The following is a 53106-nucleotide window of genomic DNA, read 5'->3' as shown; positions in this document are numbered from 1 at the left end:
GCCGCCGGCTGAGGACACCAACCGGCGGGTTCTTGCTGTTCTTACCTATCTGCGGGCTTGAATCCATTGCGTCAGGCCGCGGGTGGATCTCTTGCGGGGGACGGTTGGGCTGGCCGGTTTGGAGACTCACCCAACGATTACGCGACCAGTGCCGGCGAAGAGCGATTTTCCATGCCGTGTCGTTGCGGCGCCGCGGTATCACCGGCAACGACTGAGAGCTCCTGGACTTGCAGCGGCGATACGGTGTCCATTGGGTGCCTGGCCTATGGGACAGAACTGGCCTATGGGACAGCTTCCGCCACGCGGCCGAGGACCGCGGTACGGCACCGCCCTGACCTCGGCGCAATCGGACGTGTCGGTCACGCCAGGAGCGCCTGCCGTCCGGATCGCCGCCCCTTGGCCGTCATGCCTCAACCCTGCATCAGCGGTCCATGCGGCGCATTGCCTCCCGCGCGGACTCCGCGCAGCACGCGGGCACCATCGGCCGGGAGGATGGCGCCGGCGGTGGTCAGATCTGGGCGAAACCACCGTCGACCGCGAGGTCGGCGCCGTTGACGTAGCTGGATGCGTCCGACGCGAGGAAGACGGCTGCCGCGGCAATTTCCTCCGGTTCGGCCAGCCGGCCCACGGGGATCGTGGCGGCTGCGGCGGCGAGTTCTTCCGGCGGGACCAGGTCGATCAGGCCCTGCGTACGGGTTCCGCCGGGCGAGATCATGTTGATGCGGTACCGCCCGGCCTTGGCGCCATGGGCGAACCCGCGGACCAGATTCCGGGTCGCGGCCTTGGTTGCCCCGTACACGGGGAGGAACGGCTGCGGGCGCGTGGCGGCCGTCGATCCGGTGAGGATGATCGACGCTCCGGGGGAAAGCAGCGGCAGCGCCTTCTGCACGGTGAACAGTGAGCCCTTGACGTTGGTGGTGAACATGGCGTCGAACTGCTCCTCGGTGATCTCACCCAGCGGGGCGGCGATCCCGATCCCGGCGTTGGCAACCAGGACGTCGATCCGGCCCGCCTGCTCGGCCACCGTCGCGTACAGGCCGTCGAGATCCTCCAACCGGCCCACATCGGTACGGACGCCGGTCACCTGTGGCCCGAGCTCGGCCTCGACCTCGTCGAGCTGGGCCTGGCGACGGCCGGTGACGAAGACCCGAGCACCCTCGGCGTGGTAGGCCCGGGCAATTGCCAGTCCGATGCCCGCGTTAGCCCCGGTAATTACCGCGACCTTGTTTTCCAGCACTCCCACGGCTACTCCTACGCTAGTTGTTGACGACCTGGTCAATAACACAAGTTTTGGACCGTGTGGTCAATAACTAGGGCAGCGTTGTGACGCGGGGCACCTGGGAGGCGGCTATGTACGGAAGACGCGGAGTGCGTCGAGGGCGACCGCGGTGAGGGCGCCACGGTCGACACCGGAGCGGCCGAGCAGCTCCATGCCCCGGGTGATGGCGACGAAGTACATGGCCAGCGACGGCACGTTCGTGTCGGCGGGCAGGTCGCCGTTCGCGTGCGCCAGCGCCAGGCAGTGCCCGTAGATCCCGGCGAGCTGTTCGATGCCGGCCTTGGTGACCGTTGCGAGCTGATCGGACTCGCCGGTCGATTCGACGAGGGCGCGCGTGGTGAGCGAAACCCGGCTGTCGCTGCGGCTGAACTCGATCGCCATGCGCAGCATGTGCCCGCGGATCCGCTCGACCGGGGAGGCGTCGCCATGTTCAAGGGCTTCCGAGACGGCCCGCGCCGCCTCCTCGCGGTCCTCCGAGAGCGCCCGCAGGAACAGCTCCCGCTTGCCGCCGAACGCGTTGTACAGGCTTTGCTTGCCAAGCCCGGTCGCCTGCACCAGATCGTCCAGCGTCGTAGCGGCCAGCCCGTTGACGGCGAAAACCTCGCCGGCGCTGCTGACGACGTCGCGTTCGACGAACTTGCGGGGGCGTGCCATACCCCCAGGCTAGAGGGTCAATACGCTCAAGCGGCGTGGGGCATCAGGCAATGGAAGGGGTACGAGCCATGGCAATAACATCGGGAGGTACGCCCGGCCCACGCTTGACTGGCGAGCTGGCCGCGCTGGACAACAACGTCTACGGCTTCCTGCACAACGTCGCCGACCCACAACCGCTTGCCCACGCGTTCGTGCGCCTGGGATGGTCGGCCCGATGGTCGGCGGAGGACGAGTATGAGGTCGAGTGTTCGTGGTGCCGGCTGAACCTCTGGAACTCCGGCGGGATGGCGAAATTCGCCGGAGTGGTGGAGCCGGCCAGCGTCAACCGGCTGGCGGAAACCCTGGGTTCCCTCGGCGTCGACCACGAAATCGAGCTGTATGACGTGGAGGGCGTCAAAATTGAGCCGCCCGGGCCCGAGCCTTGATCGCGGAAACGACGTCGGTCTTGGCGCTCGCGTAGTCGTTCATGTCATCCCAGCCCCGGCTGATCAGGGACCATTTGACGTCCTCGTACAGCGCGCGGTCGATCGCGTTTGGTTTCACGAACGCGCAGCTCGTATCCGGCGGCCAGCAGGGCGTCGAGGTGGAGCCAATGTGCTCGACCTCGATGTCCAGGGTCGCCAGTGCCGCAAGGATCCGGCGCCGGTGCTCCCGGTAGTCCTGGGCCTACCGGGCGTCGTAGCTGTGCAGATCCAGCTTGAGCGCCGCCGGGCCACCGATGATCTCGGCCACCGTGACGTCCGGCCGGCGCGGCTTGCTGCTGTTGTTCGTCAGCACGGTGGGGTCAGCTCTGGGGTTCGGGGTCCGGGCGGTTCGCTCGGGTCTGGTTGATACCGGCGTTGGTGCTGCCGTCGGCCGGGGTGTCCGCGGTCGGCGCCTCGTCCGTGGTGAACGTGCCGGTCTCCGAGGTGCCGGTCACCTGCTGGTCGGTGCTGGCACCGGCGCCGGGGGTGAAGTCCGGTTCGCCGGCGCCGGGGTGCGCGCTTGTACTCATGCTCAGCGCGTACCCCGCCGCCGCTCGCTTACGCCTCGGCCTCATCGGCCGCTATCCACGCGGCGCCGACGCAGGCTTCCTCGTAGTCCCACCAGTCCTCGCGTACCCCGTCCTTCAAGAGCCGCTGGACCGGCACCACGTCGACCTCCGGTGGCACATCGAAGGCAAGCAGGCCCCACTGCGGCGAGCCTTCACCGGCCACACCCAGCGGCGCGAACATCTCCGAGACCCGTTGCAGCGAGCCGTTCAGCGGGCCGTCCTGGTTGACGAACACCCGGATCGTGCAGTGCCCCGACCAGTGCAGCCGCTTGCCGGCCAGCAGATCACCGGTCTCGGCTCGATGCACCCGGAACAGGTCTCCCCAGGCGACGCCGTAAGCCAAGCTCGGCACGTTGCGCAAGCGCACCGCATCCGCCGTCACCCACTGCGCCCACAGACATTCCCGATTGCCGGGCGGCCACTGTTCGCTGACCCGGGGCAGATCGAATCCGACCTCAACAAGCTGCTCATTCCTCTTCACGGGCGAGAGCCTGCTCAGCCGGTGCCGGACGCGCATCCAGCCCCTGTGGATAACTCGGCAGCGGTCAGTCGGGGTGCGGCATCTTCCCGGCCGGGATGACGCCGAGGCGGCCCTTCTGGAAGTCCTCGAACGCCTGCTCGGGTTCCTCGCGGGTGTTCATTACGAACGGGCCGTAGTGTGCCACCGGCTATGACGTAGACCAGCACTTGTAGTCCGGCTGCCACGGCAGGTCGAGCTGGGCGCTTGGCTGCAGGGTGACGTGGGCCAGGTTGATCGGCGTGCGGGTGGAGCCGGGGCCGGGGGCCTCGGAGAGCACGACCAGCACGTGGTGGTCGGAAATGCTCAACCCGGTGGCGGCCCGCAGCTCGTCCTCCAGGTGCGTCTGCAACGCCCGGGATTTGTCGATGTACGCTCGCCGCAGCCCTCAGCCCAGCAGTGGGATCAGCTCTCCGAGGTCCTTGATGCGCAGGTCGCCGTCGACGCCCTTGAGCGCGGCCACCATCGCCCCGGCCGCACGCCCCGCGGTCACGCCCACCTCGGCGTCCTCCACGACCAGGCACTTCTCCGGTGCCACCCCCAGCAGCTCCGCGCCGCGCAGGTAGCCCTCCGGGTCCGGCTTGCCTGCGCTGATGTCCTCGACCGTGACGAGCGCCGGGGCCTCGATGCCCGCCGCGGCCAGGCGCGCCTTGGCCAGCCGGACATCCGCGCTGGTCACCACGGCCCAGGGCAGTGTGAGCGAAGCCAGCAACTTGTGGGCGTACCTGGTAGGGACGACGTCTGTCAGATCGTCATACTGCAATTCCAGTTGACGCTCGGCTGCCCGGGTGACGCCGGCTTCGTCCAGGTCGGGGCGTATCAGGCGAACAGTGCGGCCGGCCGGTGCGCCGTGGGCGATCGCCATCACCGCGGCCGGGTCGACACCGTACTCGCCTGCCCACACCGTCCAGGCGCGTTCCACGGCGGCGTCCGAGTCGACGAGGGTGCCGTCCATGTCGAAGAGAACGGCTTCGATGGCGCCTGGATCCACGGGTGCCTCCCAATATGCTCGCCTACCGAGTATAACTCATCCGCGGTAGTAGACCCGCACCTCGTAGCCGGTGCGCATGGGGTGCCAGCCGATGTCGTCAACGGCCAGGACCTCCGGGCGGCCAGCCAGCCAGGACGCCGCCATCTGCAAGGCCTCCGACGGCGTCGCCCCGGTGAACGTCATGCGCAGCGCCTCCCGCTCGGCCGCCGCCGGGGCGTGCCGGGGGAACGTCTCGGCCGTCAGCGTGGGCTCGGGGCCGGTGACCACCGCCGTGGGCCCGATAGCCTTGCCGTCGAGCACGCCCTGCACGAACCAGTCGTTGATTGTCTCGTCGTGCTCCACGGCCCAGCCGCTGATCTGCCCGAGATCGGTGGCGATGGCATGCTTGGCGTTGTCCAGCGCGGAGTCGAGGGTTTCGACCTCGAGTTCCTCGCCGTTGTACTCGACCCGGTACGTCATGGCGCCCTCGGTACCCACCCGGCCGGAAAAGTAGGCTGGTTACGCGGCCTCGTAATTCAACGATTGCGTCAGCTCCGCGCGCAGCCGTTCGACGTTCACCTTGCGCTCGGCCAGGATCTGCATCGCCAGGCCCTGGCCCTCGCGGAGAATGCCCAGCAGGAGGTGCTCCGGCGCGATGTAGTTGTGCTTGAGCCGCAACGCCTCGCGCAACGACAGCTCCAGCACCTTCTTGTTGCGCTTCGAAAACGGGATGTGCCCGCCACCGCCGCCACTGAACAGCCGGCGCAGCGGCCCCGGCCCGGATCCCGGTTTCTCGCGGGCGAGCTGCAACGCGCCCGGTCCGAAATTCTGCTCGATGGCCCGGCGTACCGCGTCCAGGTCGATGCCGATGGCCTTGAGAGCCTCGCGGTCGGCGGTGTCGGTGTCCTCGTCCGGGTCGTCCGGCGCGGGACCGGTGAGGCGGGTGATGCCGGCGCGGACGTCGTCGAAGGTGACGGTCAGCGCCGGTGCGGTGAACGCCGGCTCTTCGAGCAGCGCCAGCAGCAGGTGCTCGGTGCCGATCGGCCGCTGGTTCAGCTCGCGCGCCAGGAACTGGGCTCGGATGACCGCCTCGCGGGCGGGGTGGGTGAATCGTTCGAACATGTCAGTTCCCCTGGGAGTTCGTGGTCGGGACGCGGTTCGCGTGTTTTTTGTGCACGCCCTGGCGGGTCACCTCGAGGGCGTCCGCGATCTCCTGCCAGGACCAGCCGTTGCGGCGCGCGTTCGCCACCTGGAGCAGCTCGAGGCCCTCCAGCAGGCGGCGCAGGGCCACGACCGCGCGCAGGCCGACCCGGGGGTCAGCGCTGCCGGCGGCGGCAGCGAGGTCGGTTGCTTCCGTCATGCTGTCAACGTAAGTTGACACAGGCGGAATGTCAACCATGGTTGACGAGGTGGGCAGCAAAAGGGGCCCTTCCGCTGGTGCGGAAGGGCCCCTGGGAAAACTGCTACTGGCCGCGGCCGGTCTTGCCCTGCAGGTCGTCGATCATCTGGGACGCCTCTGCCTTGGTCAGCTCCTCGGGCACGTCCTCGTGTGCCTCGGAAGCCAGCGTGTGCAGGTACGACTCCTGGGCCCCGGTGGCCGGCTCGTCGCCGGTTGTCCAGTCGGCCGGGTCCTTGATCGTGTTCGAGGCCGGAGCCTGTTCGTTCGCCGCCATGGCGCCTCCTCGTATCAACATGAAGCCGATTCGAACAGGCGTATCAGTACCCCCCGAACGTCAACTCCATGCCTGACTCGGCGTTCAGTTGCATGGTGAGCTCGATCGGCACGCTCGCCGGCGCCGCGATCGAGAAGGGAACACCCCAGGGATCGAGCAGTTCCGCGTACGTTCCAAAGCCCGTTTCGGCCACCCCGGAGATCACCGTGCCGCCGTACGCCCGGCAGTCCTCCAGCGTCTCGGTGCAGTCGGCGACCTGGAACGCCGCGCGCCACCAACTGCCGCCGCGACTGGGGGCAAGCCCGGCCATCGCGTCGTGGGCGGTGGTGATCCATTCGCCGCGGGTGCCGTCGCTGCCGTACTCGTCGCGCAACAGCCAGCCGAACGCCTGGCCGTAGAAGCGAGCCGCCGCCACCGCGTCATCGGTGAGCAGCTCGGGAAAGGTCATCGTGCCCGGTTCGCCGCCGACCTGGGCGCCGGTGAAGTCGCGGGGCTCCCAGATGCCCAGCGTGGCCCCGGCCGGATCGGCGATCACCGCGCTACGTCCGCCGTGACCCTCGGCGGGCTCGCCGATCAGGCGGCCGCCGGCCTCGCGGGCGCGCATGATCGACGCCTCGAGGTTGTGTTCGGTGAGGTAGGTCATCCACCCCTGTGGCCGGTCGGCCCGGGTGCGGGTGAGCCCGGCGGCCGCACGGCCACCCAGCTTGAATCGGTCACCCGCCGGCTCCCAGCCGAAGAGCCGGGAATAGAACTCGGCTGCCCGGGCGGGATCCGCGCTCGCCAGCTCAACCCAGCAGGGTGTCCCCGGCGCAAAGCCCCGTAAACGCATCGGCCGCACCTTTCGTCGTCCATCGTGGATTACCGGCCTGGGGGAGGTGCCGATTACTTTACAGGTATGAATACGCTCCGCCACCACGCCCGGGTTCAATGTCCTAAATAAACTACGGTTCGGCGGCTCGACAATTACCCACAGCAATGTCGATTACTGAGCGTGTCGCTCTTCCGGGGTGCGGGACCGCTCGTTCATTCGGTCCAGAAGCCGCATCACGGGCGTCACCGCAACACCGTGCAACACCACGCTCACGAGGATGACGAATCCTACTGTCGCCCATATGACATCCATCGCCGGGAACGATGCGTGGCTCATTGCGTACGACAGGTAATAAATGCTGCCGATGCCCCGGATACCAAAGGCCGCGATGACCCAATGCTCGGTGGCATGCCCCGGGGCGCCGCGCAGCGACAGGAATCCGGCAAGCGGCCGGACGACGAAGACAAGGGCGAGCCCGACCAGTGCGGCCTGCCACGTGAGCGGCTTGAGCAACCCGCCGACGATCGCGCCGCCCAGCAGCAGGAGCAGCAGCACGGTCAGCAACCGTTCGATCTGCTCGGCGAACTCGTGCAGCACCTGGTGGTACTCGTGCGAGCGTTGCGCCGATCGGATCCCGCGAGCGGCAATGAAGACCGCGAGAAACCCATAACCCCCGGCAACTTCGGCCAGCCCGTACGCGAGGAAGGTCGCCGCCAGCGCCAGGAACCCCTCGGAGTGGTGGGCCAGGCGCAGCTTCTTGTTGCGGGCCCGGAAGAACAGCTGGCCCAGGAACCTACCGACGAGCAGGCCGCCCACCACGCCGACGAGGATCTTGTAACCGACGTCCTTGAGGCCCCACTCGGCCCAGCTGAACGTGCCCAGGGCCAGGGCGATCGCCGCGTAGACGAACGGGAAGGCCAGCCCGTCGTTGAGCCCGGCCTCGGAGGTCAGCGCGAACCGTACCTCGTCCTCGGAGTCCTCCTCATCGGTCGGCTCACCCACCTGCACATCCGCGGCCAGCACCGGGTCGGTCGGGGCCAGCGCGCCGCCCAGGAGCAAAGCCGCCGCCGGTACGAGCCCAGCCCACCACCACCCGAGCAGCGCGACCGCCGCGATGGTCACCGGCATGGCGATGATCAGCAGTCGCCATGTCGAGGTCCAGCGGCCCCTTGCCAGCGGACGGTCGATCTTGAGCCCGGCACCCATCAGCGCCACAATCACGCACACCTCGGTGAGGTGCTGGGTCAGCTTCGGATGGGCGAACGGGTCGGCATCGGGCAGGTCCAGGGGTAGCGCGAAGACCACCATGCCCAGAGCGAGGAACACGATCGGCATGGACATCGGCCGGCGTTCGAGAACCCGGGGGAGGATGCCGGCCAGCAGGGCGCCCACACCGAAGAGGGCGAAGAGAAGGTCGCTCAGTTGCACGCACAATCACTGCCCCTCGATGGGGTCAACCATGCCGGTGCGGGTAAGCGGGCGCTATGACCCATCCCATGACCGCCATCGTCACCGGATCCGAGTCGGGCATCGGACGCGCCGTCGCGGTAGCGCTTGCCGAGGCCGGGTACGACATCGGCATCAGCGCCTACCGCGACGCCGGGCATGCCCGCAGCACCGCCGACGAGGTCCGTAAGGCCGGCCGGCGCGCCGAGATCCGCGATCTGGACCTGACCCGGCTGCCGGCGGCGGCGGCGGTGATCGACGAGCTGGCCGACGCCCTGGGCAGCGTCGGTGTGCTGGTCAACTGCGCCGGCACGGGCACCGCCACCCCGGTTGTCGACACCGAGTGGCAGGACTGGCGCGAGGTGCTCTCGGTCGACCTGGACGGGCCGTTCCTGTGCGCCCAGCGGGCCGCACGCAGGATGATCGCGGCCGGTCAGGGTGGCCGGATCATCAACATCACCAGCGTGCACGAGACCGCCCCTCGGGTCGGCTCCGGCGCGTACTGCGCGGCCAAGGGCGGCCTGGGGCTGCTCACCAAGGTGATGGCGCAGGAGCTTGCTGAGCACGCCATCACGGTCAACGCGGTGGCACCCGGCGAGATCGCCACCCCGATGACCGGGCAGGAGGACGTCGACCCGCACACCGAGCGCCGCCCCGGGGTGCCGCTGGGCCGCCCCGGCGACGCCCGCGAGGTGGCCGCGGTGGTGGCGTTCCTGGCGAGCCCGGCGGCGTCGTACGTGACCGGCGCCTCGTGGCTGGTGGACGGCGGCATGCTGCTGATGGGCCCGCAGGCAGGCTCGCATCTGGACAGCGACAAATGGCGGCGGCCGTGACGGGCGCTCGATCGGTGTCATGGGCGTCGATGACGTCGCGGCAGAACCGCAAGCTGCTCGTTGAGGATCAGCTCATCACGGCGTGGTCCGAGGAGTTCGCACGGGCGGTGGCTGGCTCGTCGCCAGCCACCCCATGAAGCTGGCCGGCGCCGAACCGGCAGCTCCGCCGCAGGTTTCCACCAGGCTGGCGCCGCTACACGCTCAGCGCAGCTTGCTCAGGTACGACTGGTCCAGGTGGGCGAGCAGATCGGCCGGGTTCTCGTACGTCTCCACCGCCCCGGCCTCGCGCAGCTCGGCGGCGCTGGTGCCACCGCAGGCCAGCCCGATGCACGCGATGTTGAGCTTGGCCGCGGCCTTGACGTCCCACACCGCGTCGCCCACGTACACGCTGTGCTGGGGGTCGACGCCGGACTGCTCCAGTGCTGCCTGCAGGATGTCCGGCTCGGGTTTGCTCTGCTCGGCATCCGAGGAGGAGGTAGCCGCGGTGATCACGTCGTCGGCGTCCACCACGCGGCGTAGCTGCTTGAGTTCCTCGCTCTTGGCCGAGGATGCCAGCACCACCGCCAGCCCGCGCCCGGCGCAGGCCCGCAGCAGGTCGGCCGCACCGGGTAGCGGGCGCAGACGCTCCCACCAGGCGCCGTACAGCACGTCGTGGGCGGTGGACAGCTCGTCGTCCTTCGACTTGTCGCGGCGGTCGCCGAGCAGGTGCTCGACCAGCTTGTCCGAGCCCATGCCGATGCCCCGGTGGATCTCCGCCATGGGTACGTCGTGATCGCTCTGCCGCAGCGCCTCCCACCAGGCGACCGCGTGCAGGTACGTGGTGTCGACCAGGGTGCCGTCGACGTCGAAGAGGACCCCTCGTTTAGCTGTCATGCCCAGGCACTTACCCCTTTTTCGGGGCAGGTATGAGCATCTCGAACCACACGGTTGAGCCGCGCACTGTCGGGTCTGTGCCCCAGGTGTCGCTGAGTTCCTCGATCAAGCCGAGCCCGCGTCCGCGGCTGCTCAGGGCGTCGGTGCGGGCCCGGGTGACCGCCCCGCGGGTGCCGGTGTCGGCCACCGAGACGAGCAGCCGCTCGGCGCTCAGGTCGATGTGCACCTGGGCGGGGGTGCCGGCGTGCAGCAGCGCGTTGGTGGTCAGCTCGCTGGTGCACAGGATGGCCGCCCCGATCACCGGCTCGGGCACCGACCAGTCGCGCAGCCGGGTGCTCATCCACTGGCGGACCCGGCTCGGTCCGGTCGGCTCGGCGGGCACCAGCATCGTCGCGGACCGGCTCAGCGCGACCGCCCGCTCCACCGCCAGCACGGCCACGTCGTCGTCGGTCGGCCCGCTCACCGCCGCCGTGGCCAGCGCGCACAGGTTGCGCGGGTCGCCGCTGGCCGCTGCCGCGGTGGCCGCCACCAGGTCGTCGAGCCCGGCGCTGAGCGGGCGTTCGCGGCGCTCGACCACGCCGTCGCTGTACATCAGGATCGTGTCGCCCGGCTCGAGCTGCACGGTGGCCGACTGCCACCGGCCACCCAGCCCGAGCGGTGCACCCGGCGGCACCGTCACCAGCGCCGCGGTGGCTTCGCCACGTCCGGCCCGGCGCAGCACCGGCGGCGGGTGACCGGCGCTGGCCAGCGTTATCGTGCCGTTGGCCGGGTCGAGCACCCCGTACACCACGGTCACGAAGATTTCCTCGTTGCGCGACTCGGCCCCCAGCGAGCCGACCAGCCGGTCCAGCCCGGCCAGCACGGTCGGCGGCGCGGCGTCGGTCAGCGCCAGGGCTCGCAGCGCCGCGCGCACCTGGCCCATCACCGCGGCGGCCCGCACGTCGTGCCCGGCCACGTCGCCGAGCACCATGGCCAGGCGCCCGTCGGCCAGCTCGAACGCGTCGTAGAAGTCGCCGCCGGCCGCGTTGCCGTCCACGCCCACGTCGTAGCGCGCGGCGATGCGGAAGCGGTCCAGCTCGGGCAGGTGCTCCGGCAGCATCGAGCGTTGCAGTAGCTGGGCGGTGCCGTGCTGGGCCTCGAACCGGCGGGCCCGCTCGGCGGCCTGGGCCACCAGTTCGGCGATCGCATAGAGCAGGGCGCGCTCGGCCGGCAACCACGAGTGGGTCGCGCGGTAGCCCATGGTCAGCGCGCCGGTCAGCGACTCCGTGGTCAGCGGCATCGCGGCCAGCGCCCGCACCCGCCGCTCGTGCCGGTCGGTGGCGATCGTGGCCAGCGGCGCGCCGTCGGAGGTGAACGAGGGCCGTCCGCTCTGCGCCGCGGTGACCATCGGGGCGTCCACGTCGGCGCCGATCCGCTTCCACAGCGGGGGCAGCCGCTCGTCCGCCTCGTCCATCATCTCGCCGCGGATGCGCCGCACGAAGCGGAACTCGTCACCGTCGTCAACAGCAAAAACACAGTGATCAACATCGAAGGAGGCCATCGCGTACGTCAGGACGACGCGCGCCACGTCATCGATGGTCAGCGCGGAGGCCAGCTTGGCGGTCAGCTCGCCCAGGCTCTGCAGGCGCCGGGTGACGTGGGTGGTCTCCGCGGCGACGGTCAGCACCCCGGCGACAGCGCCGCGCTGGTCGCGTACCACGGAATGGCCCCTGGTGAACGAGGCCTGCTCGACGTGATTTCCGCGCGGGACCGCTATCTGGGTCTCGGCCTCGAGGAACGACTGACCGGTGCGGTGGACGTCGGTGACCACCCCGCCCAGGCCCGGGTTCTGCCACGCCTCGCCGAACACCCCGGCGGCTGGCGTGCCGAGCGCGGCGGGATGCTTGGCCCCGAGCACGTCGGCGTAGGCGTCGTTGTAGATCATCACGAAGTCGTCGCCGCAGGCCAGCGCCATCGGAACCGGCGAGGTGAGCAGCATCTCGACGGTGGCTTGCACGGCCGGGTCCCAGGAGTCGCGCGCGCCCAGCGGAGTGGTGTCCCAGGCGAACCCGGCGACAAGGTCGGCACATTTCCCGGCACGCGCCGGCATATCGACGTCCGAGGCGGGTAAGGCAGTCCCCGGCGAGGGCTCCGGCGCAGGTAACGCTGTCATTGCCGAAGGGCTCCCCATGCCGACCATGCCATGAGCGTAGCCCGCCTCGGCCGTTCGGACGATGGGGGCACTGGCCGGACGTGCTGATCTGTCCGGTACGTGTGGATGATGCCGTCGCGAGGTCGTCCGAGAGTGCGCGACGAGCACCCCCGCTCTACTCTCTGCCCCATGACTGGCCCCGACGTCGGCGATGCGCTGCGAGACATGTGGCGATCGATCCTGTTGTTCCTGCCCGCCGCGCTCGCGTTCCTGCTGATCCTGGGCATCGGCTGGCTGCTGGCCCGGCTGGCCCGCACGGTGGTGGCCAAGGCGCTGCACCGCGTCGGCTTCGACCGGGCGGTGGAGCGCGGTGCGGTCGGCCGCGCGCTGGGTGACCGGATCCAGCCCAGCGACCTGTGCGCCAAGATCGCGTTCTATGCGGTGCTGTTGTTCGCGCTGCAGCTCGCGTTCGGCATCTGGGGGCCCAACCCGGTCAGCGACTTGCTCACCGCGCTGGTCGGCTGGCTGCCCCGGGCATTCGTGGCCATCGTGATCATCGTGGTGGCCGCGGCGATCGGCGGCGCGGCCCGCGACCTGATCAGCAGCGCGCTGGGCGGGCTGGCCCACGGGTGGCTGCTGGCCCGCGTCGCGTACTGGGTGATCATGGCCCTGGGCGTGATAGCAGCGCTGGACCAAGTGGGCATCGCCACCGCGGTGACCCAGCCGGTGCTGATCGCGGTGCTGGCCACGGTCGCCGGCGTGGTGATCGTCGGCGTGGGCGGCGGGCTGGTCCGGCCGATGCAGCAGCGCTGGGACATCTGGCTGCAACGCGCGAGCGAGGAGTCGGCGCTGATCCGCGAGCACGCCAGGATGTACGCGGAGGACAAGGCCCGGCGCGAGCGGGAGGCCGCGGAGGCGGCGCTCAAGGCCGAGGAGGAGCGCCGGGAAGCCGCCCGCAAGGCCGAGGACGAGCGGCGTCAGGCCGAGGAAGCACGCGCCGAGGCGGCCCGGATCGAGGCCGAGCAGAAGCGGGCGGAAGCCGTGCGCAAGGCCGAGCAGGAACGGCAGGAGGCCGAGCGGCGCGCCGCCGCCGAACGCGAGGAGCAGGTACGCCAGGCCGCGCAACGGGCCGAGAGGGCTCGAGCCGAGGCCGAGCGGCAGCGCCTGCTGCAGGAAGCGGCCGAGGAGCAGACGCAGATCATCCCGGCGCAGCGGCGCCCGCGCGAGGACAACCCGGTGCCCGGGTTCGGCCCGGACGACGACGAGGGCGAAACCCAGATCATCAAGCGCCCGGAGGACCCCGGGAAATAAGGAGGCCGGCACCCGGGTGGGTGCCGGCCTTCAGGCCTGGAGCGGTGGTGTTCGCCTCGCTGGGTCGAAGGGTCAGGCGGGCAGGGTGCGGGCCAGCGAGCAGACCGCGAGCAGGCGGGTGAGCACCCAGTCTTTTGCCGACCAGTCAATCGGGCCGGCCGGCGGGCGCCAGCCGTGCTTGAACGCCGCGTCGCGCACACCCTCGGCGTAGGCGGCCAGGATGATCGGCGTGAGCGGGCGCACGTCGGTCGACAGGCTGTCGCGGATGCCGGCCGCATGCTGGTCGACGGTGGCCAGCAGCCCGGGGAACCGGGCGGCAGCCTCGAAGCCGGAGTCGCCGACGCAGGCCGTCAGCTCGGTCAGGCTGGTGTGGGCGGAACGCAGGGCAGCGCGGGCGGCAGCGCCGCTGAACAGGCCATTCATAGGTTCAAAAGGTAGGGACGCCCGGGTAGCCAACGGTTCCCCTGATCGGTGCAGCTCGGTTGAACTGCACCAAGCGGGGAAGTACAGCGCCATGACCGCACCCGACGACAGCCCCCGCCGACCGGCCGGGCTCGACGACACCACCGTCGAGGCGCTGGGGAAGTTCAGCGAGGCCCTGGAGACCGTCGAGCGGATCCGCGGGCACCTGTACTCGCTGCACCAGCTCACCGGCAAGGCCGACTTCGCGCTGGACGACGCCGCGGAGCTGTTCCGCCGCGCCGGGCACGACAAGCTGGCCGAGCGGATCGAGCGGGAGCTGATCGGGCGCAACGTGCTTGCCGGGCGGTGGACGTTCCAGGTGGTCGAGGAGTACGACGACGGCTACTACACCGAGTTCCGGAACCTGGAGAAGGATGCCCGCGACGAGCTGGCCGGTGGCCGGCGGCACCTCTACGAGGCCGAGCTGAAGGAGCAGCGCCGCACCGCAGGACGGCCGGGCCACGAATCCCGGCCCTGAAGCGTTATTCCATTTCGGCGGTGGCCGCTGCGGAGCGGCGCTGGTTGTCGTCGGCCATGATCACGGTGGCGACCACAAGGGCCACGACGACCGCGAAGAGCCAGGAGGCGTCGTCGATGAGCGAGGCGGCGAGCGGCGCCTGGAACGCGGCGAGCACGAAGCCCACCCAGGCAAGTCGGCGCTGACGCTCGGAGAGGAAACCAGCAGCAGATCGCATTCGGCCAGTCTGGCCCGGTTTAACAAGATCGCCGTCACCCTTTCGGCCGATAGCGTGTTGTCCGATGGTGCCTACTGCGCTGCGTCGCCATCGCCCCACCCGCCGTATATTTGCCCTGTTTGTGCTGGTCACGGCGATGTTTTCGGGCGGGTGCCGGCCATTTCCGAGCCCGGCTCCACTCCCTCAGGAATCGACACAATTGCATGTTTTAACCGGCGTGTTGCCGGAAAGGGGCATCGCCACTCTCAGCCTGCGGGACGCCGCGTCGCGCGTCGACATCCGGTTGATATCGCTCCCGGGGTTGCTTTACAAAATCAGCACCCCGGCCGGGTCGGGGCTGGCTCCCCGGATCACCGGGCCCTCGGGGGGTGTGCGGCTGGCGTTGGTCCCGACCGGCGGGGACGGCCCGGACACCGTCGAGATCCTGCTCAACCGGCGGGTGCGCTGGGATCTGCGGCTGCCCGCCGGTGCGGGGGAGCAACACCTGGATCTGGGGTCAGGCAAGATCCGCAAGATGGCCCTCGGCTCCGGCGCCGGGCTGGTGCAGGTGCGTCTGTCCAGACCGTCGGGATCGGTGCCGATCACCGTGACGGGTGCGGTCGGCGAGCTGGTCGTCTCGGTGCCGCGGGCGACGGCGGTGCGGCTGCGGCTGCGTGGGGGAGCGGCGTCAGTCACGCTCCCGGGACGTGTTCCGGCCGCTGCGGGCCCGGGATCCGTGCTGACCTCGGTGGGTACGACCACAAGGCGCTACTCGCTCGACATCACGTCCCCGGCCGGCGCGGTAACCGTGCGTTCCCGCTGACGAGGGCCACCTCGGGGATGGCCCTCGGGCGCGGTCCTCAGTGCGGGCCGGTGCGCCCGGTCGGGCTCGGCCGGAATTCGCGGTCCGGGTCCGTGGCGCCGGTGTCGCTCTGGTCGGGCACCTGCGCGTCGTTGCCGAACGCCTGCTCCAGGCCGGCGTCGTTGTCGGTCGGGTCGCCCTGCCCGTCGGTGTCATAGGTAGCCATGGCGCTGCTCAGCTCCTGCACGGAGAGCTTGTCCTCGTCGCGCCACACGCCATCGTCTTCGCGGTCAGTCATGCTCTGTGCCGTACCCACGAAAAGGCCGCCGGAATCCCGGCGGCCTTCGTGATAAAACGCTGGTTACGGCTGCGGCCGGTCCACCTCGCCGCGCCACGCGCCGGTCTCGACGCCGCCGCGGCCCTCGATGTACTCCTTGAACCGCTTGAGGTCACCCTTCACCTGCCGGTCCAGGAACCCCAGCTTGTCGCCGGCGGCCTCGAGCACGCCGTCCGGCTCGAAGTCCATCTGGCAGGTGACCCGCGTGGTGTTCTCGTCGAGGCGGTGGAAGGTGACCACACCGGCCTGCTTGCTGCCCTCGGTCGAGGTCCACGCGACCCGCTCGTCGGGTAGCTGCTCGGTGATCGTGGCGTCGAACTCGCGCTTGACGCCGTCGATGTTGGTCTTCCAGTGCGTCGTCGTCGGGTCGAGCTGACGGATCTCGGTGACGCCGCCCATGAACCGCGGGAACTCCTCGAACTGGGTCCACTGGTTGTACGCCGTGCGCACCGGGACGTTCACATCAACAGACTCGGTAACCGTGCTCACGATGCTCAACTCCTTGTGCAGATCTTTCGCGTTCAACAGACCCTGTGGTGCCCGGGCGGCGTACCGCTAAACCGGCTCTTTCGGCGGCAGCGGCGGATCCGGGTCCTCGATGCCGGCCTGCAGTGCCCGGCCCCGCTGAAGCTCCGCGTTGATCTCCACGCCCAGCATCAGCGCCGAGTTGGCGAGGTAGAGCCAGACCAGGAAGGCGATGATCGCGCCCAGGCTGCCGTAGGTCTTGTCATACGAGCCGAAGTTGGCCACGTACAGCCCGAACCCGAACGACGCGAGCGCCCACACGCCCAGCGCGACCGCCCCGCCCACGGTGAGCCAGCGGAACCGGGGCCGCTGCACGTTGGGGGCGACCCAGAACAGCAGCGAGAGCAACAACATCAGGATCATCACCAGCACCGGCCAGCGCCCGATCGACCAGGCGGTGCGGGCGGTGCTGCCGGCGTGCAGGGCGTCACCGACCGCGTCGACCAGCGGGCCGCTGATGACCAGGCCGATCGCGACGAGTGCCATCAGCACCAGGCCGACCGCGCTGAGCCCGATCTGCACCGGGCGCAGTTTCCAGAACGGCCGGCCCTCCTCGACGCCGTAGATGCGGTTCGAGGCGCGGGTGAACACGCCCACGTATCCCGAGGCCGACCACAGCGCACCGAACAGACCCACGCTGAGCAGCACCTTGGCCGAGCTCTGCTGGGCGATGATGGCGTTGAGCACGTCGGTGAAGTTCTGGTTGGCCACCACCGACCCGGCGCCCAGGTCCTTGAGGATGCCGATGATCGAGTCCACGGCTGTGGGGCCGTCGGTGACCAGGTTGACCAGCGCGACCACCACGATCACGGCCGGGAAGACGGCCAGCACCGCGTTGTAGGTCAGCGCCGCAGCCAGGTCACCGCAGTCGTCATCGATGAAGCCGGTGATGCTGCGCCACAGCACGCCACGCCAGGTGGACCAGCGGAGCTGCCGGATCTTGCTGGGCAGGCGCGTCACAACAGCTGTCATCCGGGGGGCTCCTCTATTCCTCACGCCATGCGCACGGACCACTACCCGAGCGGTGTTTGCGGCAAACAGCGCGGGGTACCGTCGCCCCGTGGAGCGAGCGGACGCGATTGTCATCGGTGCGGGACACAACGGCTTGGTTGCGGCGAACCTGCTCGCCGACGCGGGCTGGAGCGTCCAGGTTCTGGAAGCAACCCCTCAGCCCGGCGGCGCGGTGCGCTCCGGCTTCGTCACGGCCCCGGGCTACCTGAGCGATCTGATGAGTTCGTTCTACCCGCTCGGCTACGCCTCCCCGGTGCTCGACAGCCTGGACCTCGAGCAGTACGGGCTGGAGTGGACGCACGCCCCCGACGTGCTCACCCACCTGCTGCCGGACGGGCGTGCTGCCACGGTCAACCGGGACCTGGCGACCACCATGGCCTCGATGGAGCAGTTCGCCCCCGGCGACGGTCAGCGCTGGAAGAACGCGTACGACGACTGGTGCCACGTCTCCGACCCGATGCTCAAGGTCGTGCTCACCCCGTTCCCCCCGGTGCGCTCGGGACTGGACCTGCTGCGCCGGTTGGGAGTCGGCGGGTCGCTGCGGCTGGCCCGGCGCCTGGTTCTGTCCGTACGCGAACTCGGATCGGAACTGTTCCAGGGCGAAGGCGCTCAGCTCGCCCTGGCCGGCTGCGCCCTGCACACCGACCTGTCCCCGGAGGAAGCCGGCGGCGGCGTGTACGGCTGGCTGCTCGCCATGCTCGGTCAGCAGTTCGGCTGGCCCGTGCCGGTCGGCGGCGCTCAGAAGATCACCGACGCGCTCGTGGCCCGGCTCGCAGCCCGCGGCGGCCGCATCGAATACGACACCCCGGTCACCCGCATCCTGGTCGGCGGCGGCAAGGCCATGGGGGTCCGCACGGCCGACGGGCGCAACTGGCGGGCCAAGCGCGCGGTGCTGGCCGACGTCCCGGCGCCCGCGCTCTTCCTCGACCTGGTCGGCGAGCGCTGGTTGCCGTCGCGCTTCACCGAGGACCTGGAGTTCTTCCGCTGGGACGGCGCCACCGTCAAGGTCGACTGGGCCGTCAACGGCAAGATCCCCTGGACGAACCCCAAGGCGGCCGGCTCGGGCACGGTGCATCTGGGCGCCGACCTCAACGACCTGACCCGGTACGCGGCCGCGCTGGCCACCAACAAAGTGCCGGAGAAGCCGTTCCTGCTGCTGGGTCAGATGACAACCGCCGACCCGCTGCACTCACCCGAGGGCACCGAGTCGGTGTGGGCGTACACCCATCTGCCGCACCGCAAGCACTGGGACGCGGGCGAGATCGAGGAGCACGTCGGACGCATCGAGACGGTGCTGGAGAATCACGCCCCCGGTTTCGGCAAGCTGGTCGAGGGCCGCAACGTGTTCTCCCCGACGGACCTTGAGAAGGAGGACCCGTCGCTGGTCGGTGGAGCCTTGGGCGGGGGTACGGCCGCGGCGTACCAACAGTTGTTCCTGCGCCCGGTGCCCGGCCTGGGCCGCCCCGACACCCCGGTCGACCGGCTCTACCTGGCCAGCGCCTCGGCCCATCCGGGCGGCGGCGTGCACGGTGCTCCGGGGGCCAACGCGGCTCGCGCGGCGCTGGCCCGCAACCGGGCGCTGACCGGTTCGCTGTACCAGGGCGTCATCAGCACCGCCAACAAGTCGATCTACCGCTGAAACGCATGCCCTGACGTGCCTCACCGCTGGCGGTGGACCCTTACCGCCGCTCGCAGGGCGGGCCACAAGCGCAGCCGCCGCCGGCTGTCCAGGGCGGCGAGGCAGGCGGCGAGCGCTGGGCGTTCCTCCGGTGGCACCAGGGTGACCACGATGAGAACCGGCACGGCAGCCGCCAGCAGCTCCATGACCAGGATGAACACAAGGACGGCGGCGACCAGCCCGACCACGGCGAACTCACTCACGGCAACCTCCGGCTCAGCATTGAGGGACGTTACCCTTACTGTGCGTGATTGATGAGCCGGTCGGGAAGCGGCCGATCCGGTAGCCGACAAAGCCGATTTGTCCCGCCCGGGCTCCGATCGGTGACCCGGACGGGATGGGCGTTCAGCGCCGGCGCAGCAGCCCGGCTGCGGCGAGCCCGACCCCGGCGCTGAGCACCCCGGTCACCAGCGGCTTGTGGGTGGCCGCCCACAGCGCGAACGAGCTGGTGCGGCTCTGGTCGTCGAAGATGCCGTGAGCGCCGTGGTCGCGGGTCTCGTCGGCCGGCTTGTCGACGTTGTCCTGCCAGGTGGCCAGGTCGATCTTCTCGTCGGTCTGCTGACCCTGGTAGCCGGTCTTGTCGCGCGAGAGGTACCAGTCCAGGAATGCCGGGGCCACGATGTTGCCGAGGCGGGTCTTGAGGGTCGGGCCGCCGATGTTCAGCTCGCGCTTGCCCTTGTCCGCCGCCCACAGGACACCCTTGGCGATCACTTCGGGCTGGTAGATCGGGGGGACCGGCTGGGGGTGGTTGGGCAGCCGGGTTCGTACCCAGGAGAATTGCGGCGTATTGACCGCAGGGAGCTGGACCATCGAGAGTTTGACCTGGTTGCCGTCGTGCAGCAGCTCGGCGCGCAGAGAGTCGTTGAAGCCCTGGATGGCGTGCTTGGACGCGCAGTACGGCGCCTGCAGTGGGATGCCCCGGTAGGCCAGCGCCGAGCCGATCTGCACGATGGTGCCCTGCCCGGCCGCTCGCATGTGCTTGAGCGCCGCCAGCGTGCCGAACACCGTACCCAGGTAGTTGACGTCCGTGACCCGGCGGAACTCCGCCGGGCTGATCTCCCACGCAGGCGCGAAAACCGAGGTCATGGCGTCGTTGATCCACACGTCCAGGGAGCCCCACGCCTGCACCACGTCATCGGCCGCGCGCTGCACCGCATCGGCATCCGCCACGTCCAGCTGGTATGTGCGGACCTCGGCGGCTCCGGCCGCGCGGGCCTCCAGCGAAGCGCCCTCCAGGCCGGCACTACCCCGGGCGATCAGGGCGAGGCGGGCTCCGCGGCGGGCGTAGGCGATGGCGACCGCGCGGCCCACGCCGGCGCTCGCTCCTGTGATGACGACGGTTTGGGTCACGAACGGCTCTTTTCCCGGATGGCGATGTCGGACAAACGCCGGATCGACTCGATGTTGCGGCGGTGCAGCACCAGGTCGTTGATCTTGTTGTGGATCCAGTTCAGCGGGCCGGCGTGGAAGGTCTCACTCATGGTGACGCGGGTCGAGCCGGCCCCCTGCGGCTGCAGCTCCATCTTGATCGTGGCCTCACCGGCGGGCCACAGACCGGCCTTGAGCACCAGCAACCGCTCCGGCACCATCTCCAGCACCTCGGAGGAGTCGTGCAGCGACAGCGGCCACGGGCCCGCTTTGTGGTGCAGCTTGGAGCCGACCTGCGGCCAGCTCGCGTCGACGTCACGGATATGCACCGTGCCGACCACCCAGTCGCTGTAGGTCCACCCGTCGGCGAGCACGGCGAACACCTGATCGGGCGGGGCCGGGACGGTACGCTGCACGATAGCCACGAGCAAGCCTGTACCCGCTGCGGCAATGTTTACGCTTTACGGTGACGGGCAAGCTGCACCGCGTATCGCCAGCCCTAAGTCCGGTCTTCTCCCGGAATCAAGCTGTCGGAGGAGGACCCCGTGCGAATCGCCATGATTTCCGAGCACGCGAGCCCGCTGCCTGCCCCGGACGCTTCCGCCGCGGGCCAGCAGCGACACGTCGCCGAGCTTTCCACCGCCCTCGCCGAGATGGGCCACGAGGTGCGCGTCTACGTACGCCGCGACGACCCGGGGCTGCCGGCGATGGTGCCGATCGGCGCCGGCGTGCAGGTCGTGCACGTGCCCGCCGGCCCGGCTCAGGCCCTGCCGGCCGAGGCGCTGCTGCCGCACATGGGTGACTTCGCGGCCTGGCTGCGCACCGAGTGGCGGGACAGCGACTGGCTGCCCGAGGTCGCCCACGCCCACTACTGGACCAGCGGCCTGGCCGCGGTGACCGCTGCCCGCCAGGTCGGCATCCCGGTGGTCCAGTCCTTCCACGAACTTGGTGAGGGTGGAGCCAACGGCAAGGACTCCGGCCCCTCGCGTACGGGGTACGAGCGTGCCCTCGGCCGGGCCGTCGACCGCGTCGTGGCCCAGAGCCAGGATGAACTCAGCGGTCTGGTGCGCCTCGGGGTGCCGCGGGCGCACCTGACCGTCGTACCGGCCGGGGTCGACAGCGAACGGTTCACCCCGGAGGGCCCGGCGGTCGACCGCGACCCGCAGCGCCCGCGGATCCTGTCCGTCGGCCGTCTGGTCGAGCGCAAGGGCTTCGGCGACGTCATCCAGGCCATGCGGTTCGTGCCCGGCGCCGAGTGCGTCGTGGTAGGCGGCCCGCCCGCACAGCAACTGGCCACCGACCCGCACGCCAAGCGGCTGCGCGCCTTGGCCGAGCAATACCAGGTGGCCGACCGGGTGCGCCTGGTGGGCGGGGTCCCCGCCGGCGACATGCCGCGCTGGTACCGCTCTGCCGACCTGCTGGTGGCGGCGCCGTGGAGCGAGCAGTTCGAGCTGGCCCCGCTGGAGGCCATGGCCTGCGGCGTCCCGGTGATCGGCACCACGGTGGGCGGGCTCAATGAGACGGTCGTCGACGGACTCACCGGTGACCTGGTCGCCTCGCGTGATCCCCGCGCCCTGGGCAGCGCTCTGCGGCGGCTGGTGAACGACAAGGTCAGGCGGTTCGCGTACGCCACCGCAGCGCTCGACCGCGCCCGCCAGGCGTACTCCTGGAAGCGAGTCGCCTCCCAGCTCGGCTCGGTCTACTCGACAGTCGCGGGCCGGCGCAGCACCGAGGCCGAAGCGGTCGCCTAGCGTTGTCCCGGTGCCGCAGTATTCTGCGGCGCATGACCGTTGGTTTCTTGGGACTGGGCGTCATGGGACAACCCATGGCGCTCAACCTTGCCCGCGCGGGCACACCGCTGATCGTCTGGAGCCGTACCGCCGGGCGATGCGCGCCTGTCGCCGCAGCCGGTGCCACTGTTGCGGGCAGTGCCGCCGAGGCGGTCGCGGCGGCCGACGTGGTACTGGTCATGCTCTCCGGCCCGCCCGCCATCGACGAGGTCCTGGCCACCGTGCCGGACCTGCGGAACAAAATCATCGTGCCCATGGGTACGACCGCGCCCGGCTATTCGACAGCACTCGGCGAGCGGATCCGCGCGGCTGGTGGGCGCCACGTCGAGGCCCCCGTCTCCGGCTCCCGTCAACCCGCCGAAACTGGACAGTTGGTCGCGATGCTGGCCGGTGAGGACGCCGACATCGCCACGGTACGTCCCCTCCTCGCACCCCTGTGCCGCGAAACGGTCCGCTGTGGTGCCGTGCCCCGCGGCCTGCTGATGAAGCTCGCGGTCAACGTCTTCCTGATCAGCACCGTCACCGGCCTGGCCGAAACCGTGCACTTCGCCGAGCAGCACAACCTCGACCTGGACGTGCTGGCCGCAGTCCTCAACGCCGGCCAGATGGCCAGCGCCATCTCCCGCGTCAAAGTAGCCAAACTGCTGGCCGGCGACTTCGAGGTCCAAGCCTCCATCCGCGACGTCCTCTACAACAACCTCCTGATTACCGAGGCCGCCCGGACAGCCGGCATCGCCTCCCCGCTGATCGACATCTGTGAGGCCCTGTACGCCGAAACCGCCGCCCTGGGCCACGCCGATCAGGACATGGCCGCCGTCATCCGGGCGGTCCAGGCCCGCACCTCAGCGGCGTAGCCTCCGAGTTTCCTCCGGCGAAGGTGAGCAGATCGGTGAGCGCACCGGTCAGGCCGCGAGCGGCTCGGTCGCCACCGGTCCATCGTGCCGCAGCGATGCCGATCGTCATCCGTGCGGTGGGCCCCGCGCTCGCCACGCACAGTGAGGGGTTTGTTTCTGGCGTCCGGTGGATAGGTTGTGCAGCGCCTGTATCTGGAAGTGAAGTGAGGACACACTCGTGACGGACGCACCGCTGTACGCCCAGTTCGGTTTCACCGACGCCGAATGGGGGCTGCTCGTCGGCCTGCCCCAGTCGGTGCTGACCGCCGCCAGCGCGGCCACCCACGACAGCGCCCGCAAGACCCGCCAGGAAACCGCCGCCGGCCTGGAGAAGATCGCCGACGCCCGCGCCTCGGCGAGCCCGCTGGTCGGCGCGGTGGCCCGCAGCGTCCTCGCGGCGACCGGCGACCCGGAGCAGGGCGAGGAACTTCCGGCCATCGAACCCGCCGACCCGATCGGCTACGGCGAGGACGTGGTCACCCGGGCCGCGGAGGCTTCGGCGCTGCTCGCGGCGAAGGCTTCCTCGGCGGACGCGGAGACCTACAAGCACTGGCTGGTCGAGATCGCCGAGACGGTGGTGGGTGCGGCCTCGACTGGCGGCGTCCTGGGCATCGGCGGCGACGTGATCACCGACAGCGAGCGCACCTTCCGCGACAACCTGGCCAAGGCCCTCGCGGACTGACGTTGTCCGGGCCGGCCCGGGAGCCTCCGGGCCGGCCTGCTCGGCGTAATCATTACGCCCTATCCGATCGAGTGAGCGTCCGCGACGGCCAGCTTGAGCACCCGCGTATACGCCGCCTCGCTCCACCCCTGCTCGTCGTACTCCACCCAGATCAGTTTGTCGTCGAGCACCGCCAGCATCGCCGTGATGGGCGTGTCGATGTCCGTGCTGTCGATCTGCGTGCGGTATGCGGTGAAGGCCAGCCCCTGCACCGGCTTGGCGCATTGCTTGGCCGCCGCCACCACCGGATGGCCGGCCGCGTTGCCGTGCAGGGTCAGCACCAGCTCGCGGACTTCCAGCGGGGTGATCACCTGGCCGGCCGGTTTGGGATCCGCTCCGCGCACGGTTGCTGTGTACGCGTATCCGACCCCGGTGCTGCCGAAGATGGCGTCGGACTCCTCCGCTGTGGCCGAGAACCAGGGAAACGGTTGGGTGCAGTCCACCGGCTGCGTGGCCGGGGTGCCGCAGCCTGCGGGATCGTAGGAAGCGGCGGCGTACCCGTGCACCGTGCTCGGTGTGGACGGCCAGATCTGCTCGACCGTGAGCAGCCCGGACGTCGGTTCCGCAATCGACTGGCGGCAGGCGACCGCGGGCGCCGCAGCAGTCGGAGCCCGCTCAGCCGGGCCAGGTTCATCACTGCAGGCCGCCGCGCCGGTGAGCAGCGCGGCGGCCAGGAATGCCCGTACGAGGGTCGTTCTCAGCAAGCGATGACCTTTGCCTTGTACTCGAAGCTGCTCGTCGCGTACGAGGAAGAGCACTTAGCCGCACCGTCGGCCGGTACGGCGAAGGAGACCGCGCTGCCGTTGGACTTGATGACCTTCGTGCCACTGCTGTTGCACTTGCTCGACGTCCACTTGCCCTTGAACTTCTTGACCCCGGAGAAGAACGCGTACTTGCCGGAGGACACGGTGACCTTGACCGTCTCGGAGGTGCTCTTGGTCTTGGTGCCCGACGCGGCAACCGTGACGCCGACCGACTCGCTCAGCTCGCCGATGATCGCCTTGGCGCTGACCTCGGTCGTCGAGGAGTAGCTGACCGACGCCGTGATGGAGCCGACCTTCTCGACGGTCCGGCTGACCTCGCCCCCGCCGCCGGCCGGGATCGAGAAGTACTTGGCGTGGGTGACTGTGCGGGTCGAGGATGTGCTGGTCATCTTGATGGACTGCATGTTCGGCTCACACATGGTCGGTGACGCCGGCGCGGCGTGGGCTGCGACGCTCGTCAGGCCGGTGCCGGCAACCGTGAGAACCAGAGCCGCAAAGCCAGTGGCAACGCGGCGGGTGCGGTGGTGCATGTAATGCTCCAGTCCTGTCCAGAACGGGTCAGGAAGCCCCGTGAGCGATCATGATCAGTGCAGTCCACTCAGGGGGCAACCACAGCACGCGCAGATTGCAGTAAACAGAACCTGGCACTACGAGTGCCAGGCGACGGCGATCCGGCGTCGGCGGGCTGGCGGTGCGCTACCCGGCGGTGAGCAGCTCGTTCTCCACTACCACCGACACGGCCAGCGTCTTGTAACCCACGCTCTCGAACAGGACGGTCATCTTGTCCTCTTCGTAGCCCATCACCATGCCCGGTCCCCACTCCGCATGCTGCACGGTGCTGTGCACCGCGAACGGCTCGTCGCCGGTGGCCTCGATGACCTCTTCGGCCACGCCATCCACGCAGTTGTCGCAGTGGCCGCACGCGCGTCCCAGGTCCTCGCCGAAGTAGGCCAGCAGCGTCTGCGTCCGGCAGGCCCGGGTTTGCGCGAACGCGCGCATCATGTCGGTGCGTGAACGTTGCACGGTCTGCTGGCGCTCGTGCTCGGCTACCGCTTCCTCGGCGGCCTTGGCGGGCAGGGGGGCGTACCGGGGAACCTTCCATTTGCTGCCGTCGGCCTTGACCGCTCCCACTTGTTCCAGCAGCGCCAGCAACTGCCCCAGCTTGCGCGGGCCCAGCCCGGACTTTTCCTTGATCGCGGCCTTTGAGGTTGCCCCGCCGCGCACCGCCGCGGCCAGCTCCCGCAGCTCCACATCGGACGGGCTGCCGCCGGTGAAGAAGCGTTGGATGGCTTCGTCCTCGGCGCGCCACAGCAGCAGCGCGTGGCCCGGTTCGCCGTCGCGGCCCATGCGGCCGATTTCCTGGAAGTAGCTGTCGGGGGAGTCGGGCAGGGCCATGTGGGCCACCCAGCGGATGTTGGGCTTGTCGATGCCCATGCCGAACGCCGAGGTGGCCACCATGATGTCGACCTTGTCGTTGGTGAAGTCCTCGTGGCGCTGCTCGCGGGCGCCGGCGGCCATGCCACCGTGGTAGAACTCGGCCGGGTAACCCGCTGCGGTGAGGCGTGTGGCCAGTTCCTCGGCCGCCCGGCGGGTGGCGACGTAGATGATGCCGGGCCGGGTGGTCTCGTCCAGGAGCGCGGTCAGGCGGCGCCAGCGGTAGTTCTCGTCCGGGCACTGCGCGACCTGAAGGAAGAGGTTCTTGCGATCCAAGCCGGACACGTGGATCTCGGGGTTGCGCAGTTGCAGCCGCTCGATGATGTCGTCGCGCACCGGTGGCGAGGCCGTGGCGGTCAGCGCCAGCACCGGCGGGCGGCCGATGCCCTTGATCAGGTGGCCGATCTGCAGGAAGTCCGGGCGGAAGTCGTGGCCCCACACCGAGATGCAGTGCGCCTCGTCGACCGCGACCAGGCCGGGCCGCAGCGCGCGGACCTCGGCCAGGCGTTCCGGGTCGCTGAGCTGTTCCGGGGTGATGAACAGGAACTCGGCGCGGCCCTCGCGTAGCTCCTGGATCGCCTCGCGCTGCTGGGCCGGGGTCTCCGCGGAGCTGACCCGCACCGCGCGGATCGCCGGGTCGCCGTACTCGTTGAGCGCGGCGATCTGGTCCTGCTGCAGGGCCAGCAGCGGTGAGATCACCACTGTCGGGCCGGGCAGCAGGACCGCCGGGATCTGGTAGATCGCCGATTTGCCGGCGCCGGTCGGCAGGACGACGAGCGCGTCACGCCGGCGCAACACCGCCCGCATGGGCTTGGCCTGTCCCGGGCGCAGCGAGGGCCACCCGAAATGCTTGCGCGCGATCTTGCGCAGGCGAGGCCCATAGACGGGAATGTTGAGCTTCATCGATCGGCCACTGTGCCCCACTACGAGCTTCGGCAAACGTCACGCATGCTTGGGCAGGATGTGCTCGGCGTACAGGTCGAACAGGCCCTGGTAGTGGGGGCCGGTGTTGGCGACATAGACCTCGTCGAAGCCCGCCTTGGCGTACTGCTCGATCATCTCGAGGTGGGCCTGCGGGTCCTTGCCGCAGACGAACGCCTCCTTGACCTGCTCCTGCGTGACGAGCTGGGCGGCCTGCTCGAAATGCTTGGGCGACGGCAAAACCTGAGAGAGTTCACCGGGTACGCCCGCATTGGGCCATTTCTCGTACGCGAGCCGGGCACCTTCTTCCTCAGTGTCGGCGAACGCTGCCTTGAACCCGGCCTGCGCCGTGCGGTCGCCGCCACCCTGCGAGCGGAACTGCTTGACCGCGTCGCCGTCGGGCATCGTGCTGACAAAGCCCTCACCGATGCGCGCGGCAACCTCAATTGCCTTGGGTCCGAAGCCCGACACCAGGATCTCCACCGGCTTCTCCGGCAGCGTGTAGACGCGCGCGTTCTCGACGGTGTAGTGCTTCCCCCGGTACGAGACCACGCCGCCCTTCCACAGCTCGCGCAAGATCTCGACGGCTTCTTCGAGCATCTCCAGGCGGACATCCGCCTCGGGCCACGCGTCGCCGAAGATGTGCTCGTTGAGCGCCTCGCCGGTGCCCACGCCGAGCCGGAACTTCCCACCGGTCAGCACCGCGCTGGTCGCCGCCGCCTGCGCGATGACCGCCGGGTGGATGCGCACGGTCGGGCAGGTCACCGCCGTGGTAATGGGCAGCGAGACAGCCTGGCTGAGCGCGCCGATCGTGGACCAGACGAACGCGCTCTGGCCCTGCGCGTCGACCCATGGGTGGTAGTGGTCGGAGATCCACAGGTTCGCGAACCCGGCCCGCTCCGCGCCCTTGGCCTGCTCGATCAGCTCAGCGGGGGTGTATTCCTCGCTCGACAGGAAGTATCCGATTTTCATGACGGGCGGATACCCGCGTCACTAGCGGCCGAACATCTTTTTGATCGCCCACAGCAGGATCAGCCCACCGAGGGCGACCCCGAGGAGCTTGACGGCGTGGACTTGACCCCAGTCGACACCGGACACGGCGAGCGAAGTAGGCGAAAGCACCTTCCGATCGTATCGCCGGCAGCTCCACCGCCTTCTCGACCCGAGTGAGGCACCTAGCTACAACACTTAAAGCAGGCCTAATAGAAAGGTTTGTTGACTAAAGCGGCAGGGTGGGCGACCATAGGACGTCACCGCGCCCATGACGGTAGGCGGTTGATCACTGAGGGGGACGCGTTCACCGAGCGCGTATTGATCGTCACCGGAGGTACGCGAAGCTATGCCGAATTCAGGCGATCTGCCGGAGCTCGCCGATGCGGTTCTGCAGCCCGGGTTCGTCGGTCTCACCGCGCCCGATTGGGTGCGGCGCCGGCTGGCGGAGGGGCTGGGCGGCGTCGCGTTGTTCGCCCGCAACGTCGAGTCGCCCGCGCAGATCGCGGCGCTGACCGCTCAGTTGCGCGCCGAGCGGCCCGACGTCATCGTGGCCATCGACGAGGAGGCCGGCGACGTCACCCGCTTCGAGTCGCGCCACGGCAGCTCCCGGCCCGGCAACCTGGGTCTGGGCAGCGTCGACGACCTCGAGCTGACCTGCGCGGTGGCCCGCGACCTGGGCATGGACCTGGCCCACGCCGGCATCACGCTCGACTACGCCCCGGACACCGACGTCAACAACAACCCCGACAATCCGATCATCGGGGTACGGGCATTCGGCGCCGAACCCGCACTGGTGGCCCGGCACGCGGCCGCCTGGGTCCGCGGTCTGCAGGACGCGGGCGTTGCCGCTTGTGCCAAGCACTTCCCGGGCCACGGCGACACCGCCGTCGACTCGCACCACGACGTCCCGGTCATCGGTCACGACCGCGCCCGCCTCGAAGAGGTGGAGCTGGTGCCGTTCAAGGCCGCCATCGCCGCCGGGGTGCGCTCGATCATGACCGGTCACCTCGTCGTCCCCGCGTACGACCCCGAGGTGCCCGCCACGCTGAGCCGGCGCATCCTGACCGGTCTGCTGCGCGAGGAGCTCGGCTTCGACGGGCTGATCGTCACCGACGCCGTCGAGATGCAGGGCGTCAGCCGCAAGTACGGCATCACCGGCGCCACCGTGCGCGCCGTGGCTGCCGGGGCCGACGCGATCTGCGTGGGCGGTGACCACGCCGACGAGCAGACCGCGATCCGGCTGCGCGACGCGCTCGTGGCGGCCGTACGCAACGGGGAACTCAGCGAGGAACGGCTGCGCGACGCCGCCCGCCGGGTCCGGGAGCTGGCCGCGTGGACGCTGCAGACCCAGACCGCCGTCGGGGCCCGCGCGATCGCCGACCTGGCCGGTACGACCCCGGTGCCCGAGGTCATCGCCATCTCCGGTTCCGCTGTCGGCCAGGCCGCGGCCCGGCGGGCGCTCAGGGTCACCGCGACCGAGGACGCCCCGCAGCTGCCGCTCGAGGTGGCGCCGCACGTGGTCGAGTTCGTGCCGCCGCGCAACATCGCCATCGGGGCCGAGACGCCGTGGGGCGTGGGTGCGCCGCTGGGCGAGCTGCTGCCCGGCACCACATCGGCGCGGCTCAGCGCCGACGACCTGGCCGGCACCACCGACCCGGTCGCCCCGATCCTGCACGGCGTCGGCGCTCGCCCGCTGGTCCTGGTCGTCCGCGATGCGCACCGGCACCCGTGGATCGCCGACGCTCTGGAGCGCACTCTGGCCGTACGGCCGGATGCCATTGTCGTGGAAATGGGTGTGCCCGTCAGCGTGAGCGGGGGTCTGCACCTCGCTACCTACGGCGCGACCCGGGCCTGCGGTCAGGCCGCGGCCGAACTGATCGCCGGCAGTCCCGTGCCCGACCGCACCAAGCAGGCTCTCGCCGCCTGATCCGTTCCCGAGCAGGCGGGAATGATCTTGCCGCCGTGCTCACGCCCGGGCGGCCAGGGCCGGCTCACCATGGCCCGGCCCTGGCACGTCCCAGGTAACCTCGATCTGGTGATGAACACCGCAGCTTCCAGGACCGCCGCCCTGTTCACCGCCGCCGTGCTCGGTCTGGGCCTCGTCTCCGGATGCAGCAACGACAACGTCTCGTGCGGCCTCGATCAGTGCACCGTGACCATCGAGCGCACCGTGAACGCCAGCGTCAGCGTGCTCGGCGTCGAGGCGAAATTCGTCAGCGCCGATCAGAACACCGTCACGCTCGAAGTGGCCGGCGAGCAGGTCCAGCTGAGCAAGGGCCAGCAGGCCGTCGACGTGGGCGGGCTGCAGGTGACGCTGGACAGCATCAGCGACGACAGCATCGGCATCCAGGTGTCGCGTTAGCACAGCCGGGGCGCGTGCGACGCAGGTTTGGAAATCTTTTACGCAGGTCACATAAGCGGCCATGACTGCCTCCTCACAAGCGCGTAACACCGCCTCGCGCGCGGCCGACAGCAAACCGCTCGAATATCTGGCACGCGGCGGCTTCATCGCGTACGGCGTCATCCATCTGCTCTTCGCCTGGATCGCCCTGCAACTGGCGTTCGGCTCCTCCTCGGAGTCCGGCGACCAATCGGGGGCGCTGCAGGAGCTGGCCAGCAAGCCCATGGGCAAGACGCTGGTGGTCATCGTCATCGTGGGCATGATCGGGCTGGCGCTGTGGCAGGCGCTGGAGGCGGCCATCGGGGAGAGCGGCGAGCAGGGCAGGATGGCGCTCGCGGAGCGGTTCATCTCCGGCTGCCGCACCATCATGTACCTGTACTTTGCGTTCCTGGGCATCAAGGTGCTGCAGGGCTCGAACACCTCCAGCGGCGACAGCTCGCAGCAGAAGGCGTCCTCGCTGATGGACAACGCCGGTGGCCGGTTCCTGATCGGGCTGATCGGCGTGGTCGTGGTCGGCGTCGGCGTCGGACTGGCGATCTACGGGCTGAAGAAGAAGTTCGAGAAGCACCTCAACACCCAGCAGATGAGCGCCCAGGTCCGCAAGACCACCCAGCGCCTGGGCATCGCCGGCTACACCGCCAAGGGCGCCGCCTACGCCATTGCCGGTGTGCTGGTCGTCGTCGCCGCGGTCAAGTACGACCCCGAGAAAGCCCGTGGCCTGGACGCCGCGCTCAAGACGCTGGCCGGGGCGCCGTACGGTCCGTGGCTGCTCGCCCTGTTCGCGCTCGGCATCGCGGCCTTCGGCGTCTACTGCTTCTCGCAGGCCCGCTACCGCAAGGTGTGATGTTCCCCAACGTCTGATCTCAGCCAACGCACGTTGCAGGCACCGGCGGGCGGGGCAAGCTAGATCGCTGGCAACCAACCCTGTTGAGGAGAGGGAACCGTGACCAGCGTTCTGACCGCCCTGCTCGCCGTTGTCATTGCGGCGGGCCTTGCCGTGGTGGTGGCCGAGGCCCTGCACTGGATGACCAAGCGGCTCGGCAGTCGCTCCCAGTTGCTACGCGACCTCGCCACCACGGCGCACCAGCCCTTCCTCACCTTCTTGACGGTGTTCGCCGTCCAACTCGCCGTGCGCGGCTTCGCCGGCGACTTCCCGGCTCGCGCGGGCGTCCTGCACACCATGGTGCTGCTGGTGATCGGGTCCGCGGCCTGGCTCATCGGCGCGCTCATGCTCGTGCTCGAGGACGTCGCCTTGGCCAAGTGGCGCGTGGACGTCCCGGACAACATGAAGGCCCGGCGTCTCAAGACCCAGGTGCAGATGCTGCGCCGGGTGACGGTCGCGGCCATCGTGATAGTCACGTTGGGCGTCATGCTGATGACCTTCCCCGGGGTACGGGCGGTGGGGGCCAGCGTCCTCGCCTCCGCCGGTCTGGTCTCGGTGATCGCCGCTCTGGCTGCGCAGAGCACCCTCGGCAACGTGTTCGCCGGGCTGCAACTCGCGTTCAGCGACGCCGTGCGCATCGACGACGTGGTGGTGGTCGAGGGCGAGTGGGGCCGCATCGAGGATTTGACCCTGACGTACGTGAGCGTGCAGATCTGGGACGACCGCCGGCTGATCCTGCCGACCTCGTACTTCACCACCAAGCCCTTCCAGAACTGGACCCGCCGCGGCTCGGCAGTGCTGGGCACTGCCGAGGTCGACGTTGACTGGTCACTACCGGTCGAGCCGATGCGCGCCGAGCTGCGGTCGGTGTGTGAGGGCACCGAGCTGTGGGACGGTCGGGTCTGCGTGCTTCAGGTGACCGAGGCGGTCGGCGGGATGATCCGGCTGCGCGCCCTGGTGAGCGCCAACGACGCCCCATCGCTGTGGGACCTGCGCTGCCTGGTCCGCGAACGGCTCGTCGCCGGGGTCTTCGAGCACCGCCAGGACTCGCTGCCCCGGGTCCGCGCCGACGTCACCAACATCGAACGCTCCGGCCTGGCCGCCGCGCAGGCCCGCTCCTCGGGCCCCTCCGAGCGTCCGGAACGCGACTTTGCCGCCGACCATCAGGCCGAGGCGTCGCAGGATTCACTTGTCTTCAGCGGCGCCGGCGACGGCACCCGGCGCGGCGCGGCTTTCTCGGGCCCGGACGGCCCCGCTGATTTCGGCTCGGACAGCCGCCGAAGTCAGGATTGACGAGGCGCCTGGCAGGGCATACAGCATCACAGCGAAAGGAGGACACCATGGCCGATGTCCTGAACGGTAGCCCGGTCCGTCCGGGGACCGACCAGTCCACCTCGGAACTGGTCCAGAAAGCGAGTGAGCAGATCACCCGCCTCGTCCGGGACGAGATTGCACTCGCGAAGGCGGAACTTACCGAGAAGGGTAAGCACGCCGGCATCGGAGTGGGTCTGTTCGGCGGGGGCGGCGTGCTCGCCCTGTACGGCGTGGGCGCCCTGATCGCCACGCTCATCATCGTGCTGAACCTGTTCTTGGACCTGTGGCTCGCCGCACTGATCGTCACCGTGGTGCTGTTCGCCGCGGCCGGGGTGCTGGCGTTGCTCGGCAAGAAGCAGGTGACCCAGGCGGTGCCGCCGGAGCCGAAGTCCGCCATTGAGAGCGCGAAGGCGGACGTCGACGAGGTCAAGCAGGCCATCAAGAGCGGCAGGAGCCGGGCATGAGCGACAAGAACGGATCCGGGAGCGCCAAGCCCGATGTCGAGGCGTTGCGCGAGGAGATCAAGCAGACCCGCGCTGAACTGGGCGAGACCGTCCAGGCCCTTGCGGCCAAGGCGGATGTGAAGGCCCGCGCCAAGGAGCAGGTCGAAGTGACCAAGGCCAACGCGAAGGCCAAGGTCCTCGAGACCACCGAGAAGGTGAAGGCTTCCGCGGCCTCCGCGGCGGCCGCTGCCTCCGAGAAGGTCCGCGCGGCCACCGCGCAGTCCAGCGAGAAGGTCTCCCAGGCGGTTACCGTCGTCGGCGACAAAGCGCGCGAGTCCGGCGCGCTGGAGAAGGCGCAGGACGCCCGTGAGCAGGTGCGCAGCAACCCGGTCCCGCTCGCCGCGGTGGCGGCCGGCGTGGTCGCGCTGATTGGCATCATCCTGATCGTGCGGGGGCGGCGCCGGTGAGCGGAAAGTTCCAGAAGGTCGCCTACAAGCCGGTCGGGCTCCTGCTCGGCGTCGCGGCCGGGGCGATCGCCGGTGCGGTGTTCAAAGAGGTCTGGAAGTTGACCGCGGGCGACGACGACGCCCCGGACGCCCACGACGAGGAGCGCGGCTGGGGCGAGATCCTCGCCGCCGCGGCCCTGCAAGGCGCCATCTTCGCGGTGGTCCGCGCAGCCGTGCAACGCGGTGGTGCGGTCAGTGTCCGCAAGGTAACGGGCACCTGGCCGGATTAGGCTCCCGTAGACATAGGATGCATCGATCGCGGTCATGGCCCCCAGCGTTGCTGGGGGCCTTTTCCGTATCGGCCGGCGTCGACTTGATTCGTCGAAGGGGAAGCTTTCCGGGTGCTTCTTCGGGTACAGTGTGGCCAGTTTTTGTGTATGTGGTTCTTCTTTAGGAACCCCACTGCAGGGGGCAGTTCCTTCAGGCCGTGCGCGGCGCCGCTGCTCGAAAACGACCATCGGTCCTGCATCATGGGGCCGGAATTTTCAGAAGGAGAGTTCAGCATGGCGCAAGGAACCGTGAAGTGGTTCAACGCAGACAAGGGCTTCGGCTTCATCACCGTCGACGGCGGGGGTGCTGACGTGTTCGTCCACTTCTCGGCCATCCAGACGAGCGGTTACCGCACTCTGGAGGAGAACCAGCGGGTCGAATTCGAGATCGCCCAGGGCCAGAAGGGTCCCCAGGCGGAGCAGGTTCGCCCCATCTGAGACCAAAAAGCCGGCGGCGACGCCGGCCGCCGATCGCCTGGCGGAGATCGGCTCGAGCGGTGAGCCCCGTGCCCTCGGACAGCCTTGGCAGTCCGTAGAGTGCGGGGCTTTCGCATGCCCGTCCAAGGGGCCGGCAAACTTTCGACGCGCTGGAATTTACGGCTTATGGTGGGGCTTGCGGTAGTCGAGCGGGATGCCAGTTCTTGCGAATGGTGTTATTGGGTGGAGGGCTCTGCGTCAAGTGGATGGTGGAGCGCGCCTTTTGTATTGCGGTGCTGGCCGGCTTTTCAAGATCAATTAATGCGTGCGGGCTGCGGCAGGTGGTCGGGGGCGAAGAGCGTTTCATATGCATGATGCATTTCCGGGCTCTCGGTAGATTGATCGGCTTGGGACGGGTTGGTGTTCGGGGCGAGGTGCGGTAAGCGCAGGCCGCGGCGAAGCGAGGGAGGCGCGCAAACCGCCGCCCGCCCTCGCTAAGACCCCTCGCGGCCGGCCAAGGCAGCCTGACGATGCCGCTCCCGGGCCCGGACGCCCAGAACGATCAGCGTCAGCCCGGCCACAGCCACCACCGGACCCACCACGGCGAACACCGGCTTGTCGCTCATCATGCTGTCCTTGACCCAGTCCAGGCCGGCTGCTGTCCACAGGACGCCGATCACCAGGGCCAGCATGCCGCCGGCCATCCAGGGCCAGCCCTTGAGCGGGATCAGGTCACCAGCGGTCATGGACCTGGGGCCGGATCAGCTCGTCGTACACGGATTGGACTGTTTGGTGCGCGGCTTCCGGCAGCTTTGGTAAAGCCGCTGCTGAGGCGTTGCCTCGAGCCTGGGTGGCGTTGCGAGCGCCCGGGATGACCACTGTTACGGCTGGGTGGTCGAGGATCCAGCGCAGGGCGAACTGGGCCATGGTGGTGTCCGCGGGCACCTCGGGGCGCAGGCGGCGGACGGCTTCGAGGCCGGTGGTGTAGTCGACGCCGGAGAAGGTTTCGCCTACGTCGAACGCCTCTCCGTGGCGGTTGAAGGTGCGGTGGGCGTCGGGCGCGAACGTGGTGCTTTCGTCGTACCGTCCGGATAGGAGGCCCGATGCGAGCGGGACGCGCGCGATGATGCCGACGCCGGCTTCGGCGGCCGCGGGCAGGACCTTCTCCAAGGGCTTCAGGCGCAGCGCATTGAAGATGATCTGTACGCTCGCAGTCCCCGGTCGCGCGATGGCCTCCAGGGCCTCGTCGACCTTCTCCACGCTCACGCCGTAGGCCGCGATGCGCTTCTCCTCGATCAGGGTGTCAAGGGCGTCATACACCTCCGGCGTGCTGAACACCGGGGTGGGCGGGCAGTGCAGTTGCACCAGGTCAAGGGTGTCGACGCCGAGGTTGATGCGGGAGCGGTCGGTCCACGCGCGGAAGTTGTCCAGCGTGTAGTTCTCCGGCTTCTGCTCCATCCGGCGGCCCATCTTGCTGGCCACGAACAGTCCGGGGTGGCTCTTGATGAACGAGCCGATGACCTGCTCGCTGCGACCGTCGCCATAGACGTCGGCGGTGTCGATGAAGGTCACGCCGGCGTCGACCGCGGCGGCCAGGGTGGCGTGCGCGTCTTCCTCGCTGACCTCACCCCAGTCCGCGCCGAGCTGCCAGGCGCCCAGACCGATTACCCCTGCGTCGCGGCCCAACCGGCCGAACCTGCGTTTTTCCACCCGGGAAGCCTAGCCGACGCCCCGCCCCGCGGTAGAGTAGTCCAACAAGACGTACGTACGGTTTGGGAAAGAAGGTGGCGCCATGTGGGATCCGGGCGTTTATCAGCGGTACGGATCGGAGCGCGCCCGTCCGTTCTTCGATCTCGTCAACCGTGTCGCAGCCGAGCAGCCGCGCAGCGTGGTGGACCTCGGCTGCGGGCCGGGGGAGCTGACCGCGACGCTGGCCGAGCGGTGGCCCAGCGCGCGGGTGAGCGGGATTGATTCCTCGGCCGAGATGATTGGTAAGAGCCGGGCGTACCGGGACAGCGTTGCATTCCGCGTCGGTGACCTGGCGGAATGGCATCCCGAGGCGGATACCGACGTCGTTGTCACAAATGCAGCGCTGCAATGGGTGCCGGGGCATCAGGAATTGTTGCGGGGCTGGGTTCACGAGTTGCCGGCCGGCGCTTGGCTGGCGATGCAGGTGCCGGGTAATTTCCAGGCTCCGTCGCATCGGGCGCTGCAGGAAATCGCGCGCTCCGGAGCGTACCGGGAAATGTTGAAGGATGTCGTTCGGGCGCCCGTCGCCGATCCCAGCGATTATGCCGCCCTGTTCCTCGGCGCAAGCCGTGCTGTCAGCGTGGACGCCTGGGAGACCACCTATGTTCACCTGCTCCCGGCGGACGGCCCCGAGCATCCGGTCCTGCGCTGGATGGAAGGCACCGCCCTGCGCCCGGTCAAGGCCGCGCTCGACGACACGCGGTGGCGGTCCCTGCGGGCCGAGCTCAGCGCTCGCCTCGCGGCGGTCTACCCTGCCCGGAGCGGACATGTCGCCTTTGAATTCCGCCGGATCTTCGTGGTTGCCCACCTCAAGGAGTGATCGTGACCGAGCTGGCCTCGTTCATCGCCGGCCTGCCCAAGGCGGAGCTGCACGTGCACCACGTCGGTTCGGCCTCGCCGCGCATCGTGGCGGAGCTGGCCGCGCGCCATGAGGGCGGCTCGCCGGTGCCCGCCGACCCGGCCGCGCTGGCCGATTACTTTGCCTTCCGCGACTTCGGGCACTTCATCGAGGTGTACCTCAGCGTGGTCGACCTCATCCGTGACGACGAGGACGTGCGGATGCTCACCTACGAGGTGGCCCGCGAGCTGGCCCGCCAGCAGGTCCGCTACGCCGAGTTGACCATCACGCCCTACTCGCACGTGCGCCGGGGCATCGCAGCACCTGCGTTCTGCGCGGCCATCGAGGACGCCCGGGCCAGCGCGGCGAAGGACTTCGGCATCGAGCTGCGCTGGTGCTTCGACATCCCGGGCGAGGCCGGGCTGGCCGCGGCCGAGGAGACGCTGCGCATCGCGCTGGAGTTACGTCCCGACGGACTGATCAGTTTCGGACTGGGTGGACCCGAGGTGCCGCGGCCGCCGTTCAAGCCGTACTTCGACAAGGCACGGGCCGCCGGGTTGCACAGCGTGCCGCACGCCGGAGAGACCACCGGGCCGGAGACGATCTGGGACGCGCTGCGCGACCTGGGCGCCGAGCGCATCGGGCACGGCATCAGCGCCGCGCAGGACCCGCAGCTGATGGCGTACCTGGCCGAGCACCAGATCGCGCTGGAGGTGTGCCCCACCTCGAACGTGCGCACCCGGGCGGTCCCCAGCATCGACCAGCACCCGCTGGCCCGGCTGGTGGACGCTGGCGTACCGGTGTCGATCAACTCCGACGACCCGCCGATGTTCGGCACCACGCTGGAGGAGGAGTACGCGGTCGCCGCGACCCTGCTCGGCCTGGACGCGGCGGGGGTGGCGGAGCTGGCAAAGGCCGCGGTGAACCACTCGTTCCTGCCGGCCGCGGGCAAGGACAAGCTCCTGACCGAGATCGACAACTACGCCGCCGGGCACTCCGCGTAAGAAAGCCGGCGCAGGTCAAAGAAGCTGCGGGTCAGAAGCCGGCGTAGAGCGGGTCCTGCCAGACGGCGAGCACGGCGAGAATGCCGATCGTCAGGATGGTGACGACGCGGATCAGGCGGCGGCGGTTGAAGCCGTCGCGCGGCTCGTCCTCGTCGAGTTCGGGCGTGGTGCGGACATCGGTGTCAATCATCGTCTACTCCTGACGGGCTCAGCCGGGGAGGGCTGTCCAACTCTGGTGCCGGGTCTGGCCCGGGTTCTGCAGTACGAGCAGGCGCGTCTCACCGAAGCGCTGGCTACCCACGCCGGCGGCCAGCCCTCCGACGTTGGTGCGCAGGCTGAAGCCGTAGTCGGTGGCGAACAGCTTCCACCGTCCGCTGTCGTTCTTCGAGCACTCACCCTGCACCAGCGGCGCCCCGGCCACCGGGTTGCCGTCCAGCGGTACGACGCACTTGCCGGTCGCCTTGTTCTGCAACGAGAACGTGTCGCCCCCGGCCGGGACCAGCTTCCACTGCTGCTGGGCTCCGCCGTCGGTGCCACCCAGCGTGATCGGCGTGCCGTTGGCCGTACGGGCGGCGTACAGGTCGGCCGAGCCACCGGACAGCGAGTTGGTCAGCACGAACCAGGTGTTCGCCGCCGGGCGGGCCGCGGGAGCCGACTGGGCCACGCCCTTTGCCGCGTAGCCGCCCTCGGCACGGATGGTGACCGCGTACTTGGTGTCCGGGCGCAGGCCGACCAGCCGCGCGCGGGTCGCCACGGTGGTCGCCACGGTCACCCCGTCCACCTCGATGGTGTACTTGGCCGTGGGGGTGGCGGCGCTCCATGTCAGCCGAACCGACGTGGACGTGGGGTCACGGATCTCCACCACGGCCTGCACCTCGGACGCGGCAGCCGGCGTGGTCACCAAGGCCGACGGCGAGGTACCGGAGGCGGCCGGGGAGGCCTCGTCGCCGCCACCGTCGGCGGGGATGCCGGCCGGCACCGAGGCCGAGGGCGGCAGCGACGGCTCGGTCACTTCGGGGCCGGGCACCGCGTTGGGTGCGTCCGGCAGGTCGTCGCCGCCGTCGCTGCGCAGCAGGAACTCGCTGAGCGCCACGTTCCAGTGCTTGGCCAGGTAACCGTCGGGCTTCGGGTCGGTGGTGAAGTAGTCGTCGTGCCCGCAGTCGAGGCGCGTCTCGTGCTTCCTGGGGCACACCTCGCGGATCTTCTTACCCGAGCGGTCCGGCCCGCAGAGCAGGTCGTAGTCGTCGGTGCAGCGGCCCGCGCCGGTCGAGTTGGGCGAGCCCTGCAGCACGGCACCGAGCATGTGGGTGGTCTCGAGGGCGGCGACGGACGAGCTCCAGCAGCCCGAATCGATGCGCCCGTACGAGGGCCCGCCGTTGTTGCGGTTGGTCAGCCCGGGGCGCGTATCGGCGATGTAGGTACCGATGCCGCAGTACACGTGGCTGTCGGCGAACACCAGGTACTTGCGGTCGGTGCGGTTGTAACCCAGCTTCTGCAACGCGTCGATGCTGCGCCGGAACGAGCCGAGCGACCCGGTGGGCACCTGCACCTCGGCGACGTCCACCCGGCATTGCGGCGTGGTGACGTACCGGATATGCCGTGAACCACCCGTCTCGGCCGCGCTGGCGTCGTAGATCTCGTCGACGCCCGCCGCCCACGTGCGGATCGAGCCGGCATAGTCGCTGTAACGGCTGGGCGTGCCGAATTCGTGCAGGTAGAGCACCTGGATGCGCTTGCCCGAGCTTCCGTCGGCCGCACACGCCACGTCGTGCGCGCCGAGGATGAAGTCGGCCTCGCCGGGCGCGGCGTCGGGGATCAGGGCGGGGGCACCGGCGGAGAGCGAGATGCCGCCCTCGTCGCGGATGATCTCGGCATCGGACGGTACGCCCGCGGTGTCCAGCGCCGGGTTCGCCGGAGCGTCCGCCTTGGCTGCCACCGGGTTGGCGTCGCGGTTCACCGACATGCCGGCCGGCGTCGGGTCCGGGCCATAACTGCAGGTCTCATCATCCAGCTCGTACGTCCCCGAGCACAGCGAATCCGTCGGCGCCGCGGCCAGTCCGTCGTAGACCAGTCCCTGACCCCGGTTGTCGGCGGGCAACGACTCGTACGAGATCTGCTCGCCGGAACCGCCGGGCTTGAAGCTGCCAGTGACCATGGCCGGGCCGACCACACCGCCGACGCCGAGCAGGACCACGCCGAGCGCGAGCGGGATCAGCCGGTGCGGCCGGGTCGTGGCACGCCGGCGGCCGGGCTGCGGTGCTTGCCCACGAAGCTCGAGCCGTCGGTGGGCGGACAAACTGTCTCCTCGCGCTGGAAGCGCGCGGTGGGAGGGGGTTATGGGGTGACCACCTCCCACCGCGCGGGGGCTTCGCCGGGCCCTGGGTGGGACCTGCTGTGGGCTACGGGCCTGACAAAACCCCGATGGGATCGCCGATGAGGTTGCCAGGCCCGCTCGCTCAGGGGAACGCCTTTAATACAGATCTAAGCAATGCTTGTACCGTCCGGGGTAATTCCCGCCGTGGGTTTGCCATTCTCAATCTTTGCTGCCCTGGTGCGGCCACTTCTGCCGGGCCGGGTCGCGTTCGCGGGCCAGCCGTCCGACCAGCCCGAACCGGTTGGCCTGCTTGGGCGGCGCGTCCGCGTCGGCCAGCAGCATGACCACGCTGGCCCCGCCCAGCTGCGCGCGGGCCAGGCTCACCGACCCGCCGGCCGCCTGCGCCGCGCGCCGGGCGATGTCCAGGCCCAGCCCGGTCGAGCCCTGATCGCTCTGCCCGCGCTGCATCGCCTTCTCCGGGTCCGGGATGCCCGGGCCGGCGTCGTCGATGCGCAGCGCCACCCAGCCGTCGCGCCGCGACAAGCTGACCTCGAACGCGGTGCCCTGCGGGGTGTAGCGGAACACGTTGCCCAGCACCGCATCCAGCGCCGCGGCCAGCTCGGCGCCGGCCACCCGGACCGGGATGCGCAGCTGCGCGCCGACCACGCGGTGCTGCCTGTTCTGGTCGCCGGCCAGCGCGGACCAGAACACCATGCGGTCGCGGACCACCTCGGAGACGTCGCACAGGCCTTCCTCGGGGGCCTCGGCGACCTGGGCGGCCACCGCGGCACGGGTGGTGTTGATGAGCTGGTCGACCTCGCCCTCGAGGGTGACGATGGCCTGGCGGATGCGCCGGATGCCGCGGCGGCGGTCGACCTCGGCGGCGCTCAAGTCGATGATCTGGGTGTCGTCGGGGTCGAGCGCCTCGGCGTCCAGCCGCAGCACGGTCAGCGGGGTGCGCAGCCGGTGCGACAGGTCGGCCACCATCTCCCGTTCGCTGGTGCGCGAGGTGACGAGCCGGTCGGCCATGCGGTTGAACGCGTAGCCGGCCTCGGACAGCTCGCGCGGCCCGGAGGGCTGGATGCGGACGCCCAGGTCACCGCCGCCGACGGCCATGGCGGCGTGCACCAGGTTGCGCACCGAGTCCACCGCGCCGCGGGCCAGCCGGTCCACCACGATCACCGAGCCGAGCACCAGCCCGGCCATGATCCCGAGCAGGATCCACCAGTCGCGCGCGGTGCCCTCACCGAGTTCCGAGGACGGTACGAACGCCTCGATCACCGACGTCTTGTTGCTGACGGTGACCGGCTGCAGGCTTACCGTGCCACCGTCCACGTCGATCTCCACCGGCTGGCCCTTGCCGGCCGCAGTGGTGATCGCTTCGGGGGAGACCCGGCTCTTGCCGGTGGCCCCGGGCGCGTGCACCACCACGGTGCCCCCGGCGGACTTGATCGCGGCTTCGAGCCCCTTCTTGCTGGCTCCGGCCGTGATCGCACCGGCGACCGTGGCGCTGCGCTGCTCGGCGGCGCTCATGGCGGTGTCGCGATGATCGGTGCGCAGCTCCCATCCCAGCGGGATGAGGAACGCGAGCGCGGCGATCGCGGTGGTGGCGGCACTGACACAGGCCAGCCGCGCCCTCAGTCCGGCGCCACCAACCGGAATCCGACCCCCCGCACGGTGCGCAGGTAGCGAGGTTTCGCCGCGGATTCGCCCAGTTTCCGACGCAGCCAGTACAGATGCACGTCGATCGTCTGGTCCTCGCCGACTGACGGCTGTCGCCATACCTCCTCCAACAGCTCCCGGCGCGAGACCACCCGGCCCGGACGCGCGGCCAGATAAGCCAGTAGATCGAATTCTTTGCGGGTCAAAGCCAGCGGCTGATCGCCGAGGGTGGCGCTGCGCTCGCCGATGTCCACGCGCAGCTCGCCGACCTCGTGCACGGCGGGCTGGGCGGTGCGGCTCGCGCGGCCGACGCGGCGCAGCACGGTGGTGATGCGCGCGTCGAGGTGCGCCCCGGTGAACGGCTTGACCATGTAGTCATCCGCACCGGCGCGCAGCAGCCGGACGACGGTTTGCTCGTCGTCACGGGCGGTCGCGATAATGATGGGGACGTCGGTGATGCCGCGCAGCATCCGCAGCGCGTCCGAGCCGTCCAGGTCGGGCAGCCCGAGGTCGAGCACCACCAGATCGGGGGTCTCCGCGGCGACGCGGCGCAGGGCGTCGAGGGCCGTTCCGACGGCGTGCACGGCATGCCCCCGGTCGGCCAGCGACCGCAGCATCGCACCGCGCACGACGTGGTCGTCTTCGACGAGCAACACCGTGGCCATGCGAAGAAGGTACTGCCCTTGGCAAGATAGACCGAATCCGTCATTCAGGGCCATCACTTGAGCACAGCGAGTAACGAAGAGAGCATGAGCTTTACGCTTTTTCCCGACACCAGGGCCGCCTTGGCCGCGGACAGCCTTGCGGGGCTGTCAGTGGGCGATGCCCTGGGTGCACAGTTCTTCATTCCGGGGCAGTCGCTCGATGCCCCGCCGGCCCCGCCGTGGCCGTGGACCGACGACACCGAGGAGGCATGCTGCATCGTCGACGCCTTGAAAGCGACGGCGGCCGAAGTGGAGCAGGCTGCCGGGGAGGACAAATCCGGCGCGGGGGAGGGCAAGCCGGGCGGGGGCTTCGATCGGGACCTCTTTGCCCGGCTGCTGGGGGAGCGCTTCGATCCGTACCGCGGGTATGGGCCGGGTGCGGTGGTGATGTTGCGGCAGATCCGTGAAGGCAGCCCATGGCCGATCGCCGCTGCGGCCGCGTTCGACGGGCAGGGCTCGGCCGGCAACGGTGCGGCCATGCGAGCCGCCCCGCTCGGTGCCTGGCACGCCGACTCGCTGGTCCGGGCTGCCGAGCAGGGAGCCCGCGCCGCCGAAGTCACCCACGCCCACGCCGAGGGGATCGCCGGTGGGGTGGCGACAACAGTGGCCGCGGCGGTGGCGGCGGCCGCGCGGCTCGACGGCCGGCCCGTGGACCTGCTCGGTGCGGTCCTCGCGCATACCCCGCCCAGCCGGGTCAGTGACGCGTTGCGCGAGGCGCGCCGGATCACCACGGCGGCCGAGGCGGCTCACGAACTCGGTAACGGCAGCCGCTCGCTGGCCGTGGACTCGGTGCCGTTTGCGATCTGGGTTGCCGCCCGCCACCTGCACGACTATCCGGCGGCCGTGCAGGTGTGCATCGCTGCCGGAGGTGACATGGACACCACGGCGGCGATGGCGGCCGGGATCGTTGCCGCGTACACCGGCATCGCGGGCATTCCGGACGAGTGGCTGCAAGCCCGCGAGCCGTTACCGCAGTGGTGACCAGGTGCTGCGGTCCTGGCAGTCCGCGATCGTGAGGTTCTCGGCGATGCGGCGCAGCCCGGCGGTGCCGGTCACCTACCCAGGTCTGCCAGCGGCGGCGCACCCGGCGCCGGGTGGCACCGGCGCGGGCCTGCTCACGATCACCGCTGAGCAGCATCGCGTAGCGCAGCAACGCCGGTAACCGCGCCGCGGCGAACTCCTCGAACCGCAGCTCACCCCTCCCCGTAGCGCAAGTCCTTCCCCTGTTCGGACGCGGAGTTACGCGGATCTGCTGTGCCCTAGTGTTGGGGCGTGAGCGTGGCTGGGGAACCGGACGGGTTGGAGCGGCTGTGGACGCCGCACCGGATGGCCTACATCGTGGGGCAGGGGCAGCCACCGGGGTGCCCGTTCTGCGTCGCGCCCGGGTTGCCCGAGGAGAACAGCCTGGTGGTGGCGCGGGGCGAGCTGGTGTACGCGATCCTGAACCTGTATCCGTACAACCCGGGGCATCTCTTGATCTGCCCCTATCGCCATGTTGCCGATTACCCCGAGCTGACCCCGGCCGAGACGGTGGAGGCCGCCGAGTTCACCCAGCGGGCGATGCGGGTGATCCGCACGGCGAGCAGCCCGCACGGGTTCAACCTGGGCATGAACCAGGGGTCGGTAGCCGGCGCCGGGATCGCCGAGCACCTGCACCAGCACGTGGTGCCGCGCTGGGGCGGTGACGGCAACTTCATGCCGGTGATCGGGCAGACCAAGGTGCTGCCGCAGCTACTCACCGAAACCCGCGACCTGCTCATGAAGGCCTGGACGGCCTGAAGCTTTCCCAACGCACGGATGCCCGCGGCCACCTGCTCGGGTGAGGGTGCGCGCGCCGGATCGACCAACCACTGGACGGTCACGCCGGACATCAGGGCCATGGCGACCGAGCCGGCGGAGCGGACGGTTTCCTCGTCGAGGCCGTCCTCGGGTTGCCCGGTGAGGATGGCGGCCAGCCCGGAGCGGCCCTGTTCCATGCCGCTGGCGATCTGGTCGCGCAGGTGTGGGTCGTGCTCGCCCTGGATCATCGCCTCGATGCTGGCCAGCCACAGGTCCCGGTGGGTGCGCAGGGTGCCGATCACGCGCTGCCAGTAGCGCAGCAGCGGATCGCCCGGGTCCTCCTCGCCGCTCGGGGCCAGTGCCAGGCCGATAGCGTCGCCCCGATCCTCGATCGCGCTGAGCATGGCCGCGGTCATCGGGCCCTGCGTGGAGCCGTAGTGGTAGCCGATCGAGCCCAGGTTGGAGTCAGATCGAGCTGCTGCGCTGGCCGCAGGGCCGGGTGACGCTGCTCGGCGACGCCGGTTACTGCCCGTCCCCGGCCGCAGGGCTGGGGACGAGCATGGCGCTGGTGGGCGCCTACGTGCTGGGCGACGCGATGCGCCACGAGGATGGGTTCGGGCGCTACGAACGCGCGCTGCGGCCGTACGTGGAAAAGAATCTGGCTTGTGGGGGCAAAATGGCCGGTGACATGGTTCCGGGTGGGCGCTGGACCATGGCGTTGCGCACCTTCGGCATGCGCACGCTGCGCTTCAACCCGTGGAAGCGTCAGATCATCGAGCAGGTGACGCGGCCACTGCACGTCGCGGCCAACGCCATCACGCTTTGATCTTCTCCGCCAGGTGGGTGGGCATGGGTTCATGTCTGGCATAGGTACGGGTAAAAGTGCCCGATCCCGAGGTGAGCGCCCGCAACTCCACGGCGTAGCGGACCAGCTCGATCGCCGGAACCTCGGCCCGCACCACGCTGTGGGCGCCGTCCCCGTCCGCGTCGGAGCCCATCGGCCGGCCCCGGCGCCCGGACAGATCGCTCATCACCGCCCCCACATACGCGTCGGGCACCCGCACCTCGACCTCGTCGACCGGTTCGAGCAGCGTCATTCCGCCTTGCTCGGCCGCCTCGCGCAGGGCCAGCGAACCGGCCGTCTGGAACGCGGCGTCGGAGGAGTCCACGCTGTGCGCCTTGCCGTCGGTCAGGGTCACCCGCACGTCCACCACCTGGTAGCCGGCCACCAGGCCACGATCGAGCTGGGCGCGTACCCCCTTCTCCACCGACGGGATGTAGTTGTGCGGCACCGCCCCGCCGACCACCTTGTCCACGAACTCGAAGCCGGAGCCGCGCGGCAGTGGCTCCACCGCGATGTCACACACCGCGTACTGCCCGTGCCCGCCGGACTGCTTGACGTGACGCCCGTGGCCCTTGGCAGCCGCGCCGAACGTCTCGCGCAACGCCACCTTCACCGGCTCGGTGTCCAGGTCGACGCCGCCGGCGCGCAGCCGGTCGAGCACCACCTCGGCGTGCGACTCGCCCATGCACCACAGCACGAGCTGGTGGGTGTCGGGATTGCGGTCCAGCCGCAGCGTCGGGTCCCCGGCCACCAGCCGGGCCAGGTTCTTGGCCAGCGCGTCCTCATCCGAGCGGGACTTGGCCACCACGGCGATCGGCAGCAGTGGCTCGGGCATCGACCACGGCTGCATCAGCAGCGGCTGGTCCTTGCCCGACAGCGTGTCGCCGGTTTCCGCGCTGCCCGACTTGGTGATCGCGCAGATGTCACCGGCCACGCAGGAGGCAACCTCGTGCAGCTGGGCACCGAGCGGGGAGTAGACGTGCGCGATGCGCTCGTCGGCGTCGTGGTCGGGGTGCCCGCGCTCGGCCATGCCGTGCCCGGAGACGTGCACGGTGAGCTCCGGGCGCAGCGTGCCGGAGAACACCCGGACCAGCGAGACCCGCCCGACGTGCCGGTCGATCGTGGTCTTGACCACCTCGGCCACCAGCGGTCCGTCGGGGTCGCAGGCCAGCGGTGGCAGCGGCTCGCCGTCCACTCCGGTCACCACCGGCAGGTCATGCTCCAGCGGCGAGGGCGCGCCGCTGACCAGCCCGTCGAGCAGCGCGTCGAGGCCCACGCCGGTGCCCGCGCAGACCGGGATCACCGGGTAGAACGTGCCCCGCGCAACCGCCTTCTCCAGATCCGGCACCAGTGTCGCGGTGCTGATCAGCTCGCCGGCGACGTAGGTGTCCATCAGGCCCTCGTCCTCGCTCTCGGCGATGATCGCCTCGATGAGCAGGTCGCGGTCGTCCTTGATGGGCATCAGGTGGGCCTGCTCGAACTCGCTCTCCCGCGGCGGGTAGCCCGCCGAGTAGTCGAGCACGCGCAGCGTGACCAGGCCGATCAGCCCGGCGATGGAGGCGCCGTCGTCGCCCAGCATCGGCTGATAGATCGGCATGACGTTCTCGCCGAACGCGTCCTGGCAGTCCTGCAGGGTCTGCTCGTAATCCGCGCGCGGGTGGTCCAGGCGGGTGATGGCGACTGCGCGGGGCATGCCGACGGCGGCGCACTCCTCCCACAGCGCAGCGGTGGCGTCGTCCACGCCGTCGACCGCCGACACCACGAAGAGCGCGGCGTCCGCGGCCCGCAGGCCGGCGCGCAGCTCCCCGACGAAGTCGGCGTAGCCGGGGGTGTCCAGCAGGTTGATCTTCACTCCGCCGTGGACCACCGGCGCGCACGACAGCGCGACCGAGCGCTGCTGGCGCTGCGCGGCCGGGTCGTCGTCGGTCACCGTGGTGCCCTCGGTCACCGAGCCGGCGCGCGCGATCGTGCCGGTCGCCGCGAGCAGCGCCTCGACCAGCGTCGTCTTGCCCGCGCCGGAATGCCCGACGAGCACCACGTTGCGTACTCTGCCGGGATCGGTCACCACCGGTCCGGCCGCGTTCTCTTGAACTTTCTGCGCCATAGCTCTTACCCCTCCTTGACCCGAACGACATTGTTCCGGACCCCGGCAGGCGACCTGGCGAGGGTCCGCTGTTACGAAGGCGTAACCAAGGGGACACCCAGCGCGGTTGGCATAGCAACCCTTCGTGGTGCTCCGGCTGCGTGATATGACGATCCGGTCGCCCCCCGTTATGGTGGGACGGCCATGGCAAAGATCGTCAGCGTGCCCGCCCGTGCCGTCGTCGCGTACGGCGTCAATCCGACTGCCCGTTTCCTGCTGCGCATCGGTGTCTCACCGAACGCCGTCACCATCGCCGGCACCGTCGGCGTGCTGATCGGCGCGTGGCTCGGCTCTCAGGGACACCTGTTCTGGGGGACGTGGGTCGTCACCGCGTCCGCCCTCACCGACGTCCTGGACGGCACGATGGCGCGGATGCGAGGTGGCGGCGGCCACTTCGGCGCGCTGCTCGACTCGTCCATGGACCGCATCGCCGACGGTGCGGTGTTCGCCGCCGTCGTCTACTACCTCGCCACCGAGCACAACCCGTACGGCGGGGTGTGGGCGGCGCTCATCTGCCTGGTCGGGGGGCAGGTCGTCTCGTACGTCAAGGCCCGCGCCCAAAGCCTCGGGCTCAACGCCGACGTGGGCATCGCCGAGCGCCTCGAACGCCTGGTCATCCTGGGCATCGGCGGCCTGCTGGGCAGCGCCGGGCTCGACTGGGGGCTGCCCGCAGCGCTGTGGGTGCTCGCCGTGCTCTCGGTGATCACCGTGTTCCAGCGGCTCGTCCACGCCTCGCACTCGGACAACCCGGACGCCACCCCGCCGGCGCCGGTGGCCCCGTGAAAGACCGGCTGACCGAGTTCGGATATGCCGCCGGCTGGCGTGTGGTGCGCGTGCTGCCGCTGCCGGTGGCGCGTGCGCTGTTCAACGCCGGGGCCGATCGCGCCGCCAAGGGCAACGGACCCGGCACCCAGCGGCTGCGGCGCAACCTGCGGCAGGTCGTGGGGCCGCAGCTCAGCGATGCTGATCTGAACGCGTTGGTGCGGGCGGGGCTGCGGTCGTACGCGCGGTACTGGATGGAGGCTTTTCGCCTGCCCTCCTTGTCCCGCCATGATCACCTGGCGAATTTCGAGCTCCAGGACGAGGACACCCTGCACGCCGCGATGCAGCAGGGCAACGGGGTCATCCTCGCGTTGCCGCACGTCGGGAACTGGGATGCCGCAGCGGCGTGGGTGGCCTCGAACGACTACCGGCTGGTGACCGTGGCCGAACGGCTCAAACCCGAGGGGCTGTACCAGCGCTTCATGGCGTACCGGGAGAAGCTCGGCATGGAAGTGCTGCCCCTGACCGGTGGGGTGCGGGCGCCGCTGGACGTGCTCGCCGAACGGGCCCAGCAGGGACATGCCATCGCGCTGCTGGCCGACCGTGATCTGACCCGCAGCGGCGTCGAGGTGGAGTTCTTCGGCGGGCGCACCAAGATGCCCCCCGGCCCGGCGCTGCTGGCCATCCGCACCGGCGCACCGCTGTTCGCCGTCGACGTGTGGTTCTCCGAGACCACCACGAAGGCTCGGCTGCGCCGCGTCGAACCGGCCACCGAGGGCGACCTGGGCGTGCGGGTGAAGCAGACCACCCAGCGCCTCGCCGAGGCGTTCGAGCTGGGCATCGCCGCGCACCCGCAGGACTGGCACATGCTGCAGAAGCTCTGGCTCAACCAGAGCGCCCGGGTCTAGAGGGGGGCGGCGTGCGGATCGGGATTGTCTCGCCGTACTCCTTCGACGTGCCCGGCGGTGTGCAGAACCACATCGTCGACCTCGCCGAGGCGCTGATCGGGCTGGGCCACGAGGTGAGCGTGCTGGCCCCGGCCGACGAGGATGCCGAGCTGCCGCCGTACGTGGTGCCGGCCGGGCGGGCGTTGCCGCTGCCGTACAACGGGTCCGTGGCGCGCATCGCGTTCGGCCCGGTGTCCACTGCCCGGGTGCGGCGCTGGCTGGCCCGCGGCAACTTCGATGTGCTGCACGTGCACGAGCCGATGACGCTGAGCCTGTCGCTGCTGGCGGTGCTGTCCGCGCGCGGCCCGGTGGTCGCCACCTTCCACACCGCGATGACCCGCTCCCGGGCCCTTTCCGCTGCTCAGGGCCTGTTGCAACTGGTCGTGGAGAAGATCACCGCCCGGATCGCGGTCAGCGAGCTGGCCCGCAAGGTGCAGGTCGAGCACCTCGGCGGCGGCGCGGTCGAGATCCCCAACGGCGTGGCGGTCGCCAAGTTCGCCGCCGCGCAACCCCTTCCCGGCTGGCCCGGATCCGGGGGCACCCTGGGTTTCCTCGGACGTTTCACCGAGCCGCGCAAGGGCTTCGAGATCCTGCGTGGCGCGTACGTCGACCTGGCCCGCTCCCGCCCCGGCCTGCGCCTGCTGGTGGCCGGACCGGGTGACCGCGACACGCTGTTCGACCAGTTCCCGGCCGAGCTGCATCCGCGCATCGAGTTCCTCGGGCTGGTCACCGAGGCGGACAAGGCCCGGATGCTGCGTAGCGTGGACATCTATGTGGCGCCCAACACCGGCGGCGAGTCGTTCGGCATGATCCTGACCGAGGCCATGGCGGCCGGAGCGGCGATCGCAGCGAGTGATCTTGACGCGTTCCGCCGGGTCCTCGACGGCGGGCGGGCCGGGGCCCTGTTCCCCACCGGGGACGCCGCGGTCCTGGCCACGTTGCTCGGTTCGCTGCTCGACGACCCCGAACGCCGGGCCTCGCTGGCGGCCTGCGCACGCGTGGCGGTGGACGCCTTCGACTGGCCTTCCGTCGCTCAGCGTGTTCTTGAGGTATACGCAACGGCGATCGAGGCCACGGATGGCCGCGTCATCGACGAAGAGTGGGCCGAACCACGGCCCAGGGCGTAACCAACCGTAACGGTCAGGCATTACGATGCCCCGCATGTGGTGGGTCATCGGAGCGATCGCGGTGGGGGTGCTGCTGACGGCGTACCTGGCCTGGACCGCGCACCGCGTCGAACGGGTCCACGTGCGCGCCCAGTCGGCCGGCCGGGCCCTGGACGCCCATCTCGTGCGCCGGGCTGCGGCTGCTGCCGTGGTTGCCGAACTCGCCGACTCACCGTCGCTCTACACGGCTGCCCGCCTCGCCCTGGATGCCGGTGACGACGAGCGGGAGGTGGCCGAGAACGACCTCACCCGCCACCTGCGCGCGGTGCCCGTCTCCGGTGCCGACCCGGAGTTGCGCACCCTGGTGGCCGCCAGCCGCCGGGTCGCCCTGGCCCGCCAGGTGCACACCGACCTGGTCCGCGACGCCTTGACCGCACGGCGGCGCCCGCTCGTACGGGTCATCGGATTGTCCCGTCGCTATCAGCGGCCGCGTTATTTCGACATTGTTGATCCCACACTGCCCGAGCCGGTGACCGTGACCCAGCGGTCCGCCCCCGACGTTTCGCTGAGCAGTCCAATCGGGGGTTGATTGGCCATCTCCCCGGCCCCGGCGGCGTCCTAGGCTCTCTTACGTCTTGTGGCAGATCTGTGAGGAGTCGTCGTGTCCGACAGCCGTCCCACCACCGGAACCGCTCGCGTCAAGCGCGGCATGGCCGAGATGCTCAAGGGCGGTGTGATCATGGATGTGGTCACCCCCGAGCAGGCCAAGATCGCCGAGGATGCCGGCGCGGTGGCCGTCATGGCGCTCGAACGGGTGCCCGCCGACATCCGGGCCCAGGGCGGCGTCTCCCGGATGAGCGACCCCGACATGATCGACGGCATCATCGCCGCCGTCTCGATCCCGGTTATGGCCAAGGCCCGCATCGGCCACTTCGTCGAGGCCCGGGTGCTGCAGTCGCTTGGCGTCGACTACATCGACGAGTCCGAGGTGCTGACCCCTGCCGACTACGCCAACCACATCGACAAATGGGCGTTCACCGCGCCGTTCGTCTGTGGCGCCACCAACCTGGGCGAGGCGCTGCGCCGCATCACCGAGGGCGCGGCCATGATCCGCTCCAAGGGCGAGGCCGGCACCGGTGACGTCTCCAACGCCACCACCCACATGCGCACCATCCGGGGTGAGATCCGCCGGCTGACCTCGCTGCCCGAGGACGAGCTGTTCGTCGCGGCCAAGGAGCTGCAGGCGCCGTACGAGCTGGTCAAGGAGGTCGCCGAGGCGGGCAAGCTGCCGGTGGTCATGTTCACCGCCGGGGGCATTGCCACGCCCGCCGACGCGGCCATGATGATGCAGCTCGGCGCCGAGGGCGTGTTCGTCGGCTCGGGCATCTTCAAGTCCGGCAACCCGGCCCAGCGCGCGTCGGCCATCGTCAAGGCCACCACCTTCCACGACGACCCCGACGTGATCGCCAAGGTGTCGCGCGGGTTGGGCGAGGCCATGGTCGGCATCAACGTCGAGGACGTCCCGCAGCCGCACCGCCTGGCGTCGCGCGGATGGTGACCGTCGGGGTGCTCGCGTTGCAGGGCGACGTGCGCGAGCACCTGACCGCACTGGCCGAGAGCGACGTGCTCGCCCGGCCGATCCGCCGCGCGAGCGAGCTGGACGACGCCGACGCGCTGGTGATCCCCGGCGGCGAGTCGACCACCATGAGCAACCTGGCCATCTCGTTCGGCCTGCTCGACCCCATCCGCAAGCGCATCGCCGGCGACATGCCCGTCTACGGCTCCTGCGCCGGCATGATCATGCTCGCCGCGACCGTCCTGGACGGCCGGCCCGACCAGGAGTCGTTTGCCGGCATCGACATGACAGTGCGCCGCAACGCCTTCGGCCGGCAGGTCGACTCGTTCGAAGCCGCGGTGCACATCGAGGACGTCGAAGGCGGCGATTTTCACGCCGTGTTCATCCGCGCGCCCTGGGTGGAAAAGACCGGACCGGACGTACGGGTGCTGGGCCGCGTCACCGATGGACCCGCCGCCGGTAGGATTGTCGCCGTTCGGCAGGGCAACCTGCTCGCCACGGCTTTCCACCCGGAGCTGACCGGAGACCTCCGCGTTCACCGGTACTTCGTCGAGATGGTCCGCCAGGCCCAAGACGCACGGTAGAGGTCTTACACGGAGGTTTTGCATGTCCGGCCACTCAAAATGGGCGACAACCAAGCACAAGAAGGCGGTCATCGACGCCAAGCGCGGCAAGATGTTCGCCAAGCTCATCAAGAACATCGAGGTCGCGGCCCGCACTGGCGGCGGTGACCCGGCCGGCAACCCGACGCTCTACGACGCCATTCAGAAGGCGAAGAAGAGCTCCGTGCCCAACAACAACATCGACAACGCGGTGAAGCGCGGCTCCGGCCTCGAAGCCGGTGGCGCCGACTGGCAGACCATCATGTACGAGGGCTACGGCCCCAACGGTGTCGCGCTGCTGATCGAATGCCTCACCGACAACCGCAACCGCGCGGCCACCGAGGTGCGCACGGCGCTGACCCGCAACGGCGGCACGTTCGCCGACGCGGGCTCGGTGTCGTACCTGTTCAACCGCAAGGGCGTGGTCATCGTCCCCAAGGAGAGCAACTCCGAGGACGACCTCATGCTCGCGGTGCTCGACGCCGGGGCCGAGGAGATCAACGACCTGGGCGACTCGTTCGAGGTGGTCAGCGAGCCGACCGACCTGATCGCGGTGCGGACGGCGCTGCAGGACGCCGGCATCGACTACGACTCGGCCGAGTCGTCGCTGGTGCCGACCATGACGGTGCCGGTGGACGAGGACGCGGCCCGCAAGGTGTTCAAGCTGATCGACGTCCTCGAGGACTGCGACGACGTGCAGAACATCTACGCCAACTTCGACGTCAGCGACGAGATCATGGCGGCGATCGACGCCTGAGGCGCACCTGGCCGGATTACGGTGACGGGGCTGGTCGGCTAGGACCGGCCCCGTGTGGTTCACCTGCATCGCTCGACAAGTCCCAGCAGGACAGCTAACTCGAAGCCTGCGACATGAAGTGCATCATCGAGAACAGCAACAGGAAACTGCCCGCCGTTACCCGGATATAGCGATGCCAGGTG

The 53106-nt window shown here is 69.8% G+C and carries 66 protein-coding genes and 2 pseudogenes (2 of these 68 running past the window's edge); 31 read left to right on the top strand and 37 right to left on the bottom strand.

Annotated elements, in window-relative coordinates:
• On the top strand, positions 1–61 hold the final stretch of the coding sequence (locus TFC3_RS21740; protein WP_067502981.1) for a response regulator transcription factor. It extends 578 nt beyond the left edge of the window; 61 of the gene's 639 nt are visible here — the last part of the coding sequence; its start codon lies off the left edge, out of view; its stop codon occupies positions 59–61.
• Between the two features lie 447 nt (positions 62–508).
• Here the strand turns inward: TFC3_RS21740 and TFC3_RS21735 are convergent, their stop codons facing one another.
• Both TFC3_RS21735 and TFC3_RS21730 read right to left on the bottom strand, forming a co-directional pair.
• Positions 509–1243, bottom strand: a complete 735-nt coding sequence (locus tag TFC3_RS21735; protein WP_067502979.1) for an SDR family NAD(P)-dependent oxidoreductase — start codon at positions 1241–1243, stop codon at positions 509–511.
• Positions 1244–1348: 105 nt separating this feature from the next.
• Positions 1349–1933 carry a TetR/AcrR family transcriptional regulator gene (locus TFC3_RS21730; protein ID WP_067502976.1) on the bottom strand — a complete coding sequence of 195 codons (585 nt, stop codon included), beginning with the start codon at positions 1931–1933 and terminating at the stop codon, positions 1349–1351.
• 104 nt (positions 1934–2037) lie between these two features.
• Between TFC3_RS21730 and TFC3_RS21725 the strand changes: the two genes are divergently transcribed.
• Positions 2038–2358: a hypothetical protein gene (locus tag TFC3_RS21725; RefSeq protein ID WP_067502973.1), complete on the top strand. Its 321-nt coding sequence runs from the start codon at positions 2038–2040 to the stop codon at positions 2356–2358.
• Here TFC3_RS21725 and TFC3_RS38800 read toward each other — a convergent pair.
• From TFC3_RS38800 to TFC3_RS21670, 11 genes and pseudogenes are all read right to left on the bottom strand, one after another.
• Positions 2327–2476 carry a hypothetical protein gene (locus tag TFC3_RS38800; RefSeq protein WP_201787195.1) on the bottom strand — a complete coding sequence of 50 codons (150 nt, stop codon included), beginning with the start codon at positions 2474–2476 and terminating at the stop codon, positions 2327–2329. The two genes, TFC3_RS21725 and TFC3_RS38800, sit on opposite strands and share 32 nt — an antisense overlap.
• Positions 2477–2717: 241 nt before the next feature.
• Entirely contained in the window at positions 2718–2927 is a 210-nt protein-coding gene (locus TFC3_RS21715) for a hypothetical protein (protein WP_067502970.1), read from the bottom strand.
• A 28-nt stretch (positions 2928–2955) separates the two neighbouring features.
• Complete coding sequence (locus TFC3_RS21710) at positions 2956–3447, bottom strand: DUF4265 domain-containing protein (RefSeq protein ID WP_161952651.1); 492 nt, start codon at positions 3445–3447, stop codon at positions 2956–2958.
• A gap of 64 nt (positions 3448–3511) precedes the next feature.
• A pseudogene (locus tag TFC3_RS36110) lies at positions 3512–3745 on the bottom strand (pirin-like C-terminal cupin domain-containing protein); the annotation flags it as partial.
• 126 nt (positions 3746–3871) lie between these two features.
• Complete coding sequence (locus TFC3_RS21700) at positions 3872–4474, bottom strand: HAD-IA family hydrolase (RefSeq protein WP_067502961.1); 603 nt, start codon at positions 4472–4474, stop codon at positions 3872–3874.
• A 36-nt stretch (positions 4475–4510) separates the two neighbouring features.
• Positions 4511–4933 carry a hypothetical protein gene (locus TFC3_RS21695; RefSeq protein WP_067507218.1) on the bottom strand — a complete coding sequence of 141 codons (423 nt, stop codon included), beginning with the start codon at positions 4931–4933 and terminating at the stop codon, positions 4511–4513.
• A gap of 39 nt (positions 4934–4972) precedes the next feature.
• Positions 4973–5575, bottom strand: a complete 603-nt coding sequence (locus TFC3_RS21690) for a Clp protease N-terminal domain-containing protein (RefSeq protein WP_067502959.1) — start codon at positions 5573–5575, stop codon at positions 4973–4975.
• 1 nt (position 5576) lies between these two features.
• Positions 5577–5813, bottom strand: coding sequence for a hypothetical protein (locus TFC3_RS21685; protein ID WP_067502956.1), 237 nt, complete (start codon positions 5811–5813; stop codon positions 5577–5579).
• Positions 5814–5916: 103 nt separating this feature from the next.
• Positions 5917–6126, bottom strand: a complete 210-nt coding sequence (locus TFC3_RS21680; RefSeq protein WP_067502953.1) for a DUF3072 domain-containing protein — start codon at positions 6124–6126, stop codon at positions 5917–5919.
• A 43-nt stretch (positions 6127–6169) separates the two neighbouring features.
• Positions 6170–6955, bottom strand: coding sequence for a VOC family protein (locus tag TFC3_RS21675; protein WP_236718244.1), 786 nt, complete (start codon positions 6953–6955; stop codon positions 6170–6172).
• Positions 6956–7108: 153 nt separating this feature from the next.
• The gene (locus TFC3_RS21670; RefSeq protein ID WP_067502947.1) at positions 7109–8365 is read right to left on the bottom strand and encodes a sodium:proton antiporter; all 1257 of its coding nucleotides are present in this window, start codon (positions 8363–8365) and stop codon (positions 7109–7111) included.
• Between the two features lie 68 nt (positions 8366–8433).
• On the opposite strand from TFC3_RS21670, the gene TFC3_RS21665 reads away from it, so the two are divergent.
• Complete coding sequence (locus tag TFC3_RS21665; RefSeq protein WP_236718243.1) at positions 8434–9216, top strand: SDR family oxidoreductase; 783 nt, start codon at positions 8434–8436, stop codon at positions 9214–9216.
• A 201-nt stretch (positions 9217–9417) separates the two neighbouring features.
• Here the strand turns inward: TFC3_RS21665 and TFC3_RS21660 are convergent, their stop codons facing one another.
• Both TFC3_RS21660 and TFC3_RS21655 read right to left on the bottom strand, forming a co-directional pair.
• The gene (locus TFC3_RS21660) at positions 9418–10089 is read right to left on the bottom strand and encodes an HAD family hydrolase (RefSeq protein WP_067502941.1); all 672 of its coding nucleotides are present in this window, start codon (positions 10087–10089) and stop codon (positions 9418–9420) included.
• 10 nt (positions 10090–10099) lie between these two features.
• Entirely contained in the window at positions 10100–12268 is a 2169-nt protein-coding gene (locus tag TFC3_RS21655; protein WP_082772214.1) for a SpoIIE family protein phosphatase, read from the bottom strand.
• A gap of 141 nt (positions 12269–12409) precedes the next feature.
• On the opposite strand from TFC3_RS21655, the gene TFC3_RS21650 reads away from it, so the two are divergent.
• Complete coding sequence (locus tag TFC3_RS21650) at positions 12410–13531, top strand: hypothetical protein (protein WP_067502935.1); 1122 nt, start codon at positions 12410–12412, stop codon at positions 13529–13531.
• A 72-nt stretch (positions 13532–13603) separates the two neighbouring features.
• On the opposite strand, the gene TFC3_RS21645 is transcribed toward TFC3_RS21650, so the two are convergent.
• Positions 13604–13954: a DUF6401 family natural product biosynthesis protein gene (locus tag TFC3_RS21645; RefSeq protein ID WP_067502933.1), complete on the bottom strand. Its 351-nt coding sequence runs from the start codon at positions 13952–13954 to the stop codon at positions 13604–13606.
• Between the two features lie 91 nt (positions 13955–14045).
• On the opposite strand from TFC3_RS21645, the gene TFC3_RS21640 reads away from it, so the two are divergent.
• Positions 14046–14471: a hypothetical protein gene (locus tag TFC3_RS21640; RefSeq protein ID WP_067502930.1), complete on the top strand. Its 426-nt coding sequence runs from the start codon at positions 14046–14048 to the stop codon at positions 14469–14471.
• A gap of 4 nt (positions 14472–14475) precedes the next feature.
• Here the strand turns inward: TFC3_RS21640 and TFC3_RS21635 are convergent, their stop codons facing one another.
• The gene (locus tag TFC3_RS21635; protein ID WP_067502927.1) at positions 14476–14688 is read right to left on the bottom strand and encodes a hypothetical protein; all 213 of its coding nucleotides are present in this window, start codon (positions 14686–14688) and stop codon (positions 14476–14478) included.
• Between the two features lie 217 nt (positions 14689–14905).
• On the opposite strand from TFC3_RS21635, the gene TFC3_RS21630 reads away from it, so the two are divergent.
• Positions 14906–15490: a hypothetical protein gene (locus TFC3_RS21630; protein WP_153040328.1), complete on the top strand. Its 585-nt coding sequence runs from the start codon at positions 14906–14908 to the stop codon at positions 15488–15490.
• A 37-nt stretch (positions 15491–15527) separates the two neighbouring features.
• Here the strand turns inward: TFC3_RS21630 and TFC3_RS21625 are convergent, their stop codons facing one another.
• The 3 genes from TFC3_RS21625 to TFC3_RS21615 all read right to left on the bottom strand — a co-directional run bounded on the left by TFC3_RS21625 (position 15528) and on the right by TFC3_RS21615 (position 17303).
• The gene (locus TFC3_RS21625; protein WP_067502922.1) at positions 15528–15767 is read right to left on the bottom strand and encodes a hypothetical protein; all 240 of its coding nucleotides are present in this window, start codon (positions 15765–15767) and stop codon (positions 15528–15530) included.
• A 63-nt stretch (positions 15768–15830) separates the two neighbouring features.
• A complete protein-coding gene (locus TFC3_RS21620) occupies positions 15831–16295 on the bottom strand; it encodes an SRPBCC family protein (RefSeq protein WP_067507215.1) in 465 nt (154 codons plus the stop codon).
• A 66-nt stretch (positions 16296–16361) separates the two neighbouring features.
• A complete protein-coding gene (locus TFC3_RS21615; RefSeq protein ID WP_067502920.1) occupies positions 16362–17303 on the bottom strand; it encodes a YihY/virulence factor BrkB family protein in 942 nt (313 codons plus the stop codon).
• A gap of 88 nt (positions 17304–17391) precedes the next feature.
• Here TFC3_RS21615 and TFC3_RS21610 point away from each other — a divergent pair, with 88 nt between their 5' ends.
• Positions 17392–18981 (top strand): NAD(P)/FAD-dependent oxidoreductase, encoded by a 1590-nt coding sequence (locus TFC3_RS21610; protein ID WP_067502917.1) that lies wholly within the window; start codon positions 17392–17394, stop codon positions 18979–18981.
• Between the two features lie 20 nt (positions 18982–19001).
• Here TFC3_RS21610 and TFC3_RS21605 read toward each other — a convergent pair whose 3' ends face one another.
• The 3 genes from TFC3_RS21605 to TFC3_RS21595 all read right to left on the bottom strand — a co-directional run bounded on the left by TFC3_RS21605 (position 19002) and on the right by TFC3_RS21595 (position 20813).
• Positions 19002–19223: a hypothetical protein gene (locus TFC3_RS21605; RefSeq protein ID WP_067502914.1), complete on the bottom strand. Its 222-nt coding sequence runs from the start codon at positions 19221–19223 to the stop codon at positions 19002–19004.
• A gap of 142 nt (positions 19224–19365) precedes the next feature.
• The gene (locus tag TFC3_RS21600) at positions 19366–20370 is read right to left on the bottom strand and encodes an SDR family oxidoreductase (protein WP_067502912.1); all 1005 of its coding nucleotides are present in this window, start codon (positions 20368–20370) and stop codon (positions 19366–19368) included.
• The gene (locus TFC3_RS21595; protein WP_067502909.1) at positions 20367–20813 is read right to left on the bottom strand and encodes an SRPBCC family protein; all 447 of its coding nucleotides are present in this window, start codon (positions 20811–20813) and stop codon (positions 20367–20369) included. The genes TFC3_RS21600 and TFC3_RS21595 overlap by 4 nt, the downstream gene beginning before the upstream one ends.
• Before the next feature lie 120 nt (positions 20814–20933).
• Here TFC3_RS21595 and TFC3_RS21590 point away from each other — a divergent pair, with 120 nt between their 5' ends.
• From TFC3_RS21590 to TFC3_RS21580, 3 genes are all read left to right on the top strand, one after another.
• Entirely contained in the window at positions 20934–22139 is a 1206-nt protein-coding gene (locus tag TFC3_RS21590; RefSeq protein ID WP_067502906.1) for a glycosyltransferase, read from the top strand.
• A 32-nt stretch (positions 22140–22171) separates the two neighbouring features.
• Positions 22172–23032: an NAD(P)-dependent oxidoreductase gene (locus TFC3_RS21585; RefSeq protein WP_067502902.1), complete on the top strand. Its 861-nt coding sequence runs from the start codon at positions 22172–22174 to the stop codon at positions 23030–23032.
• A 217-nt stretch (positions 23033–23249) separates the two neighbouring features.
• On the top strand, positions 23250–23753 hold the full coding sequence (locus TFC3_RS21580; RefSeq protein ID WP_067502897.1) for a hypothetical protein: 504 nt from the start codon (positions 23250–23252) through the stop codon (positions 23751–23753).
• A 59-nt stretch (positions 23754–23812) separates the two neighbouring features.
• Here TFC3_RS21580 and TFC3_RS21575 read toward each other — a convergent pair whose 3' ends face one another.
• The 5 genes from TFC3_RS21575 to TFC3_RS40065 form a co-directional block, all read right to left on the bottom strand.
• Positions 23813–24496 carry a hypothetical protein gene (locus TFC3_RS21575; protein ID WP_067502896.1) on the bottom strand — a complete coding sequence of 228 codons (684 nt, stop codon included), beginning with the start codon at positions 24494–24496 and terminating at the stop codon, positions 23813–23815.
• Positions 24490–25086 (bottom strand): hypothetical protein, encoded by a 597-nt coding sequence (locus tag TFC3_RS21570; RefSeq protein WP_067502893.1) that lies wholly within the window; start codon positions 25084–25086, stop codon positions 24490–24492. The genes TFC3_RS21575 and TFC3_RS21570 overlap by 7 nt, the downstream gene beginning before the upstream one ends.
• Before the next feature lie 166 nt (positions 25087–25252).
• Complete coding sequence (locus TFC3_RS21565; protein ID WP_067502889.1) at positions 25253–26893, bottom strand: ATP-dependent DNA helicase RecQ; 1641 nt, start codon at positions 26891–26893, stop codon at positions 25253–25255.
• 39 nt (positions 26894–26932) lie between these two features.
• Positions 26933–27883: a TIGR03557 family F420-dependent LLM class oxidoreductase gene (locus TFC3_RS21560; RefSeq protein WP_067502886.1), complete on the bottom strand. Its 951-nt coding sequence runs from the start codon at positions 27881–27883 to the stop codon at positions 26933–26935.
• A gap of 21 nt (positions 27884–27904) precedes the next feature.
• Positions 27905–28033 (bottom strand): hypothetical protein, encoded by a 129-nt coding sequence (locus TFC3_RS40065; protein ID WP_255363783.1) that lies wholly within the window; start codon positions 28031–28033, stop codon positions 27905–27907.
• 217 nt (positions 28034–28250) lie between these two features.
• Here TFC3_RS40065 and TFC3_RS21555 point away from each other — a divergent pair, with 217 nt between their 5' ends.
• From TFC3_RS21555 to TFC3_RS21520, 8 genes are all read left to right on the top strand, one after another.
• On the top strand, positions 28251–29831 hold the full coding sequence (locus TFC3_RS21555) for a glycoside hydrolase family 3 protein (protein ID WP_067502883.1): 1581 nt from the start codon (positions 28251–28253) through the stop codon (positions 29829–29831).
• A 111-nt stretch (positions 29832–29942) separates the two neighbouring features.
• Positions 29943–30266, top strand: a complete 324-nt coding sequence (locus TFC3_RS21550) for a hypothetical protein (protein WP_067507212.1) — start codon at positions 29943–29945, stop codon at positions 30264–30266.
• A 61-nt stretch (positions 30267–30327) separates the two neighbouring features.
• Positions 30328–31149, top strand: coding sequence for a DUF1206 domain-containing protein (locus tag TFC3_RS21545; RefSeq protein WP_067502881.1), 822 nt, complete (start codon positions 30328–30330; stop codon positions 31147–31149).
• A 99-nt stretch (positions 31150–31248) separates the two neighbouring features.
• On the top strand, positions 31249–32481 hold the full coding sequence (locus TFC3_RS21540; RefSeq protein ID WP_067502878.1) for a mechanosensitive ion channel family protein: 1233 nt from the start codon (positions 31249–31251) through the stop codon (positions 32479–32481).
• A gap of 47 nt (positions 32482–32528) precedes the next feature.
• Positions 32529–32966, top strand: a complete 438-nt coding sequence (locus TFC3_RS21535) for a phage holin family protein (protein WP_067502875.1) — start codon at positions 32529–32531, stop codon at positions 32964–32966.
• On the top strand, positions 32963–33412 hold the full coding sequence (locus TFC3_RS21530) for a DUF3618 domain-containing protein (protein WP_067502872.1): 450 nt from the start codon (positions 32963–32965) through the stop codon (positions 33410–33412). The genes TFC3_RS21535 and TFC3_RS21530 overlap by 4 nt, the downstream gene beginning before the upstream one ends.
• Positions 33409–33681, top strand: a complete 273-nt coding sequence (locus TFC3_RS21525) for a DUF4235 domain-containing protein (RefSeq protein WP_067502869.1) — start codon at positions 33409–33411, stop codon at positions 33679–33681. The genes TFC3_RS21530 and TFC3_RS21525 overlap by 4 nt, the downstream gene beginning before the upstream one ends.
• A 273-nt stretch (positions 33682–33954) precedes the next feature.
• Positions 33955–34158: a cold-shock protein gene (locus tag TFC3_RS21520; RefSeq protein WP_007075740.1), complete on the top strand. Its 204-nt coding sequence runs from the start codon at positions 33955–33957 to the stop codon at positions 34156–34158.
• A 473-nt stretch (positions 34159–34631) separates the two neighbouring features.
• Here TFC3_RS21520 and TFC3_RS21515 read toward each other — a convergent pair whose 3' ends face one another.
• Together TFC3_RS21515 and TFC3_RS21510 are read right to left on the bottom strand one after the other, a co-directional pair.
• Complete coding sequence (locus tag TFC3_RS21515; protein WP_067502867.1) at positions 34632–34883, bottom strand: hypothetical protein; 252 nt, start codon at positions 34881–34883, stop codon at positions 34632–34634.
• Positions 34870–35847: an aldo/keto reductase gene (locus tag TFC3_RS21510; RefSeq protein ID WP_067502864.1), complete on the bottom strand. Its 978-nt coding sequence runs from the start codon at positions 35845–35847 to the stop codon at positions 34870–34872. The genes TFC3_RS21515 and TFC3_RS21510 overlap by 14 nt, the downstream gene beginning before the upstream one ends.
• 82 nt (positions 35848–35929) lie before the next feature.
• Here TFC3_RS21510 and TFC3_RS21505 point away from each other — a divergent pair, with 82 nt between their 5' ends.
• Together TFC3_RS21505 and TFC3_RS21500 are read left to right on the top strand one after the other, a co-directional pair.
• Positions 35930–36706, top strand: coding sequence for a trans-aconitate 2-methyltransferase (locus TFC3_RS21505; RefSeq protein WP_067502862.1), 777 nt, complete (start codon positions 35930–35932; stop codon positions 36704–36706).
• 2 nt (positions 36707–36708) lie between these two features.
• Positions 36709–37728, top strand: a complete 1020-nt coding sequence (locus TFC3_RS21500; protein WP_067507209.1) for an adenosine deaminase — start codon at positions 36709–36711, stop codon at positions 37726–37728.
• A 31-nt stretch (positions 37729–37759) separates the two neighbouring features.
• Here TFC3_RS21500 and TFC3_RS38575 read toward each other — a convergent pair whose 3' ends face one another.
• From TFC3_RS38575 to TFC3_RS21485, 4 genes are all read right to left on the bottom strand, one after another.
• On the bottom strand, positions 37760–37918 hold the full coding sequence (locus TFC3_RS38575) for a hypothetical protein (protein WP_173745342.1): 159 nt from the start codon (positions 37916–37918) through the stop codon (positions 37760–37762).
• An 18-nt stretch (positions 37919–37936) separates the two neighbouring features.
• Positions 37937–40024 (bottom strand): RICIN domain-containing protein, encoded by a 2088-nt coding sequence (locus tag TFC3_RS21495; RefSeq protein ID WP_067502850.1) that lies wholly within the window; start codon positions 40022–40024, stop codon positions 37937–37939.
• A 237-nt stretch (positions 40025–40261) separates the two neighbouring features.
• A complete protein-coding gene (locus TFC3_RS21490; protein WP_082772212.1) occupies positions 40262–41575 on the bottom strand; it encodes a HAMP domain-containing sensor histidine kinase in 1314 nt (437 codons plus the stop codon).
• A 104-nt stretch (positions 41576–41679) separates the two neighbouring features.
• A complete protein-coding gene (locus tag TFC3_RS21485) occupies positions 41680–42369 on the bottom strand; it encodes a response regulator transcription factor (protein WP_067502847.1) in 690 nt (229 codons plus the stop codon).
• 84 nt (positions 42370–42453) lie between these two features.
• On the opposite strand from TFC3_RS21485, the gene TFC3_RS21480 reads away from it, so the two are divergent.
• From TFC3_RS21480 to TFC3_RS36100, 3 genes are all read left to right on the top strand, one after another.
• On the top strand, positions 42454–43389 hold the full coding sequence (locus TFC3_RS21480; protein WP_067502844.1) for an ADP-ribosylglycohydrolase family protein: 936 nt from the start codon (positions 42454–42456) through the stop codon (positions 43387–43389).
• A 4-nt stretch (positions 43390–43393) separates the two neighbouring features.
• A complete protein-coding gene (locus tag TFC3_RS39520) occupies positions 43394–43570 on the top strand; it encodes a hypothetical protein (RefSeq protein WP_236718242.1) in 177 nt (58 codons plus the stop codon).
• A gap of 164 nt (positions 43571–43734) precedes the next feature.
• Positions 43735–44187: an HIT domain-containing protein gene (locus TFC3_RS36100; RefSeq protein WP_082772506.1), complete on the top strand. Its 453-nt coding sequence runs from the start codon at positions 43735–43737 to the stop codon at positions 44185–44187.
• A 20-nt stretch (positions 44188–44207) separates the two neighbouring features.
• On the opposite strand, the pseudogene TFC3_RS40060 reads toward TFC3_RS36100, so the two are convergent.
• Positions 44208–44591: pseudogene (locus tag TFC3_RS40060) on the bottom strand (TetR family transcriptional regulator C-terminal domain-containing protein); the annotation flags it as partial.
• A gap of 95 nt (positions 44592–44686) precedes the next feature.
• Between TFC3_RS40060 and TFC3_RS21470 the strand changes: the two are divergent.
• A complete protein-coding gene (locus TFC3_RS21470) occupies positions 44687–45013 on the top strand; it encodes a hypothetical protein (protein WP_067502837.1) in 327 nt (108 codons plus the stop codon).
• Here TFC3_RS21470 and TFC3_RS21465 read toward each other — a convergent pair.
• Complete coding sequence (locus TFC3_RS21465; protein ID WP_067502833.1) at positions 45003–47135, bottom strand: elongation factor G-like protein EF-G2; 2133 nt, start codon at positions 47133–47135, stop codon at positions 45003–45005. The genes TFC3_RS21470 and TFC3_RS21465 overlap by 11 nt on opposite strands.
• Before the next feature lie 183 nt (positions 47136–47318).
• Between TFC3_RS21465 and pgsA the strand changes: the two genes are divergently transcribed.
• The 7 genes from pgsA (at position 47319) to TFC3_RS21430 (ending at position 52924) form a co-directional block, all read left to right on the top strand.
• Positions 47319–47957, top strand: coding sequence for a phosphatidylinositol phosphate synthase (pgsA, locus tag TFC3_RS21460; RefSeq protein ID WP_067502830.1), 639 nt, complete (start codon positions 47319–47321; stop codon positions 47955–47957).
• A complete protein-coding gene (locus TFC3_RS21455; protein ID WP_067502828.1) occupies positions 47954–48844 on the top strand; it encodes a phosphatidylinositol mannoside acyltransferase in 891 nt (296 codons plus the stop codon). Before pgsA ends, TFC3_RS21455 begins: the two co-directional genes overlap by 4 nt.
• Before the next feature lie 11 nt (positions 48845–48855).
• A complete protein-coding gene (locus TFC3_RS21450; RefSeq protein ID WP_067502825.1) occupies positions 48856–50010 on the top strand; it encodes a glycosyltransferase family 4 protein in 1155 nt (384 codons plus the stop codon).
• A 25-nt stretch (positions 50011–50035) separates the two neighbouring features.
• The gene (locus TFC3_RS21445; protein ID WP_067502822.1) at positions 50036–50578 is read left to right on the top strand and encodes a hypothetical protein; all 543 of its coding nucleotides are present in this window, start codon (positions 50036–50038) and stop codon (positions 50576–50578) included.
• 72 nt (positions 50579–50650) lie between these two features.
• On the top strand, positions 50651–51547 hold the full coding sequence (pdxS, locus tag TFC3_RS21440) for a pyridoxal 5'-phosphate synthase lyase subunit PdxS (RefSeq protein WP_067502819.1): 897 nt from the start codon (positions 50651–50653) through the stop codon (positions 51545–51547).
• Positions 51541–52149: a pyridoxal 5'-phosphate synthase glutaminase subunit PdxT gene (gene pdxT / locus TFC3_RS21435; RefSeq protein WP_067502817.1), complete on the top strand. Its 609-nt coding sequence runs from the start codon at positions 51541–51543 to the stop codon at positions 52147–52149. The genes pdxS and pdxT overlap by 7 nt, the downstream gene beginning before the upstream one ends.
• A 22-nt stretch (positions 52150–52171) precedes the next feature.
• The gene (locus TFC3_RS21430; protein ID WP_067502814.1) at positions 52172–52924 is read left to right on the top strand and encodes a YebC/PmpR family DNA-binding transcriptional regulator; all 753 of its coding nucleotides are present in this window, start codon (positions 52172–52174) and stop codon (positions 52922–52924) included.
• 94 nt (positions 52925–53018) lie between these two features.
• Here the strand turns inward: TFC3_RS21430 and TFC3_RS21425 are convergent, their stop codons facing one another.
• A protein-coding gene (locus TFC3_RS21425; RefSeq protein WP_153040327.1) for a hypothetical protein crosses the window boundary here: on the bottom strand, positions 53019–53106 show its 3' portion. Its footprint extends 437 nt past the window's final position; the window shows 88 of its 525 coding nt (coding positions 438–525); its start codon lies off the right edge, out of view; the stop codon is at positions 53019–53021.

Origin of the sequence: Actinoplanes sp. TFC3 (genome assembly GCF_001553785.1) — a bacterium.
In the GTDB taxonomy this organism is placed as follows: Bacteria; Actinomycetota; Actinomycetes; order Mycobacteriales; family Micromonosporaceae; genus Actinoplanes.
The sequence above is the reverse complement of the archived record's forward strand: the minus strand, read 5'-3'. Positions and strand labels throughout refer to the sequence as shown.

Excerpts from the sequence above, each read along its gene's own strand:
- TFC3_RS21730 (WP_067502976.1), bottom strand. The coding sequence starts at position 1,933 with ATGGCACGCCCCCGCAAGTTCGTCGAACGCGACGTCGTCAGCAGCGCC.
- TFC3_RS21715 (WP_067502970.1), bottom strand. The coding sequence starts at position 2,927 with ATGAGTACAAGCGCGCACCCCGGCGCCGGCGAACCGGACTTCACCCCC.
- TFC3_RS21695 (WP_067507218.1), bottom strand. The coding sequence starts at position 4,933 with ATGACGTACCGGGTCGAGTACAACGGCGAGGAACTCGAGGTCGAAACC.
- TFC3_RS21690 (WP_067502959.1), bottom strand. The coding sequence starts at position 5,575 with ATGTTCGAACGATTCACCCACCCCGCCCGCGAGGCGGTCATCCGAGCC.
- TFC3_RS21685 (WP_067502956.1), bottom strand. The coding sequence starts at position 5,813 with ATGACGGAAGCAACCGACCTCGCTGCCGCCGCCGGCAGCGCTGACCCC.
- TFC3_RS21680 (WP_067502953.1), bottom strand. The coding sequence starts at position 6,126 with ATGGCGGCGAACGAACAGGCTCCGGCCTCGAACACGATCAAGGACCCG.
- TFC3_RS21675 (WP_236718244.1), bottom strand. The coding sequence starts at position 6,955 with ATGCGTTTACGGGGCTTTGCGCCGGGGACACCCTGCTGGGTTGAGCTG.
- TFC3_RS21665 (WP_236718243.1), top strand. The coding sequence starts at position 8,434 with ATGACCGCCATCGTCACCGGATCCGAGTCGGGCATCGGACGCGCCGTC.
- TFC3_RS21660 (WP_067502941.1), bottom strand. The coding sequence starts at position 10,089 with ATGACAGCTAAACGAGGGGTCCTCTTCGACGTCGACGGCACCCTGGTC.
- TFC3_RS21655 (WP_082772214.1), bottom strand. The coding sequence starts at position 12,268 with ATGGTCGGCATGGGGAGCCCTTCGGCAATGACAGCGTTACCTGCGCCG.
- TFC3_RS21650 (WP_067502935.1), top strand. The coding sequence starts at position 12,410 with ATGACTGGCCCCGACGTCGGCGATGCGCTGCGAGACATGTGGCGATCG.
- TFC3_RS21645 (WP_067502933.1), bottom strand. The coding sequence starts at position 13,954 with ATGAATGGCCTGTTCAGCGGCGCTGCCGCCCGCGCTGCCCTGCGTTCC.
- TFC3_RS21640 (WP_067502930.1), top strand. The coding sequence starts at position 14,046 with ATGACCGCACCCGACGACAGCCCCCGCCGACCGGCCGGGCTCGACGAC.
- TFC3_RS21635 (WP_067502927.1), bottom strand. The coding sequence starts at position 14,688 with ATGCGATCTGCTGCTGGTTTCCTCTCCGAGCGTCAGCGCCGACTTGCC.
- TFC3_RS21625 (WP_067502922.1), bottom strand. The coding sequence starts at position 15,767 with ATGACTGACCGCGAAGACGATGGCGTGTGGCGCGACGAGGACAAGCTC.
- TFC3_RS21615 (WP_067502920.1), bottom strand. The coding sequence starts at position 17,303 with ATGACAGCTGTTGTGACGCGCCTGCCCAGCAAGATCCGGCAGCTCCGC.
- TFC3_RS21585 (WP_067502902.1), top strand. The coding sequence starts at position 22,172 with ATGACCGTTGGTTTCTTGGGACTGGGCGTCATGGGACAACCCATGGCG.
- TFC3_RS21570 (WP_067502893.1), bottom strand. The coding sequence starts at position 25,086 with ATGCACCACCGCACCCGCCGCGTTGCCACTGGCTTTGCGGCTCTGGTT.
- TFC3_RS21565 (WP_067502889.1), bottom strand. The coding sequence starts at position 26,893 with ATGAAGCTCAACATTCCCGTCTATGGGCCTCGCCTGCGCAAGATCGCG.
- TFC3_RS21560 (WP_067502886.1), bottom strand. The coding sequence starts at position 27,883 with ATGAAAATCGGATACTTCCTGTCGAGCGAGGAATACACCCCCGCTGAG.
- TFC3_RS21555 (WP_067502883.1), top strand. The coding sequence starts at position 28,251 with ATGCCGAATTCAGGCGATCTGCCGGAGCTCGCCGATGCGGTTCTGCAG.
- TFC3_RS21550 (WP_067507212.1), top strand. The coding sequence starts at position 29,943 with ATGAACACCGCAGCTTCCAGGACCGCCGCCCTGTTCACCGCCGCCGTG.
- TFC3_RS21545 (WP_067502881.1), top strand. The coding sequence starts at position 30,328 with ATGACTGCCTCCTCACAAGCGCGTAACACCGCCTCGCGCGCGGCCGAC.
- TFC3_RS21535 (WP_067502875.1), top strand. The coding sequence starts at position 32,529 with ATGGCCGATGTCCTGAACGGTAGCCCGGTCCGTCCGGGGACCGACCAG.
- TFC3_RS21530 (WP_067502872.1), top strand. The coding sequence starts at position 32,963 with ATGAGCGACAAGAACGGATCCGGGAGCGCCAAGCCCGATGTCGAGGCG.
- TFC3_RS21520 (WP_007075740.1), top strand. The coding sequence starts at position 33,955 with ATGGCGCAAGGAACCGTGAAGTGGTTCAACGCAGACAAGGGCTTCGGC.
- TFC3_RS21515 (WP_067502867.1), bottom strand. The coding sequence starts at position 34,883 with ATGACCGCTGGTGACCTGATCCCGCTCAAGGGCTGGCCCTGGATGGCC.
- TFC3_RS21505 (WP_067502862.1), top strand. The coding sequence starts at position 35,930 with ATGTGGGATCCGGGCGTTTATCAGCGGTACGGATCGGAGCGCGCCCGT.
- TFC3_RS38575 (WP_173745342.1), bottom strand. The coding sequence starts at position 37,918 with ATGATTGACACCGATGTCCGCACCACGCCCGAACTCGACGAGGACGAG.
- TFC3_RS21490 (WP_082772212.1), bottom strand. The coding sequence starts at position 41,575 with ATGAGCGCCGCCGAGCAGCGCAGCGCCACGGTCGCCGGTGCGATCACG.
- TFC3_RS21485 (WP_067502847.1), bottom strand. The coding sequence starts at position 42,369 with ATGGCCACGGTGTTGCTCGTCGAAGACGACCACGTCGTGCGCGGTGCG.
- TFC3_RS21480 (WP_067502844.1), top strand. The coding sequence starts at position 42,454 with ATGAGCTTTACGCTTTTTCCCGACACCAGGGCCGCCTTGGCCGCGGAC.
- TFC3_RS36100 (WP_082772506.1), top strand. The coding sequence starts at position 43,735 with ATGGCCTACATCGTGGGGCAGGGGCAGCCACCGGGGTGCCCGTTCTGC.
- TFC3_RS21465 (WP_067502833.1), bottom strand. The coding sequence starts at position 47,135 with ATGGCGCAGAAAGTTCAAGAGAACGCGGCCGGACCGGTGGTGACCGAT.
- pgsA (WP_067502830.1), top strand. The coding sequence starts at position 47,319 with ATGGCAAAGATCGTCAGCGTGCCCGCCCGTGCCGTCGTCGCGTACGGC.
- TFC3_RS21445 (WP_067502822.1), top strand. The coding sequence starts at position 50,036 with ATGCCCCGCATGTGGTGGGTCATCGGAGCGATCGCGGTGGGGGTGCTG.
- pdxT (WP_067502817.1), top strand. The coding sequence starts at position 51,541 with ATGGTGACCGTCGGGGTGCTCGCGTTGCAGGGCGACGTGCGCGAGCAC.
- TFC3_RS21430 (WP_067502814.1), top strand. The coding sequence starts at position 52,172 with ATGTCCGGCCACTCAAAATGGGCGACAACCAAGCACAAGAAGGCGGTC.